The organism is Henriciella mobilis (assembly GCF_003576285.1).
In the GTDB taxonomy this organism is placed as follows: Bacteria; Pseudomonadota; Alphaproteobacteria; order Caulobacterales; family Hyphomonadaceae; genus Henriciella; species Henriciella mobilis.
This window is the reverse complement of the sequence record NZ_QWFX01000010.1, coordinates 1-52,034: the sequence shown is the minus strand read 5'-3', so window position 1 is coordinate 52,034 and position 52,034 is coordinate 1. Positions and strand designations below refer to the sequence as shown.

Genomic DNA, 52,034 nt, shown 5'->3' with positions numbered 1-52,034 from the left:
TGGTCTCAATGTGAAGTCATGTGGGTGCAGGAAGTCCGGGCAACAAGCAGTTTATCGCGCAGCATCAGTGGCCTGACCATTCCCGGCCGGCAAGGCCCGGCGTTTCGACCTGCAGCGCAAACAGGCTGCCCGCAAAGGGCTGGGCGTCCATCTGCCAGGCCGTCAGCCCGGTCCGGGCGGTGGTCACATAAAGGGTTTTCAGGTCCTTGCCGCCGAAGCAGCAGCCGGTCGGACGCGAGGTAGGCAGCTTGACGATCCGATCAACGGCCCCGTCCGGCCGGTAGCGCACCAGGCGGCTGCCATCCCACTCGGCATTCCAGAGGCAGCCCTCTTCATCAATGGCCGATCCATCGGGATAGCCCGCCCCGGCGCTCGTCGTCGCGAAAACACGCCGGTTTGACAAGGCTCGCGTATCTTCATGGTCGAAGGCCATGATCTCCTGCTCGGTGACGTCGCAGGTATAGAAAGTCTGCCCATCCGGCGAAAAGCACACAGAAGACGGGATAATTACGCGCGGCGCATTCAGCGGTTCGATCGCCCGGTCCGGGGCGAGCCGGTACCAGGCGCTCTTCGCATCAGCCTCGTCGCCATCCATGGTGGCAAACCAGAAGCTGTTGTCGGGCGCCACGCCGCCGCAGTTGATCTTGTTGCCCTCCGGCTCCCCCTCCAGTGTGATGAGGCGCGTATACTCTTCCGTCGACGGGTCGAAGAAGCCAAGCTCGAGATCCCCGGCCATCAGCAATTCGCCTTGCGAAAGGGTTATGACACTGGCCTTGAGCGGCAGGTCGTATCGCCGGGCATTGGTGGTCTTCGGGTTGTAGCGGTGAAGCTTGGCGCGCTTGGGGTCGACCCACCAGAGCAGACCCTCGCTCGGGCTCCAAACGGGGCTCTGGCCCAAGAGGCAACTTGTTGGCGCAACGCACTGTGGCTCGTAAAGGCTCATCCACACTCCATAAGGCGCGATGCCCGACAGTAAAAGCCGGTCCTCTGCGGACCGGCTTTTGCCCTAAGTCGATTTCGTCATCAATTGATGAAATTTCCTGCGCTCGCACATCTTGGGGCGAAGCGATCAGCCCGCACTAGGGCGCCGGGCGCGCCGCAAGCCAGACGGCATGCACCAGACCCGGCACATAACCGAGGATGGTCAGCAGGATGTTGATGAGGAATTGCGTCCCGATCCCGCGCGAAAACGCCACACCGAGCGGCGGCAGGAGGATCGAGAGAAGGATAACAAGTATGCTGCCCGAAGCGGGCGCTGTATCGGAAGTCGCCATGTCTATCTCCATTGAATTGAAATGGGGCGGCGCCCTTTCGACCGCCGCCCCAGTCTGAAACGATGTGCGTCGCTGGCCTACAATACGCTTCGGCCGCGCACAGCTCTCGCCACGAAGCTCAGCACGAGAAGTGCGAGGAAGACGAAGAACAGGATCTGCGCGATACTGGCAGAAGCGCCAGCGATACCGCCGAAGCCGAAGACGGCAGCGATGACTGCAAGAATGAAAAAGGTAAGTGCCCAACCAAGCATGATAAACTCCTTCTGAGGTATGTATGAGTCGGCCTTTCGCCGATGCTTGGTAAACGGCCACATGGTCTTTCGGGTTCCCGAAAATATTCTTGGAACATTTGCCGGGGCGGCTTCGTTCAAGCAGCACTATTCACCAAGAAAGGACTTCCCCATGAAGAAGAACCCGTTCCTCGTCGCTGGTCTCGGACTGCTCGCTCTGATGGCCGCTGCCTGCAACACGATTGAAGGTGCCGGCGAAGACGTCGAAGCCACCGGTGACGCAATCGACCAGGCTGCTGAAGACGCCTCCTGAGGCATTCAGCCAGGCTAGTAGACACGATGTGCGGTCTTCCTGTTGGAAGGCCGCACTTTTTTGTTTGAGCGTAAGCCAAGCTGGGCCGTGGGCGGCGTGGCTCCTGACGTACCGCCTGGGTTCAGGCGGTTTCCGTTGGCTTTTCGGACGGGATATAGGTCAGAAGGTAGACGGCGGGTTTTATTGATGCCCTGACGGCCTTGCGCTTGCCAATATGGAGGCAGGTCCAGATCGCCACGCAGGCCACGCTCACCATCGAAAAGACCACGTCCAGCCTGGACATGCCGCCAAGCCGGCGGAAGCTGCGTTCAAGGTCCCCGAGCGGCCCAACCGCCGGGACGTAGTGACGCTTAAGATGGGTTAACCTCTGAGCCATGCCGATCTTATACGCTCCAGTCGGCGGCAAGTTCCCGGCGTCGGAACGGTTTTTCTGTGGCGGCGTTAAAGTCTGCATCTAGGTTAATCTCGAAAGGCTGTTTCATGGGCAGCAAACATGGCCCCTCGATCAAGGATGACGATGTATATGACGCGCTCCGCGAGGAGGGGTACTCCAAAGGCACGGCAGCGCGTATCGCCAACGCCGAGGCAAATCCGTCCATGCATCCCGGACGCAAAGGCGGCAAGCATCCACCATATGAAGAATGGACCCGCGACGAGCTTTACGACCGGGCTGCGGAACTGGATATCAATGGACGTTCGAAGATGAACAAGAGCGAGCTGATTTCAGCACTCCGGGACAGCCGATGAGTCGCCTGGCGGTCCTGATCAATCCACGGTCCGGCAGTGTTCCAGCCGACGCGGAAAGCCAATTGCGCCACGCACTGGAAGAGCTTGGGGAGTCCGCCGAGTTCCAGCTTCTCGACCAGGAGGATATCTGCCAGCCGATCGACGAATGCTACGACACCCGCCCGGACGCTGTGATCGTCTGGAGTGGGGACGGCACCGTCGCCTGCGCTCTTGAACGCGCGGGCGCCGATGGTCCGCCGATCCTGCCGCTGCCGGGCGGTACGATGAACCTCTTCCACAAACAGATTCACGGCGATGCCCTGGACTGGCGAGAGTGTCTGGAGAAAAGCCTGAAACAAGGACAGCAAATCGATGTTCCAGCTGGCTGTGCAGGCGATCGGCGCTTCTACGTCGCAGCCATGGCAGGCAAGCTGACAGATCTCGCTGGCCCGCGCGAGGCGCTTCGCGGCGGGCGGGTGTTCGAAGCAGTGGAAAGGCTGGCCGGTGCAGATGTCCTGGACTTCACGCACGCGATGCAGTTCAAAATGAAGGATGCCCAAGGCGCGGAGGCGTCCGGGGTTGCGACCGCCGCCGCAATATTTGTAGGCACGCAGCGCGACAGCGAGTTCGAATTTGCTTTCATCAACCCCGACAACACGCTCGAGCTGGCATCGGCTGGCATTGGTGCGCTCATTTCCGACTGGAGAGAGGCGAATGGCGTTACCACGCTGAAAGCACCTCGCATCCGGCTTGAGGACTCCAAGGGCTACGACCTGCGTCTTACATTGGACGGGGAACCTGCGCGACTTAAGTCAGGCACGGAGTTTCACCGTATTGCGAAAGCAGGTCGCGCCATATCTGCCGGGTATGAATGACACGCATCGTCCAGATAGCTGATATCCACTTTGGAACGGAGAATCCCGTCGCGCTCGAGGCCTTCGAGGAATCGATTTCGGAGCTTGGCGCGAGTGCTCTCGCCATTTGCGGCGACCTCACCCAACGCGGCAAGCGCTCGGAATTTCGCGCGGCGCGTGACTGGCTGGACCGTTTCGACCTGCCGAAGCTCGTGGTTGCAGGCAATCACGATACTCCGCTCCTGAACCTGTATGAGCGTGTGGTCTCGCCATTTGACCGGCATGACGATTATTTCGCCGACCTGTCCGGCCCGGTCGAACTGGATAGCGCCATCCTTGTTGGCATGAACACAGCCCGCGGCTGGCAGACGCGCAGCAACTGGGCGGAAGGATCCGTCAATCTGGAAGATCTGGAATCGGCGATTGCCGACGCCCATGCTCCGGAGATGGCTGGCAAGACCTCGTTCCTTATCTGCCACCACCCTTTCCTCTCACCGCCGGATGCACCGCTACGAACAGCCACCAAGCGAGGCAGGCGCGCCAGCCGCCGGCTGACGCAAAGCAAGGTGGGCTTTCTGCTGACCGGACACGTCCATGCCCCTTCTGTGACCGTCGTGGACCACAAGGACGACGCTTACGTTGCCGTCTCGTCCGGAACGCTTTCAACGCGGCTGCGCGAACATCCGGCCAGTTTCAACGTTATCGACCTGGCCGCGGACGCTTGCCGCGTGACCGTTCACAACCTGCACGGTGATCGCTTCGTCCCGGCCAAACCACATACGCTGGCCCCGCATTTCGGTCAGCCTGAGTCCCATGTCAGGGTCACGGCGCAATCGGACTAGAAGTTCGTTTCTTTCTTCTCGGGAGGAAGCGCCGGCATTCTCAGCTCGACACGGAACCCCTCCCCTGGCTTGGAACTCGTCTTGATCGAGCCTCGAAGCTGCTTGGCGAAAGCGGTCATGAGCCGCGACCCGAGCCCCGTGGATCCATTGTCCGCTGACGCGTCCAGATCAACACCGTCACCATCGTCGATCACATCGAGTACGATCTCGTCTGCGTCTTCATAGAGGCGGATCGTGATGACACCGCCATGGCCGCTGAAAGCATACTTCGTCGCATTGGTGACGGCTTCGAGAATGAAAAGCGCTATCGGGATCGCGTCATCCGCTGGCCGGTCGATCTCGGCGATCTCGCTGTCAATTCGCACACCGGTTTCATCCATGCCGAGCGCTCCGGCCAAGTGGGACAGGAGTGCTTCCAGGAAGGGCTGCATGTGGACAGTTTCCAGCCGTTCATGCTGGTAAAGCGTCTGGTGGACGATCGAGAGCGCGTCGATCCTGTGCCGGGCTGCGGAGATGACTTCCCGCGCTGCGCTATCCTTGACCTGCCGACGCTGCAGATTCAGGAAGCTCGCAACAATCTGAAGATTGTTCTTCACCCGGTGGTGGATTTCCTTCACGGCCGCGTCGCGCGTCGTGATGGCGGCGCGAAGCGACGCATCGCGCTCCGAAATCCGGTTTGCCATGCGATCGAAGCTGTGCGCGAAATCGGCAATCTCGTCCGGCGCGTTCTCAAACTCATTGCCGATGCGGAAATTGTAGTGACCCTCGCCATAGATCAGCGCCAGGCGTCGCAGGCGGGCCAGCCATTTCAGCACCAAGCCGTCAACCGCCAGCCATGCGGCTAGCAGGGCGAGAGAAAAAGACAGCAACGGGATACCGACGGACTCGATAGGCTGTAGCGAAAACTCACTGAAAAGGCCCGGCGAAGGGCGGGAAATGATCGCATACATGCGGTCATCCACAATCGATCGCACAACGACATCGAGTGACCCGAACTGGCGCGTCGGTGTCACGAAAAGGACGCCATCCGGATCGCCTGTCGACTGCTCGATCCAGTCTTCGTTGACCGCAACGATGCGGGCGCTGCCGAAGACCTGCCCGTCGCCATCGGAAATGGCAAGCTCGACATCTTCCGGAAGGTTCGTCAAGCGGATGGTTCGCACCAGCTCGTCCGTCCTGAGCGGAAAAGCCACCGCGCCGGCGAACTCGCCATTCTCGTCATCAATCCGGCGTAGCACTGAAAAAAGCCATGCCTGGCTGCGCGGACCGAAAAACGCATCCGTTCTTACAGATGGCTTGCCAGCCTTGAGTTCGGCGAAAGCGGACGGCTGGGCAACTGTGCCGGAGGATTGGCCGACGGCCGAACAGGTGACTTTGCCACCGGCATCGAAGGCAACAATATTCGAAAGCTGTGGAATGCGCGGCGCCAGCGTTTCATAGACCGCGCTGCATTCACCGCGCGCAAGGTCAGGGAGGTAGATCTGTTCGAGCGTGTCGACCGTCGACAGGACTTGTTCGATCTCGTCGATGGCGCGGTCAGCGATTTCAATCAGCTGATTGCGCCGCTCAGCCATGCTGTCCTGAGCATTGAGATACGATCTGAAGCCAGCAAAGATCAGGATCGGCGTCAGCGCTGCTGCGATCGTAAACAGAAGACGCAGCCGGAGCGAACCCCGCTTCGACTTCTCGTCAGTTGTTGGCGTCTGCCGGGATGTCACGCGAGAGCTCGTCCGCCTGTCTCATGATGTCTTCAAAAGCCTCGGACGCACTGAGCTCCGAGTCACCAGAGAACCTTGCCTGATTGCTGTCGATGATTTCAACCAGTGCCTTGCGGGCCCGGCTGACGCGGCTCTTGATCGTGCCGACTGCACAGCCGCAGATTTCAGCAGTTTCCTCATAGGACAATCCGCCGGCGCCGACGAGGACAAGTGCCTCGCGCTGGTCTTCGGGTAGTACACCCAGAGCATTTCGCAATGCCAGAAGGTCCAGCGCCGAAGACGTATTGTCGCTGGCGACGAGTGTTGCTTCTGCAACTTCCGGGTCAAGCTGTTGGCGGCGCCAGCTGCGGCGCTTTTCCGAATAGAAGAGATTGCGCAGGATTGTGAACGTCCAGGCTTTCAGATTGGTGCCGGCTTGATAGCTCTCTCTCGCCTTCCAGGCCTTCAGCATCGCCTCCTGAGCGAGGTCGTCGGCCGCTGTTGCGTTACCGCATAAGCTGCGCGCAAAAGCGCGGAGATGGGGAATGAGATCAGAGAGTTCAGCCTTGAACGCCTGATCATCAAGTGTCGGCTTGGTCAAATCAGTCTCTATTTCTTTTCGCTGGATTTGTCGGCCTGCTCAAGCAAGTTGAGAAACTCGTCGGGAACGGGCTCGCTTGTCACGTCATCATAAAGCCGCCGGAGTTGATCACCGATGCGCTTTTGACGTACGCGGCGCGACCGATCTGCCTCGGCGTCCGGCTTGACTTCCTTACTACCCATATTCTGTGCTCGATAACTCATGGATCCCTGGATTTGTCGTCGTACAGCCCATTAAAGCGCCCACCGACACGAAAGTTCCATCCTGCCAAAAAAAAACTGCACACCCTTGCAACCAAATGTCAGGAGACAAGTTATTGGTGTGAAGACAATTACGAGGGTAGCGATGAGTCTCGTCGAAAAATTTGGTCCGCATCTTCCTTACCTGCGCCGTTACGCGCGCGCCCTGACGGGCAGTCAGGAAAGTGGTGACTCCTATATCAGGGCATCCCTGACAGCGCTGGCAGAAGATCCAGGCCAGGTCAGTGAAGATCTGCCTCCCCGTCAGGCCTTGTACCGCTTCTTCCATGCGATCTGGGGCACCACCGGCGCACGGCTTGAAAAGATGGACGATGGCACGGTTTCGCCGGATGCCCGACTGCAATCCCTTGCTCCGATCGAGCGTCAGGCGTTCCTGCTGACCGCGCTCGAAGGCTTTCAGCTGAGTGAGGCGGCGACGATCCTCGACACGACCGTCGAAGAGGTCGAGTCTCTTATCGCGCAAGCGCATCGCGACATTGAATCGACCCTCAAGACAAAAGTGCTGATCATTGAGGATGAGCCGATTATTGCCGCAGACCTTGAAAGCCTCGTTGAAGAACTTGGTCACGAAGTCACCGGAAACGCGACCACGCATTCGGAAGCTGTTGCCATGGCAAAGGCCAATCCCCCGGGACTGGTGCTCTGCGACATCCAGCTGGCTGACAATTCGTCAGGTATCGATGCCGCGCACGATATCCTCAAGGAAATCGACGTGCCCGTTATCTTTATCACCGCGTTCCCGGAACGCTTGCTGACAGGTGAGCGTCCGGAACCGACCTACCTGATCCCGAAGCCGTTCCAGGAGAATACCGTCAAGGCCGCGATCGGCCAGGCCCTGTTCTTCCATCCATCGGAAAAATCGGTCGCCGCCGCTTGATGCGGCGGCGTTGGCCCGGTCCGAATTCAGGGCCGTCCCTCGCCTTGAACGAAATCACCGTCCAGCTTTGGCAGGGCGTCGGTCAGCGCGTTCTCAAGAACAGAGATCGGGCGTCCCGAAAGGATGGCACTGGCTCGGAGCGACAGCTTCTCGACCACCAGCAATGAAACGGCGACGCGCTCGACGTAGGTCAAACGGCTAACGCGATCGCCGAGCGAGCCGTCGCCGCGGCCTGCGCGATGCAATACGATGACGGCGCCCTTCCTGTGAAGGGCATCCTCGAACGCATCGAAACCCAGCTTGAAGACATCCATTTCATCAATGTCGTCGGCATGCCGGATGGCGCCGCGTGCGCGGACGAACGCATCGCTGAGGATTCCGTCTGCGAGCTTCTGGTCCCCCGTAAGGATCAATCCGATCCGCCGGAGTCGTCTCAGGAGCGGCTCGCGCTCGGCTGATGAGGGGGTCATCGAGCGCACGTGTAATTCTCCAAACCTCACACAACCATAGCGAGGTGTTTCACCTTCAGCTCTAACCTGGATCAAGCTGAGAGAGCTTTTTTGCAGCCGAGCGCTTCGAACAGGCGGCTGAAACACACGCAAGCTCAGGACTCGCACCGGGACCATCGCCGAAGATTCATCGGGCGGTGATGGAACACGCCCGCCCGGCCGCCGTTACTTCTACACAGGATCACTAGGATTTCAGGAGACAACAATCATGGCTACGAAAGCAGCAACCCGAACAAATGGAACGAACAAGGACCTGACGGACGATGCCGCCAAGGCCGCGGCCAACGACGTCGAGGCCATCAAGGACGACATCGCCAAGCTTCGCGAGGACCTGCAGTCGCTTGCCGGAAACTCGACGACATATGTCAAAGGCCGTTCAACCGCCGAGATCGACAAAGGCCTTGAAAGCGGCCGCAAATATGCCGCCGAAGCCAGTGAAAAGGCCCGGACGGGCAAAGACTACGTTGAAAACAAGGTCCGGGAAAATCCCCTCGCTGCCGTTGGCATTGCCTTCGGTACGGGCGTCCTGCTTGCTGCCCTTCGCCGCAAATAGGCTGGCGGATGGACACCACAAAACTTCGTCTCGTGGCCGGTGCCGGCGCGGCCTTTTTCGGCTTCGCCGGCCTTTCGGCGTTCACGATTGCCGCTGTCATAGCGCTCGCCCCGCTGATCGGGCTTTTTTGGGCAACCTTTGCCGTTGCGAGCATGCTCACGGCGATATCGCTTGTCTGCGTCGTGGTCTTTCTCAGGCCTCGCGAGCGGACCGAGGAGGAAATTGAAGATTTTGAGAATGTGACAGCCGATTTCCTTGCAGACCTGCCATTCGACACCGTCGCCTCTCTCGTGGAACGCCGCCCTATCAGCGCGGCCACCCTGGCGATGGCGGCCGGTTACCTGATCGTCCGTCATCCGGATCAGACCGCTAAAGGCTTGCAAAAGCTCATTGATGAAATGATCTAACAGGCAGATGCCTGAACCTGAGAACCAGACCGGATACTTCCTGCCCTGCCGAATTGAGGATGTCGCCTCATGCTAAGGGCCGCCCTGCTTGTCGTGTCTGCGCTGACCACTGGCGTGACCGTGGGCCGCAAGGCGATCTCTGGCGCGATCAACAAGAAAAAGAAGTCGATCATCGAGCAGGCCGCGAAGGATGCGCGGCATCGCATTCGCGGGCATGCGGAAGAATATCTCCGCGAAAGCATCGCGACCTTCGTCACGACCGTGTTCGTGAAGGCCATGATGCTGATGGCGGCATGGCTTGGCTACCGGCTCGACCTATACAACCACACCATATTTTCGATCGCGGTGATCGTGCTGATCGTGATCTTCCTCATTCGCGATGTGATTGTCACGTTTCCGAGCGCGCGTTTCGTCGTGTCGAAACTGCACGACTATGGCTGGCGCCCGCGCAAGGCTGTCAGCGAGGTTGTCGCTGCGACCGTCTTCGAGCAGGTCCTCGCGGAGGCAAAGGGCATGGAGACCGGCCGCACGACGAAGATCATGATGGCGCTTGGCGGCCACAAGATGGATGACATGACTCAAGAAATCGCCAGGGAGGTCGCCGGGATCGCCCGGGAAACCAGTTGGCATGACCTGCGGCCCTTCATCCTGGCGGCCGCGTCGAAATTCATCGTGCTGTCCGCACTCTATTCAGTCTTTGCCTTCATCCTCGTCCGAACGGCCTGATCCCGGCGACCTGGATCCGCCAACGCCGCGTTAACCACTTTTAAGATTTTTGATTCGGCGCGGGAACGAATCCCGCAGGCCCCCGTTTTCTGTTGTGAATTCAGCAGCAAAGGGAGCGTCAGAATGGCCGTTTCCAGACTTTCCTTCTCCGCATTGATCCTCGCCGCCCTCACAACAGGCGTGGCGCAGGCGGACTCCATGAAACTGACGTCGGCAGAGCACGAAACAGTGGTGCAGGCTTGCGAGCTCGGACTGCCTTTCATCCCGGTGGAATCCGACTTTGGATACCAGACGGGGCAATTTGCGCTGCCGGTCTCTGACGACGGCGGCGACGTCCATTCCGCGATCATTCTCGAAGAAGCTTCGCTGCGTACCATCCCTGAATGCAAGGGCGAGGTAGAAGACGCCATCGCCCGCCGCGACGATGCAGAGGACACCCGTAGCTCCTGATGCGTCAGATATCGGCTTGTGTGCAGCATGGTGCGGGCGGCCGGGCTTGAACCGGCAAGGCCATACGGCCGAGGGATTTTAAGTCCCTTGCGTTTACCAATTTCGCCACGCCCGCCAACAGCTTCGCAGCCATTCGCCTCATAACAAGATCAGGGCAAGCCGCAAGGAAAAGCGCCAGCGCCCGCTAGGCGACGCGCTCGAAGATGGCGGCCAGCCCCTGCCCACCCCCGATACACATGGTTTCCAGCCCATAGCGGGCTTCACGCCGGTCCATCTCGTTGAGCATGGTGGTCAGGATACGAACGCCGGTACAGCCGACCGGGTGGCCGAGTGAAATACCGGAACCGTTCGGATTCAGCCGGTCATAGTCGCCATCCTCGAAACCGAGCGCTTTCGTGCAGGCCAGGACCTGAGCTGCAAACGCTTCGTTGAGTTCGATGACATCGATGTCGGAAATCTTGAGCCCGGCACGGTCCATCGCCTTCTGCGAAGACGGGACGGGACCGATCCCCATGACGGCCGGGCCGACACCGGCGACGGACCATGACACGAGACGCGCCAGGGGTTTCAGGCCATATTTGTCTGCCGCCTCTCGGGTACAGACGATGCAGGCTGCTGCGCCGTCATTCTGGCCGGAGGCATTGCCTGCCGTAACCGTTGCCTCCGGGTCGGTGCGACCCTGGATCGCCCGCAGGCTGGAGAGTTTCTCGAGCGTGGAATCGGCGCGGATATGCTCATCCTTCGTCACGACCGTATCGCCTTTCCGGCCCTTGATCGTGTAGGGGACGATTTCCTGGTCGAACTTGCCGGACGCCTGGGCAGCGGCCGCTTTCTGGTGAGAGTTGTAAGCAAACTCGTCCTGGGCTTCGCGCGTGATCTGGTATTCGCGGCGCAGATTTTCCGCCGTTTCGATCATGCCACCGGGGACGGGGTAGTTCTTGCCGCCGGCGGTGTAGCGGCCGCGGGTCAAGGCATCGTACATCATCAGCCCGTCGCCCTTGATCTGCCAGCGCATATGGTTGGAGAAGAATGGGGCATTCGACATGCTCTCTGCTCCGCCCGCAATCATCACATCGCTGGCACCAGTCCCGACTTGCATGATGGCGTAGATGACCGCCTGCAGGCCCGAACCGCAGCGCCGGTCAATCTGGAGACCGGCCGTCTCGATCGTCAGGCCGGCATCAAGCGCGACCATCCGTCCGAAGGCTGGCGCTTCCATTGTGGGATAGCATTGCGCAAACACGCAATCCTCAACCGCTTCAGCAGGGATCTGTGTCTTGTCCATCAACGCCCGCAGGACATGCGAGGCGAGGTCGTGCGCCTGGACGTCCTTGAAACTGCCTCCGAAACCACCAACGGCCGTGCGAAGCGGGGAACAGATAACGACGTCTCTCATGAATGGCACTCCCTTAGGTTTTGGGGTGCGTTACACTGGAGTTTCAGCGCCGTGGCAAGAGCGAAGACGTCGCAACTAGCTCGCGTCGGGCTCGCCTTCTTCTGAAGCGGCTGCAGGCTTATTGCGGGCGGAGGCTTCGGTATTCTCTGCCGAACCCGGCAGAAACGGCTCAATTTTCTCTGGTGGCGGCGGCGCAGTTACCTGAAGCTGCTGCTGGCGCACACGCTCGATCTGCTCGCGGTCGCGGTCGACATGAGCGCGCAGATCGTCGATTGCCGTGCGCGGCCCGAACCGGCCCTCCGATGTGAAAGAGGATTCAACGTCGGAGCTGTAAGCCCCCGTCGCGCCTTTTTCGTTACTGGTTGCGATCTGGCCGGCGGCAGAAAGCGCCAGTGCAGTGGGAAGGGCGACAGTCGCAAGAGGCTTGGCGAACGGCATGGGGGGGCTCCTTGGTTTTCTACGCAAGTAGCCCCGACCGTATCACGCCAGGTGTTCTGGACTTCCTGAATAACCGTTCATGAAGAAGTTCTAATTCTGGCCGCGCCCGCGTTCGGTCACAGCCTTGCGCGCCTCTTCCACGCTATCGGCTGTGACGCCGGCGGCGTGCGCCTTCGACCGCTCAACTTCCATCTTCATCGCCTCGCCGAAGCTGATGGCGAATCCGTCGTCGATGACCTTCTTGTACTTCCGCAGCATGTCTGGCTGACAGCTGGCCATGTCGTGTCCCATCTGGATGGCGGCAGGCAGCAATTCATCAGCCTTGTAGACGCGGTTCACCAGACCCCAGCGCTCGGCCGTCTGGGCATCCAGGAAATTGCCGGTCAGCGACAGCTCCTTCGCCCGGCTGATGCCGATCAGGCGCGACAGGCGCTGGCTCAGCCCCCAGCCCGGCATGATACCAACACGCGCATGCGTATCCGCGAACTTCGCATTCTCTGACGCCAGCAGCACGTCGCACATCAGCGCCAGTTCAAAACCGCCCGTGATGGCAAAGCCATTGATCGCCCCGATGATCGGCCACTGGAAGCCCGCCAGCGCCTTGCCGAGGTCGATTTCGCCGCCATCGGCACCGAGCGCGAAACCGGTCTGGCCAGCCTCCTTGAGGTCGATCCCGGCGGTGAAGGCCCGCCCTGACCCGGTGAGTACGACGGCCCGGACATCATCATCCTTCGACAGCGCCTCAAAGGTTTTCACGATCTCGCGGCGCAAGTCCCGGCTGAGCGCATTCAGTGCATCCGGGCGGTTCAGGGTGACGACGGCGACAGGACCGTCCTTTTCGACGAGGACAATTGGGTCGGACATGGTTTTTCTCCGGCAGCATGACTAATTTCTTCGGGCAAGACTTAGACTGCTCCCTATCCCATCTCCAATAGGCAATCGATGACCAAACCCCCAGCCGATGTGAATTACACTTTCGACGACGCACAACTCGACCAGTTGTCGGCCTATGGCGAGGTCCGCCACCACAAGGCGGGCGACCTGCTCATCGAAGAGGGAGAGTCTCGTTGCGATTGCCTGGTTACGCTCTCCGGGCACACCAACATCTTCATCTCGACGCCGGAAGGCGAACGACGGATGGGCTGGATGGAGCGCGGGCAGTTTGCGGGCGATATCACGGTGCTGACGGGTCAGGCCTCGCTTTCACGCGTCGAGATGGGCGAGGAAGGCGACGTCCTGCATATTGCGCATGCTGACTTCCAGCGGCTTCTTGTCGAGAATTCGGCGATCTCCGACGTCTTCGTACGCACACTCACGGCGCGCCGGGCCTTCGCCCACGAGGCCGCGCATGGGTCTGTCATCGTCATTGGTGATGCGCATGACCGCGACGTGTTCGCCGCCCGGGACCTTCTGTCGAAGCATATGGTGCCGCACCTATGGCTAGACCCAGCCACCGATGCGCTGGCCAAGCCGATCATGGAAGCCCGGGAAATCACCAACGACTCGCTCCCCGTCGTCATCAGGGGGCGCTCGCGGATCCTGTCCCGGCCGAGCATGTCGGAGCTGTCTGAGGCGTTTGGCCTCGACCTGCTGCCTGATGGAGAAACAGTCGATGTCATTGTGGTCGGCGCCGGACCAGCGGGCCTGGCTGCGTCGGTTTATGCGGCCTCCGAAGGTCTCAGCGTGATCACCCTCGATACCGACGCCCCGGGCGGTCAGGCGGGCACGTCTTCCAAAATCGAGAATTACCTAGGCTTCCCGATGGGCGTGTCCGGACGTGAGCTCGCCGCGCGCGCATCAATTCAGGCCCAGAAATTCGGCGCCCGCATTGCCGCGCCGGTAAAAGCGATATCGCTCGACAGGAATGGCGAGATCTATTGCATAGGTCTGGAGGACGGGCGGAACATCTGCGCACGCGCAGTCGTGATTGCGACCGGCGCGCAGTACCGCCAGCTACCGATTCCGAACCTGTCTCGCTTTGAGGGACGCGGGGTCTATTACGGCGCGACGCCGATGGAAGCACAGCTTTGTGGCGGCCAGGATGTTGCAATCGTCGGGGCTGGCAACTCCGCCGGCCAGGGCGCCGTCTTCCTGAGCCAAACGGCCAGGACCGTGCACCTGCTCTACCGGCGCGCAGACATCCGCGAAACCATGTCGGAGTATCTTGTCCGGCGCCTGGAAGAAACGCCGAATATCCATCTCCATCCGTCGTCCGAGATCGAAGCCCTGCATGGGCTCGACGGCGCGGCGCCCGAAGACGACAGGCTGATCGCAACCACCTTTCACAGCAAGGCCACTGGAGACAGCAGGCGCGTCGAGATTCCCTTCGTGTTCCTGTTCATCGGCGCGGCACCGTTCACCAGCTGGCTGCCAGAGCATATGAGCTGCGATGAGAAGGGCTTCGTGAAAACCGGGCCGGATCTTGCCAATATCGACCTTGTGCGCGCAGGCTGGTCGCTTGATCGCATGCCCACCCGCTATGAGACGAGCTGGCCCCGGGTCTACGCAGTGGGCGATGTCCGGATCGGTTCGGTCAAGCGGGTCGCCTCGAGCGTCGGCGAAGGCTCAGTGGTCGTGAGTGACATCCACCGCGCCATCGCGGAACTGGGAGCCGTTAGCGATCCTTTGCCGCGCGGCGCATGATCCAGCGTATCAGCGCCAACAGGGACAGGCTGAGCGCCAGCAGTGCGGCAAGCACCAAAAATCCGAACTTAAGTGGTGTCAGCACATTTTTCAGATCCAGCAGGTCTGCGCTGCCAGACAATGCAAGCGCCTGCACTGTATTTTCGAAGAGATCCACAACTGCCGCTGCGAGCGCTGGGAGCATAGCCCACCCGCGATAGCGCGCGGGCACGAACCGTCCCGCCAGGCCGGCAAAAAAAGCGCCATAGGCGATCGGATACGCGGTATCATTGAGTACGCTTGCCCAGAAGTGCGCGGTTTTCTGGACGGCAGACATCTCCTCCAGGCGAACCCGAGCCGCCTCACCGGTTGCGATCATGTCGAGCAGCGGTCCGTCGATCAGCGCCTGCACCGGCGCGAAACTGAGGCCGATCAGCACCATCAGTACAAAACTTGTTATGATGGCCGGGACAGAGGTCAGCCACCTGAGCAATGCACTCAACTTGCCTCTCCCTCGATGACTTCGCTTTCGCGGCCGACGCCGCTGACCAGGGCAACCAGTTTTTCTCCCGCTTCCCTGAGCTTCGCCTCATCCGTCGAGCGGGCGATCAGCGCAACGCCGTGGTCTGTCACAGAGCGGAACCATGGGTATGAGCCGAGACTGACCCCTTCCAGCTCCTCATTGAGACGTGACAGCTTCTCGGCCACATCGCCTTCGCGAAGGCCGGCCGACCGCACCGTCAGGCTCCGCACCGGCACGCCGCGCTCGAGGCGGTGGCCAATATCCTGCAGCATGCCCTGCACGATCGAAGGCACGCCGGCCAGCGTAAAGACATTGCCAGTCTGGAAACCCGGTGCGCCAGAGACAGGGTTCTCGATCAGGCTAGCGCCGTCCGGGATTCGCGCCATACGCTGGCGCGCTTCGGTAAATTCGGTACCGATCTCGTCATATCTGGCCTGCAGCATCGCCATGACGTCAGGATGCTTGCCGATCCCCACACCGAACGCCGCAGCGATGGCGTCAGCGGTGATATCGTCATGCGTCGGCCCGATCCCCCCCGTCGTGAAGACGTAGGTGTAGCGCTCTCGCAGGGCATTCACTGCCTCGACGATGCGCGCCTGCACATCAGGCACGATCCGGACTTCTTCCACCGGGATGCCATAAGGCCCGAGAAATCCGGCAATATGCTGGACGTTGATGTCGCGCGTGCGACCGGAAAGGAGTTCATCGCCTATCAGGCAGATTGCGGCTGTCGGTGTGCTCATGGCCTATCTCTAGCGCCGCCATGATCCGACAGCCAGTACAAGATATGCAACCGGCAGGTTTTGCTGCGGTCGGCGTTTCCCTGGAGCATCATGTGCCCTTCAATCTGCCGATGCCACTGCCGTCTGGATCACCCCTTCTCCCGCAGGAAGCAGCGCTTCGTAAACCAGCCTTTGAGACTCGCCGCGAAAGTCGGCTGGCTCGCCGGGCAGTGCGCCAAAGCGCTGCACCATTCCGATGAAGAAAAGGTCGTTGGCGGGGTCGATCCAGAACCAGGTGCCGGCAGCTCCACCCCAGTAATAGGTGCCGGGCCCGACAGTGGCATTCATCGCTTCCGGATCGGTAATGACACCGAAATCGAAGCCGAAATCATGCATCGCCTCTTCAAGCGCGGTTGTACCCGAGAAGGTCACGCCCGTGCCCTCCGGAAGGTGGTTGCGGGTCATGAGCGCGACCGTCTCCGGAGAGATGATCTGGACATCGCCTAACGAACCACCATCCAGCATCATCTGGCAGAAGCGCGCATAGTCCGAAATCGTCGATGCTAGGCCAGCACCGCCAGACGGGAAACCAACCGTCTCCTCGCGAAGCTCGAAACCGAGGAAATCCGGCGGGAACGCATTCGGCACGAACCGTTCTTCCTCTTCGGAATAAGCCATCAGGTCGCTCAAACGGGAGCGCTTCTCATCCGGCACGATGAAATCGGTGTCTTCCATACCGAGCGGGCCAAACACGTTTGCCTTGAGATAGTCGTCGAAACGCATGCCCGAGAAGTGCTCAACCAGGTAGCCCTGGATATCGACGGCAACGGAATAGTACCATTCGTTGCCCGGCTGTTTCAGGAGCGGAATGGCGGCGACCTTGTCGATCATCGTCTCCATGTCCGGCGAGGTAAGCACTTTCTGTTCCCGGAATTGCCGATTGGCGTAGTCAGCCCCGCCAAGTCCGTAGGCAAAGCCTGCAGTGTGGGTCAGCAGTTCCTTCATCGTCGGTGAATGATCGGGTTCGACCAAAACTGGAATGCCGTCCTCAGTCTCGTCTTGCAGCACCATGAGATCGGCGAATTCCGGAATGAACTCGGCTACCGGGTCGTCCAGCTCGAAGTAATCGAGCTCATAGAGCTGCATCAGCGCGACGCCCGTGATCGGTTTCGACATGGAGTAGATCCGGAAGATCGTGTCGTCCGTGACGGGTGCTTCCGGCTCAACCTGGCGCAGGCCATAAGCCTGATAGTGCGCAACCGCACCATCTTTCACGAGCAGGGTCTGCATGCCAATGACGTGGCCCTCATCGACATAGGCCCGCATCTTTTCTGCCAGGGCTTCCAGCCCCTCATCACTGAATGCTGCCGACTCGCCAGCCTCGAGAACCGGCCAGTCAGCCGATACCGCGCTTGCGCCTGAACCTGTAACACAGCCTGCGCAAGCGGCCAGCACCGCAATGGCGGCCGCCATCGCGCCCGATCGTCTGATCATTGAAGCCTCCCCGGACATTATGTCATTGCGGTAATCGTGAAGCACACCCTCCAAGGCCGCAAGCACTTTGCCGAAGATTTGAAATGAGAGCCCGTCAGGGCTCGAAGTAAGGCCGGTCGCCTGCAATCGTCACACGCTCCATCACGCGCACATCCGGCCAGTAGTCGCTGGCGGCATAGTGCTGGCAGGCGCGATTGTCCCAAAACGCCATGGAGCCCGGTGCCCAGCGGAAGCGGCACTGATACTCCGGAATGGCGGCCTGGGCGTAGAGATGCTCAAGCAGCCAGTCGCTCTCCTTTTGTGACAACTCCTTGATGTGACTGGTGAAAGCCGTGTTCACATAGATCAACCGCTCACCGGTTTCCGGATGGGTGCGGATGACCGGATGCTCCATTGGCGGATACTTCGCGTGCAGCTCTTTCGGGTCTTTGCCCAGCCGCCGGGCGAATACGCGGGCGATATCGTGCACCGCTGTCAGCCCGCAGCAGAAATCCTTCATCTTTTCCGACAGGCCCTCATAGGCTGCCACCATATCCGAGAAAAGCGTGTCGCCGCCGACGGCCGGTAAATCTATGGCGCGCAGGATGGAGCCGAGTGACGGCTGTTCGCGCCAGGTCACATCGGAATGCCAGGCGTTCTCCTGCCCCTTATTGTTCGCATTGTGAGTGATGCGCAGGATCTCCGGGTTTTCCTGGTCCTTCGGTGTTGCCGGATGGATTTCCAGCTCCCCGAAGCAGCGGGCAAACTCGATATGCTGCTCCGCCGTGATCTGCTGGTCGCGAAAGAAAACGACCTTGTATTTTAGCAGCGCTGCCCGGATGTCGGCGATCAGAGCGTCATCAAGCGCCTCGCTCAGATCCACCCCATGCAAGACGGCGCCGATCCGCGGTGTCAGCGGCCTTGCTTCAAAGCGCGCAAACGCTTCAGCGCCAACATGGACATTCATCTGATTTCCTCCCATTTGTTCTTGTCTTTTATGCGAGCTTATGCCCAATCGCGCCATTCGGGAAGGCTGGCGCCAGAGCGCTAGAGGCACGAGTCAGTTGCGGGTGTGGAATCCGAACCCGAACACTGCCATATTCATTGCGTAATCAAAGGCGATGCCTATCCCACCAAGCCCGGACCAGACCGACATGACTGAAGCTGAACTCATGATGCCTATGCGGACCGGAGAAATCCGGATCCACGATGAGGAAGGATTTGAGGGCATGCGCCGGGCTGGCAAGCTTGTCGCCGAATGCCTCGACATGCTCGTGCCTGAGGTAAAACCCGGCGTGACGACCGCCCATCTGGACGATCTGATCCGGGAATTTGTCCTCGACCATGGTGCCCAGTCTGCCACGATCGGCTATCGCGGCTACCGCCACGCCTCATGCATCTCGCTCAACCACGTCATCTGCCACGGCATACCGGGCGATCGCCCGCTGAAGGATGGCGACATCGCCAATATCGACGTCACGCTGATTCTGGATGGATGGCATGGCGACCATTCGCGCATGTATGCGGCCGGCCAGCCAAAGCGCAAAGCCGAGCGGCTGATGGACGTAACCTACGAAGCGCTGATGGCCGGGATCGCGGCCGTGAAACCCGGTAATCGTTTCGGCGACATTGGCGCAGCCATTTCGGCCATCGCAGCCAAGAACCGCCTGTCCGTGGTCGAGGACTTCTGCGGCCACGGCCTCGGGCAACTTTTTCATGACGAGCCGAATGTCGTGCACTCCGCGCGCGCCGGAACCGGGCCGGAACTGAAGCCCGGCATGTTCTTCACGATCGAGCCGATGCTGAACATCGGCCGCAAGGATGCGGCGATCCTGCCGGATGGCTGGACGGCCGTAACGCGCGATCGCCAGCTCTCTGCCCAGTATGAGCATTCGGTCGGCGTCACCAAGGACGGCGTTGAAGTGTTCACCACCTCACCCAAAGGCTGGCACACGCCGCATACGGTGAAGCTCTGACCGGCTACTCGGGCGGCGCGTAGTAGGGCGCAGCTTCCTCCGGCATCATTTCCATGGAAATCGTGATCCCGTGTTCGGCGGCAAGCTGGCCGATGACGGCTCCTACCGCTTCAGCAGACTCCGGCTTCGCCTCCGCAAGACGCGGGCTGACACTTTCCATGAAGGCTTCGAACGAACTGCCCGTCGTCATCATGACCAGTTCGGTTTCGCCATCTGAACCATTCCAGAACATGTGCGCATGGCCGCGGTTGAGGGCCGCAAAGTCACCGGGGTTGAGGCGCAGCACTTCTCCATTGGACAGAACGTCCAGAGTGCCGGATGTGACGTAGAAGTATTCGTCTTCATGGGTATGGGTGTGCGGCGGCGAGCCCGGGCTGCCCGGCGGAAGGATAAATTCGTAGATCGTCACCGCCCCGGCCGACTCCTCACTTGAGAGCAACAGGCGGATGGGGTGGAACGGATTCTCGACGCTCTCACCCGTTTCAGCGCGGACCAGCTTGTCCGGATGGTCGGCAACTTCAGCCACCCCTTCGTGTTCATGTGCATGCGCGCACGCCCCCGTCGCCGCCAATGCAGCCGCGGCAAGAAACCATTTTGTCGACATTGTTGTCCCTCCACTCCATTTTCCGTGCGCGCCAGTTTTCACAAAGCCCTGCTTCGCGCAAGCTTGACGCGACCACCCCATTCGGAACATAAAAGGAACACGCATTGGTTGGGAGGTATGGATGAGGCAGGTGGAAGAAGCGCCCTTGCTGGGCCTGGATGCGCCTCAGGCGATCTCGGCCCCTAAGCCCCATTGGCAAGGCCATCGCGACCGCCTTCGTACAAGGCTGGTGGAACGCGGCGCCAATGCGCTCGAAGATTACGAGCTTCTCGAGACCCTGCTCTTCGCCTTCATTCCGCGTCGGGACGTGAAGCCGGTTGCCAAGGCGCTGCTGGCACGGTTCGGTTCGCTCAGCGGAGTGCTCGCCGCCCGCCCGGCTGATCTGACCAAAGTGGCCGGCGTGGGCGAAACGGTCGCCGCCTATCTCAAAGCCACCGCAGAGATTGGTGCCCGGGCGAGCCGTGAAACACTGAAATCCCGGCCGGCTATCTCAAGCTGGACCGCCCTTCAGGACTATGTGAAACGCGAGCTGCAGCATGAGGGCCGCGAGCAGTTCCGCGTTCTATTCCTCGACCGTAAAAACCAGCTGATCGCGGATGAAACCATGGGCCATGGCACGGTCGACCATGCGCCAGTCTATCCGCGTGAGATTGCCCGGCGCGCACTGGAACTTCAGGCGTCCAGCCTGATCCTGGTCCACAACCATCCATCCGGTGACCCGACCCCCTCTCGCGCCGACATCGACATGACACGCGAGGTGATTGACGCGCTCGATGCGTTCGAGATCACGGTGCATGACCATCTGATAGCCGCGCGCTCCGGTGTGCTGAGCTTCCGTGCCCAAGGGCTGATCTGAGCCATCCTCAGTCGCAGGTGACGGCGAAGATGGCCAAGCGCAGGAAACATCATTAAGGCAACGGCATCGACAGGTTTGAGGCAGTCATCCTCGCCAACGCTGTCAGGCCGCCGTTTATGAGCGGCCAAAACGATCCGGAAGCCTTTTAATGACCGACCATCCCGCCATTGCCCCCGCCCTGGGCCAGGCTCTTGCCGCCCGTGGCTATGACAGCCTCACGCCTGTCCAGGCTGCCATGCTCGACCCGCAGATTGAGGGACAGGACCTTCTTGTTTCCGCTCAGACGGGCTCTGGCAAGACAGTTGCCTTCGGGATCGCAGCCGCATCCTCGCTGCTGGCTGGTGGAGACCGCCTTGGCCATGCCGGCCACCCGCTGGCGCTCGTCGTCGCGCCAACCCGTGAGCTTGCCGTTCAGGTGCACCGCGAACTTCAGTGGCTGTACGCTGAGGCCGGCGCCTCGGTCGCCTCCTGTGTCGGAGGCATGGATCCGCGCGACGAGCGCCGGGCCCTTGCGCGCGGGGCGCATATCGTTGTCGGGACACCGGGGCGGCTCGTCGATCATATCAATCGCGGCGGCCTGGTGCTCGACGCAATTCGTGTGGTCGTGCTCGACGAGGCCGACGAGATGTTGAACCTCGGCTTCCGCGAAGAACTCGAAACCATCCTGAAAGCAGCCCCCGAAGGACGGCGTACCCTGCTCTTCTCGGCCACTGTGTCGAAGCCGATCGCCAGGCTCGCGGCAAACTTCCAGCGTGACGCGGTCCGCGTCAACACGATCTCGGAAGCGAGCCACCATGCGGATATCGAGTATCGCGCGCATGTCGTGGCGCCGCCCGATACCGAGAATGCGATCATCAATGTGCTGCGCTTCCATGAAGCGAAGAATGCACTCGTCTTCTGCAAGACCCGCGCGAATGTGAACCATCTTCTGGCGCGCTTCCACAATCGTGGCCTCAGTGTCGTGGCGCTCTCGGGCGAACTCAGCCAGACCGAACGCACCCATGCCCTGCAGGCCCTGCGTGATGGCCGAGCGAATGTCTGCGTGGCGACCGATGTCGCCGCGCGCGGGCTCGACCTGCCGGACCTTGATCTCGTCATCCACGCCGACCTGCCGACAAACCAGGAAAGCCTGCTTCATCGCAGCGGCCGCACGGGCCGGGCCGGGCGCAAGGGGATCAGCGTGCTCATCGTGCCTTTCAAGGCGCGCCGCCGGATCGAACGTCTGCTCGGCGATGCAAAGGTCGAGGCAAGCTGGACAGAGGCGCCGGGCGCTGAGGATATCCAGCGCCGCGACGACGAGCGCCTGTTGAACCACCCTTCACTCAGCGAACCGGTCTCTGCCGCCGACAGCGAGATGGCTAAGGCCCTGATCGACATTCACGGCGCCGAACAGGTTGCCGCCGCCTTCGTCGCACTCCACCGCGCGAAGCGGTCAGCGCCGGAAGACCTGATGCCCGTGCCGGAGGATCGCGGTCCAGCCAGAGACGGAGATCGCGATGCCCGCCGCAAGCCGCGCGAACAGCGTGCGCCGAGGGAGTCCCGTGACGATTTCGAGGATGGCGTGTGGATCAACCTGTCTGTCGGGCGCAAATCAGGAGCCGAGCCGCGCTGGCTGTTGCCGATGCTCTGCAAGTCCGGAGGGCTAGACCGCACTCAGATCGGGGCCATCCGCATCGAGGAGTCCCATAGCCGCGTCGAGCTGAAACCCGACAGTGTCGAGCCATTCTTTGCCACGATCGGCGCCGATGGCCGGCTTGAGAAATCGATCACCGCATGGCGCGAGGGCGACGAACCGCCAGGCCGGGCCGCCTATTCCGGGCAAAACGCGGCGCCCGCAGCATCTGCCGACACGACGAAAAAGAAGAAGAAGAAGCCCAAACCGCACCGGGGCGACTGGTCGCCGGAAGAAAAGCCGCGAAAGCCCCGCCCCACGCCGCCTTCAGAACTTGAAAGCCAGCCCCGGGACAAAGCGAAGCGGTCAAAGCCAAAGAAGCACCAGCATCGCCCTGGTCCCTCTGGCATGAGCCCGCCCAAGCGGCCGAAAACCAAGCGCCCAAAATCCTGAGGGCCGACTGGACGCTGTGCCCTCCAGGTCACAGCGGAGCCTGATGGTCGATTTGTTTCCCGCTTCCGGTTGACCGGGATGCGGCAATCTGTCACTTGCCCCGCCTCATTCAACATCAGGAGCGAGCGATGAGAGATCGCACGGTCAATCTGAAGGCATATCCCGCCGCCCTGCCACAGGGTCGCGAACTTATGCCCATGGAGGATGTTGGATGACGGGCTGACTGTCAGCCCAGCCGGGAAGCCCCGGTTTATACGCACCCTCCACGCGCTTCAGCCTGGAGGGTTTTTCTTTCTCTGCCATTCAGGTTGCCGCGTGGAGGGGTGAGGTGCGGTCGCGCCAGCGATGAGACGCTCCAGTGGAGCGTTTCAAGCAACGAACGAGATCATGACTTGCATGATCTCTGGCGACACACTTCACACCCAAAGCAAAGGAGGGCTCGTCTGACGAGCAAGACAAATGAGTGATTTTGAAGTGATCGAGACCGCGCGCGGCGGGACGATCAAGGCCTGGGTCAAGGGCGTTCCGGTCGAGCCGGCCGCCCGCAATCAGCTGGAGAATGTGGCGGGGCTACCCTTCGTCCATTCCCAGCTGGCGGTGATGCCGGACGTGCACTTCGGGCGCGGCGCGACCGTGGGCTCGGTGATCCCGACGAAGGGGGCCATTATCCCGGCCGCCGTCGGCGTGGACATCGGGTGCGGCATGATGGCGATCCGGACCAGCCTGAAGGCAGATCACCTGCCCGACACGCTGAAGCCGGTCCGCCGGGCCATCGAACGGGCGATCCCGGTCGGCAATGGCAAGGGTGGAAGCCACAAGCACGTCCCGGCCATGGCCGAGACGAAGCTCAAGCACTCCGGCCTGATGGACCGTTTCGACCGCATTCGCGAGCGGCATGGCAAGATCAAGTCCGCCACCTACACCACGCAGCTCGGCACGCTGGGCGGCGGGAACCACTTCATCGAGCTGTGCCTCGACGAAGCCGGTGATGTGTGGGTGATGCTGCACTCGGGATCGCGCGGGACCGGTAACCGGATCGGGACCTACTTCATCGAAGAGGCCCGCCGCGCGCTGGAAACCCGCGTCCTCGGCTACCACGTGCCGGACCGTGACCTCGCCTTCTTCGTCGAAGGTGAGCCGCTGTTCGACGACTATGTCGAGGCCGTTGGCTGGGCGCAGGACTATGCCCGCCTCAATCGCGAGGTGATGATGGCCCGCGTCCTGATGGCGCTGCGGGAGACGTTCCCGAGCTTCACGACGGACAAGCACGCGGTGAACTGCCACCACAACTATGTGGAGAAGGAACACCATTTCGGCGCCGACGTCTGGGTGACCCGCAAGGGCGCCGTACGCGCCGGCGAGGGAGAGCTTGGCATCATTCCGGGCTCGATGGGGGCAAAATCCTTCATCGTGCGTGGCAAGGGCCATGCGGACTCCTTCTGCTCCTGTTCGCACGGGGCTGGCCGGGCCATGTCACGGACCGAAGCACGCAAGCGCTTCACCGTGGATGACCACATCGCCGCGACCGATGGTGTCGAATGCCGCAAGGATGGCGGTGTCGTCGACGAAACGCCGATGGCCTACAAGGACATCGACGCCGTAATGGCAGCGCAGTCCTCGCTGGTGGACGTCGTCCACACGCTGCGCCAGGTCGTCTGTGTCAAAGGCTGACCTGATGAGACAGAGGATCCGGAAACGAGAAGGGCGGCCCGGCGGGTCGCCCTTTTTTCTGAGCCATGCAGACCTCGAATAGGCCTTATCTCCAGCCATGGCTGGAACGAGGCGCGCGCGGCCTTAGTTGCTGTATCGACAGAGACACGATTGGAGCATCGGCATGGGCCTTCTGAATAATGGCATCTGGCAGGACAAATGGTACGACACCGGCAAGACCGGCGGAAAGTTCGTGCGGTCCGAAAGCCAGTTCCGCAACTGGATCACGCCCGATGGCGCCGCCGGCCCGACCGGTGACAGCGGCTTCAAGGCCGAGCCGGGCCGATACCACCTCTATATTTCCTATGCCTGCCCATGGGCCCACCGGGCCCTGATCTTCAGGACGCTGAAAGGGCTGGAAGACATGATCGATGTCTCCGTCGTCCACTGGTTCATGGGTGAGAATGGCTGGACGTTCGAAAAAGATCCCGACGGCCTTGTTGGGGACAAGCTGTTCGGCTCGAAGTTCATGTACGAGATCTACCTGAAGGCCGACCCGCACTATACCGGCCGGGTCACCGTACCGACACTCTGGGACAAGAAGACGGGCACCATCGTATCCAATGAGTCGGCGGACATTATCCGGATGCTCAATACGGCCTTTGACGGAATCGGTGCAGCGCCGGGCGACTACTACCCGGAAGACAAACGCAGCGAGATCGATGAGATCAATGAACGCGTCTATCACACTGTAAATAATGGGGTTTACAAGTCCGGTTTTGCGACATCGCAAGCCGCCTACGAGGAAGCCGTCTACCCCCTGTTCGAATCGCTGGACTGGCTCGATGCGCGCCTGTCGCGCTCGCGCTTCCTCAACGGGGACACGCCGACAGAGGCCGACTGGCGCCTCTGGACGACACTCTATCGCTTCGACATGGTCTATCACGGCCACTTCAAGTGCAATATCCGCCGCCTCGCCGACTACACCCACCTCTGGCCCTATGCCCGTGACCTGTACCAGTGGCCGGGCATCCGCGAGACCGTCAATGCCGATCATGCCAAGCGGCACTACTATGAGAGCCACGACATGGTGAACCCGACGCGCATCGTGCCAGCCGGGCCCGACCTCGACTGGGACGCACCGCACGGTCGCAGCTAGGCACCAGGGTCCCGCAAGGAAAACACTGGACTCAGAATCAGTGAGGCATCACCTTCCTCCCAAAACGAGGACGGGAGGAATCAATCATGAAGTGGATCGCTTCTGCAGGAGCGGCGGCCCTTATGGCGTGCTCAGTGGGCGCTCAGGAGGCCGACACCTGGTATCCTTCAAAGTATGGCCCGGATGACCGCCTCGGCGCGGTCGCCAATCTCAGCCCGGAAAAGACGGCTGAGGCAGCCCAGCTTATCACAGAGGGCAAGACCTATGCGCTCGGCGTAATCACCAGCCGGGAGACACCCGCCTATCCGCCGCGCCGCTACGATGTCTATGTCATGCAGCCCTCGGACGGGTCTGGCACGCCGCTGGGTGAGAACAAGGCTGTCGGCAATGATGACCTTGTGCAGACTTTCGTCGGGATAGGGAGCCAGATCGACGGCCTCGGCCACATGGGCATCGATCACTACTATTATAATGGCCTGCACGTTTCGGATTTCGTGACGCCGGCCGGCCTGACCCAACTCGGCACGCAGGACATTCCGCCCATCGCGACGCGCGGCGTCCTGCTCGACATGACCAAAGTCTTCAATGCCGATCCGGTGCCGGATGGAACCGCCTTCAACCAGGCCGAAATCGAGGACGCCGCGAAGCTCGCCGGCGTGGAGATCGGCAAGGGCGACGTTGTCCTCTTCCACACCGGCGCAATGGAAGCCCATGAAGGATCAACCGAACTCATGGCCACCCATCCGGGGCTCGGCGTGCAAGGTGCGGATTATCTTGCCGGTCTTGGCGTGGTCGCGGTGGGCGCTGACACGGTCGCCCTCGAGGCCATTCCGTTTGAAAACCCTGCCCGTCCCTTCGAGGTCCACCAGACGCTGCTGGCCAAGCATGGCGTCTACATCCTCGAGAGCATGGTCACGGAAGAGCTCGCAGGCGACGGCGTGAGCGAATTCTTCTTCTCGCTGGGTGTGCCGCGTCTCAATGGCACGGTGCAGGCGATCATCAATCCGGTGGCCATCCGCTAGCCGGTCCATGCAACATGAGCAGGATGCGCTGGCGCCATTCACCCTATGGGCGCAGAGACTTGCCAGCGCATCAGCGAGCGTCAAGAAGTAGAACAATACAAGCTGCCCCGCAGAGTGGCGGCACGGAGGGAACTGCGACATGACTGATACGACGGCCGAACAGCATCAGGGCCACATCACCGGCTTCGGGACCAAGGGCTACCGCACCTATGTTCTGCTTTCCCTGATGCTGGTCTACACGCTGAACTTCATCGACCGCACGCTCATCTCGGTCGTTGCGCAGCCGATCATCAACGAGTTTCAGCTGAACGATACCCAGTGGGGCCTGCTGTCCGGACCGCCCTTTGCCCTGTTCTACGCGCTGATGGGCATTCCCATTGCGATGTGGGCCGACAGGGCGAACCGCGTCATCATCATCACGCTCTGCATCATCATCTGGTCCGTCATGACGGCGCTGTGCGGAATCGCGAGCGGCTTTATCTGGCTCCTGATCTTCCGCGTCGGTGTCGCTGTCGGTGAGGCCGGCTGCACTCCGCCCGCCAACTCCCTCATAACCGACTATTACCCGCCGCGAAGCCGGGCCGGCGCACTGGGCATCTACTCCATGGGGGTCACGATTGGCGGCGTCCTGGCGCAGCTCTTCGGCGGCCTGATTGCCGGCATTCAGGGCGAAGACTTCGGTGCCTGGCTGGGAACGATCGGCCTCGGCGGCCTTTTCCCCGGTATTGACTGGTCGACGGTCGGCGGCTGGCGAATCGCTTTCGTCGTTGTGGGCCTGCCCGGCGTCGTGATTGCGCTGATCATCCTGCTGACAATCAAGGAGCCGCCGCGCGGCTATTCCGACCCGCCTTCGCTGGACAGCCAGACCAAGGCCGGCTTCTTCGATGCCTTCCGGGAGTTCGGGAAGAAGCCGACCTTCTGGTGGCTTTCCCTTGGTGCCGCTTTGGTTGCCTTCGTCGGGTATGGCCTGATCAACTTCCAGGCGCCCTTCCTGCAGCGGGTCCACGGTATCGGCGTTCGCGATGCGGCGGTGCTCTACGGTGCGCCGCTGGCGGCTGTCGCGGCTGGCGGGACCTTCCTCGGCGGGTTCCTGTCAGAAAGGCTCGAAGGCCGGTTTCCGCGCGTGGCTGCCTGGCTGCCCGGTGTGGGGCTTCTGGTTTCCGTCCCCTTTTATATCGCCGCTTTCTTTGCGCCGACCCTGTCACTGGCGTTCATGCTCTGGATCGTGGCAGCCATCGCCCACTATGCCTATCTCGGCGCGCAGTACACGGTCGGCACAGCCATTGTGAGCCCCAAATCGCGGGCAACCACTATCTCCGTCCTGCTGCTCATCGTCAGCCTGATCGGTAATGGCATCGGGCCGCTCTTCGTCGGCGCGATGAGTGATTTCTTCATGGGCATGGAGATCAACAATGCTGGCCTGTCGAGCATGGCTGCGGACTTCAATCCCCGCCTTTGCAGCACGGATCCCACCTCGCTCGGCGAGACGGGTCCCGAACTCTGCCGCGCCTATGCAAACGGGCTGCGCTACTCCATGGCGGCCACCGTGCTGTTCATGATTCTCGCAGCCGCCTCGTACTTCATGGCTGCCGTGTCCTTCGGGCGCGACCGCTATCGCGGCGACGTCCCGGCTGCCGGCATGAGCGTCTAGCCAAAACCTTGAAACGGGCCTGGCCACCTGCTCTGGTGGCCAGGCCTTTTCTTCACAGGTGAAGTTTTTTCACCTGTGCCCTACGGAAAGTCTGGCCTCGGCAATCCCGATCTGCTTTCCTTGTTGAAACTGCTGAAAAGTCGCGGCGGACAAGCGACCCACACAATGAGACGGGAGGCCGAGATGGCGACAGTCGACACGACTGCCGATACAGTGAGCGACATTAATACGGGCTTTGGAAGCAAGGGATACCGGGGCTTCGTGCTCGGCTCGCTCCTGCTGGTCTATATCTTCAATTTTATCGACCGCTCGATCATCAACATCCTTACAGAGCCAATCAAGCAGAGCTTCCAGGTTGAAGACTGGCAGATGGGCCTGCTCGGCGGACCGGCGTTCGCGATCCTTTATACCATGCTAGGCATTCCGATCGCACGGTTGGCCGAACGCTTTCACAGGGTCTGGATCATTGCGATCTCTGTTTTTGTCTGGAGCCTGATGACCGCGCTCTGCGGTGTCGCAGTGTCATTCATGGTCCTGTTCCTGTTCCGGGTCGGCGTGAGTGTCGGCGAGGCCGGCTGCACACCGCCTGCCCAGTCTCTGATCGCTGACTATTTCGCGCCATCCAGCCGGGCGACAGCCGTGTCGATATACGCCCTCGGCGTCCCGCTGGGCGGCATGTTCGCGGCTGTATTCGCCGGTTTCATCGTCGGCAATCTCGACGGTCCGTCGCTGGCCGCGATGTTCGAAGCCTGGGGCTGGAATTGGGCGCTTGGCCTGGCCGACTGGCAGAATGTCGAAGGCTGGCGTGTCGCCTTCATACTCGTCGGCATTCCAGGCATCCTGCTCGCTTTCATCGTCAAGATGACAATCAAGGAACCCCCGCGTGGCTACAGCGACCCGCCGGAGTTGCAGCAGCTTGAACGGGCCAGCATGGGCGAAGCCTTCAAGGTCCTTTCGAAGAAGACGACCTTCTGGCACATCGTGGCGGGCGCGACGGTCGCCTCTTTTGTTGGCTACGGCGTTGCCCAGTTCACAACCTCCTTCCTCGTGCGCACGCACGGACTGGATCTTCAGACAGCCGCTGTCCTGTTCGGCGTGATCATTGGCCTGATGGCAGCGCTCGGCGTCTTCATGTCGGGCTTCCTGGCGGACAAGATGGCGAAGCGGTATCCAACGGCGCTGTCATGGATGCCGGCGCTGGGGATGGGCCTGTCGGTACCGCTCTATGCGGTCGGTTTCCTGGCCCCGACCGTCTGGCTTGCGCTGCCGCCGCTGATGGCCGCCGCCGCGCTACACTATTTCTATCTCGGTCCGATGTACGCCATTGTTGGCGGGGTCGTGGACAGCCGCATGCGGGCGACCTCGGTGGCCATCACCCTGTTCATCGTGAACCTTCTGGGCTACGGGCTCGGGCCGCCGCTGATCGGCTTCCTGTCGACCGCGCTGAAGGGCATGTTCCTCGCCGGAAACGACCTCGGCCTGACACTTGAAGCCTGCAAGGTGACCACGGAACTGTCGGCCGAAGCGGCCGCCGCCTGCGCGAACGCAAACAGTGAAGGCCTGCGCTGGTCGATCATTGCCTTCTGTTCGCTCTATGCCTGGGCTGCCATCCATTATCTTCTCGCCGGCAAGACCTTGCTGCGTGACTTGACGATCAAGTCCAGCTAGCGGAGAGGCATGGCAGTCTATACCAGCGTCAGTGACGACAAACTCGCAGCCTTCCTGAGCGATTATTCGCTTGGGAAGGCTGTGTCCTTCAAGGGTATTGCAGAAGGCGTCGAAAACTCGAACTACTATCTCGAGACCGACAAGGGGCGGTTCATCCTGACCCTGTTCGAGCGCCGGGCAGACCCGAAGGACCTGCCCTATTTCATGGCGGTCAAACAGCACCTGGCAAAGAAAGACTTTCCCTGTCCTGAACCCATCGAGGGCAAGGACGGTGTGGTCCTGCGCGAACTTGAAGGGCGCCCGGCTGTCATCGTGTCCTTCCTGGATGGCCTTTCGCCCAACCGCCCCAATACCGCTCAGTGCCGGGCGCTGGGCGAGAACCTCGCCCGCATGCACCAGGCCCTTCAGGACTTCACCATGGAGCGGCGCAACACGCTCGGCCCGGCAAGCTGGCCTGTTCTCTGGAAAGGCAGAAGCGCAACAGCCGAAGACCTTCAGCCCGGGCTGTCCGCCCTGATCGAAAGCGATCTGGACGCCACCGCCAAGGCCCGCGCCCAGAGCCCGGACCTGCCGCGCGGGACAATCCACGCCGATCTCTTTCCGGACAATGCCTTCTTCATCGGCGACGAATTCTCCGGTGTTATCGACTTCTACTTCGCCTGCACGGACGCGCTGGCCTATGACATCGCTGTCTGCCTGAATGCCTGGGCCTTCGAGGATGGCAGTGAGTACAACTTCTCCAAGGGCGCGGCCCTGCTTGCCGGTTATGAGTCGGTCCGTCCGCTCGAACCATCCGAGCGCGACGTCCTGCCGACGCTCTGCCGCGGGGCGGCCCTGCGCTTCTTCATGACCCGCCTCGTCGACTGGACAGACACCCCGCCCGACGCGCTTGTCCGCCCCAAGAATCCGCTCGACTATTCGGCCCGGCTCGCCTTCCACCGCAAGGCTGTATCAGCGTCAGATTACGGATACGGCGCCTGAAACTTGCCACGCGCAAGCCTTCGGCATGCCCGATTGTGACGTTTCCATGCTTCAGGCCGCGTGGCATGCTGGCCGCCTTGGAGGGACGCAATGGCCGAGTTCGGACCGAATGGCGCCGCAATAGGGTCGGGCGATCCCGTTTCTGACCGGGATTATGCGCTGACCGATGAGAAGCCGAAGATCCGGCGGGTGCTGCTCGCCTGCTTTCTCTGTGGCATCTGCGCCAGTATCTCCGTCGCCCTCATTGCCGCCATCACAGCTTTCGTCTTCAGTTCGGCAACATCTGCCTTCGGCATGCCCGCCGCGGAATTCGGCGAACGCAGCAACTTCATGAGCGGCGCCTTCATGGCCGTGATGATGGCCGGTTTCAACTGGGTCGTGTTCTACATCGTCATCCCGGTAACCTGGGTAATGCTGTTCTTCTCGATCGGACTGTTTCCCCGCCGCGGCATTCTCCGACATGCGCCCTACTACCGCTGGGGCGCCATCTGGGGCGCGTTGCTGGTTGGAGCGCCGACAGGCATATTCGGCGTCGCGGCGGAAAATCAGGGCGCCTTCCTGGGCGCCTTGCTGACCGGGCTTGCCATCGGCTGTGCCGCGGGCCTGCTATGCGCCTCGCTTTTCCTCGCCATCGTCCGGCCGAAACAACAGCTGAGCCTGCCTGCTGCGGATGTGTTCTAGGCGAATGCGACGGCTTGACGCCCGGCGCAAACGGGGCAAGCGATGCGTCCCATGTCGAAACTGATTGAAATCTGGACTGATGGCGCGTGCAGCGGCAATCCCGGACCGGGCGGCTGGGGCGCCGTTCTGTTGTGGGGCGATCACCGCAAGGAACTCTATGGCGGAGAGTCCGAGACCACGAATAACCGCATGGAACTCATGGCGGCCATCGAAGCGCTGAACGCGCTGAAGAAGCCCTCAAAGGTGCGCCTGCATACGGATTCTGTCTATGTGAAGGACGGCCTCACCAAGTGGATCCACGGCTGGAAACGCAATGGCTGGAAGACCGCTTCGAAAAAGCCGGTCAAGAACAAGGACCTATGGCAGGAACTGGACGAGGCCTGCAAGCGCCACGACATCGAGTGGCGGTGGGTGAAGGGCCACGACGGCGACGAAGGCAATGAGCGCGCAGATGAGCTCGCCCGCCTTGGTACCGCCGAGGCCCGGATCACAGATTAGAGGCCGGTCAGCCAGCCTCTCCGGCGACAACCGAACACTGACCCTCATTATCGCGCAGATCACGCCGAACGCCGTCGACGAACTCGCCGGCAATCTCGAACTCGGCCATCGAGATATCAACCGTCTTCTCTTCCGTGCGGCCTTCAACCTCTTCCTCGATCATCCCGGCGGCCTCTTCAAGGCCGAGGCCTCGATCCTCGCGAAGTCCGACAATCGTCGAAACGACCTTGCGGACAGTCGCCTGGGTCGTCTCGCCTTTGTCAGCAAGCGTTGCGGCATAGCAGTCGCAATAGCCTTCGACGCTGGAACCGTATTCGGACAGGTCGGCCTCGATATCGGCATCGCCGGTCAGCATGGCCGTGCAGGCCGCGATGTCCTGAGCGGCCGGGTCTGGCTGTGTACAGGCGGCAGGTAAAAATATGGCGGCCGCCAGAAAGGCGGCGGTTCGATAAGACGTCATGGATTTCAGCTCCCTGTTGCTGACAAGGCTTTGCCTATTCAGCCGGTACAGACTCGCGCGTGCCAAGGAAACCGCGAAGACGGTTCTCGATGATGTCATGCGCTTCGGCCATGATGCGGTCGATGAGCTCCTTGCAGGTCGGGATATCATGGATGAGACCAGCGACCATGCCGCAGGACCAGGCGCCCGCATCCATATCGCCCTCGACCATGATCTTCGGATAGACGCCAGCGACTTCTTCGATGATGTCCTCGAACTTGATGTCGGAGCCGAGCCGCTTCTCCTTCTCGAGCAGGCGCTCAACGCCGGCATTGTTCAGAACACGCTCCGTGTTGCGCAGCGGGCGCATGACGAGGCGGGTGTCGAGTTCGCTCGCCGCAACGATGGCGTCCTTCACATTCTGGTGGACCGGGGCCTCCTTCGTCGCAATGAAGCGAGTGCCCATATTCATGCCTGAAGCGCCCATGGCGAGCGAGGCCACAAGCGAGCGGCCATCGGCCTGACCGCCGGAGGAAACGAACGGAATTTCCAGCTCGTCCGCTGCGCGCGGCAGGAGGATCATGTTCGGCACATCGTCCTCGCCCGGGTGGCCGCCGCATTCGAAGCCATCGACGGAAACCGCGTCGCAGCCAATGGACTGGGCCTTCAATGCATGCCGGACGGCCGTGCACTTGTGGATCACCTTGATGCCGGCGTCCTTGAGATGCGGCAGGACAGCTTGCGGATTGTTCCCGGCCGTCTCGACCACTTTCACACCGCCTTCGATGACCGCCTTCACGATGCCCGGATAATCGGGCGGCGTGGTGGATGGCAGGAAGGTGATGTTCACCCCGAACGGCTTGTCAGTCATGTCCTTGCAGCGCGCGATCTCATTGGCGAGGTCCTGCGGCGTTTTCTGTGTGAGGGCCGTGATGATCCCCAGCCCGCCGGCATTCGACACAGCTGCGGCCATCTCCGCAAAACCAACATAGTGCATGCCGCCCTGAACAATCGGATGCTCGATCCCGAACATCTCCGTGATTGCTGTTTTCATTGTCCGTACCTCCATTCTTTGGAGACACAATGCCAAGACAGCGGCAGAATGCGCAAGCATTCCTGTAGGGAAGCTCGACGCCATGTATTTGAGGCGGGACGGATCCAAGCGTAAGCTATTGTGACCGGGAGGAGAAAAACATGAAAATCTTCGTTCACGGCGTACCTGACACGCCTGCCATGTGGGCCCCTTTGATCGAGGCACTCGGGCTTGATCCTGCCATGACACACTGCCCCGCCCTGCCAGGCTTTTCCACGCCCGTTCCCGAGGGATTCGACTGCACCAAGGAAGCCTATGCTGACTGGCTGGTCAGCGAAATCGAAGCCCATCGCCCCGAAGGCGGACAGGTCGACCTGGTCGGACATGACTGGGGCGCCCTGCTCGTCATCCGCGCGGCGTGGCTGAGGCCGGACCTGGTGCGCAGCTGGGCGGTTGCGAATGCCCTGCCCGAGCCGGAGTACAAATGGCACCGGACGGCCCGCATCTGGCAGACGCCGGTCCTGGGCGAAATGTTCATGGCGATGACCGGCAAGAACCGCCTCGCCGCTGCCCTGACCGAAGCCGGGATGCCGGAAGCCCTGGCCAGGGAGGAAGTCTCTCATTGGACGCCGGAAATGCGCAAAGCCATCCTGAAGCTCTACCGCTCGGCCCGAAATGCTGCCGAAGAGTGGACACAGGACATGGACCGGCTGCCACAGCGCGGCATGGTGTTCTGGGGTGATGACGACCCGTTCGTCCCGGTTGAAACCGCCGAACGGTTCACTGAGGCGCTGGGCGTGCCTTTGCACCGTCATGCCGATACCGGGCACTGGTCTGTCGTCGAGAAGGCCGACCAGCTGGCAGAGAAGCTCAGGGGACACTGGGCCTGAGCGGGCATTCCCTTGGGAGAAGCGGACGCAGCGTCACGCCTTGCAGCCCCGCGCCTGCATGAGATGATCCGTCATCCAGCAACAGGACCCTCGCCATGAACCTGACTTTCAGCCCGGCCGAAGAATCCTTTCGCGACGAAGTGCGCACGTTTCTAAGTGAAGCCCTGACGCCGGACCTGAAGCGGTATGCGAGCCGCATGACCAGTGTCTATGCCCAGAAGGACGTCGCGCTTGAATGGCAGGCCATCCTTGTCGAAAAGGGCTGGGCCGCGCCGTCCTGGCCCGTCGAGTATGGCGGCTGCGACTGGTCGGTCGCCCAGCACTACATCTTCGATATCGAGATGGCGAAAGCCGGCGCGCCGCCGCTCAGCCCGATGGGCATCGGCATGTGCGGCCCGGCGCTGATCGGCCATGGTTCAGAGGCGCAGAAGGCCCACTACCTGCCGCGCATCCTGTCGGGCGAGGACTTCTGGTGCCAGGGCTATTCAGAGCCGCATGCCGGCTCGGATCTCGCCGCCCTGACCATGTCGGCCGAAGCCGATGGTGACGCCTTCATCTGCAACGGCTCGAAGATCTGGACCACGCATGCCCATGAGGCGAACATGATGTTCTGCCTCGTGCGCACGGATGCCTCGGGCAAGCCGCAGCAGGGCATCACCTTCCTGCTGATCGACATGACAGCGCCGGGCGTGCGCGTCGATCCGATCATCATGCTGTCTGGCGAGCATATCCAGAACGCCGTCTTCTTCGACGATGTGCGCGTGCCCAGGGCCAATGTTGTCGGCGAGGTCGACAAGGGGTGGACGGTCGCAAAATACCTGCTCGAATTCGAGCGCGGCGGCTCTTCTTACGGCCCGCGCCTCTTGCAGCGCCTCGGCGCCCTGCGCCGTGTCGCGAAAGACCTCGGCCGGCTGGATGCCGCCCTCAATGCCCGGATCAGCGCGGCGGAGATCGAGGCTGGTGCCCTGGAGGCGGCAGAGCTGATGATGATGTCGGAACTGGCCGGCGGCGGGACACCCGGCCTCAAGGCCTCGATGATGAAGATCAAGGGCACCGAACTCAGCCAGCATGTCACCGAAATCGCGCTCGATATTGCCGGCGCCCATGTCGAACCCTTCCAGCCGGAACATACCAGCCCGGGCGGCCCGGTCGTGACGCACCACGGCTCGAACCAGGGTCTTGTCGGCCCGGACAGCCTCGTCACCGTGGCGGCCAAATACCTCAATGACCGCGCCGGCTCCATCTATGCCGGCTCAAACGAAATCCAGCGCAACATCCTCAGCAAGGGTCAGCTGGGGCTGTAAAAAAAGCCCCGCCAGGTCACTGACGGGGCTTTCTGATCTTAATTTGCTTCGAGAAACCTACTCGTCCATCGCCTCGAGTTCGGCCTCGTGGCGAGCGCGGTCCTTTGCGCCCTTGGCGTCTTCGTCGCGGTCAACCAGCTCGATGACGGCAACCGGCGCATTGTCGCCATGACGGAAGCCGGCCTTCAGGACACGGCAGTAGCCGCCATTGCGGTCCTTGTAGCGCTCGCCGAAGACGTCGAAGAGCTTCTGGACGGCTTCCTTATTGCGGACTTGCGAAATGGCCTGACGGCGGGCCGAAAGGTCACCCTTCTTCGCGAGCGTGACGAGCTTGTCCATGATCGGCTTCAGCTCCTTCGCCTTCGGAAGGGTCGTCACGATCTGCTCGTGCTCGATGAGCGAAGCGGCCATGTTCGCAAACATCGCCTTGCGGTGCGATGAGGTGCGGTTCAGCTTGCGATGTGCAATTGCGTGGGCCATTTGCTTGGTCTCCTGCGCGCCCTCCCGGGCGGACTTTTAGAGGTGGTCGTCGTATTTCTTGGCAAGTGCCTCGATGTCTTCCGGTGGCCAGTCCGGCACTTCCATGCCGAGGTGCAGCCCCATGCCAGCGAGCACTTCCTTGATCTCGTTCAGCGACTTGCGGCCGAAGTTCGGGGTACGGAGCATTTCCGCCTCGGACTTCTGGATCAGGTCACCAATGTAAACAATGTTGTCGTTCTTCAGGCAGTTCGCCGAACGAACAGACAGTTCTAGCTCGTCGACCTTCTTGAGAAGAACCGGGTTGAAGCCGAGATCGGTTTCCTCGCTCGAGGACGTCGTTTCGGTTTCCGGCTCGTCGAAGGTGATGAAGAGCTGAAGCTGGTCCTGGAGGATGCGCGCGGCATAGGCCACGGCGTCTTCCGGCGTGATCGAACCGTCGGTCTCGACCGTCAGCGTGAGCTTGTCATAGTCGAGCACGGTGCCTTCACGCGTGTCTTCGACCGTGTAGCCTACGCGGCGAACCGGCGAGTAGATGGCATCGACCGGGATGAAGCCGATCGGGGCATCTTCCGGACGGCTCTGGTCGGCCGGGACGTAGCCCTTGCCGGTCGCAACCGTGAATTCCATGCGGACCGAAGCGCCGTCGTCGAGCGTGCAGATGACGAGATCCGGGTTGAGGATCTTCACGTCGCCCGAGGTCTCGATCTGGCCGGCCTTCACCTCACCCTTGCCGTCAGCCTTCAGGATCATGCGCTTCGGCGTATCCGAAACCATGTCGATGGCGACCTGCTTGAGGTTGAGGACGATGGTGGTCACGTCTTCGCGAACGCCCGGGATGGACGAGAATTCGTGCACAACGCCGTCAATGGACACGCCGGTAATGGCCGCGCCCTGAAGCGAGGACAGGAGAACGCGGCGAAGCGCGTTACCGAGAGTCGTACCAAAACCGCGCTCAAGCGGCTCGATCACGAGCTTCGCATGACGGCGCGGGTCCCGGCCCGCCTCAACCTTCGGACGGTTCGGGCGGATCAGTTCTTTCCAGTTACGGTCATTCACACTGGTCGCGGTATCGGCCATTCAAGGCCTCCTTGCTGAATTGATGGAAGTCGCGGGCTGCCTAGACGCGGCGGCGTTTGGGCGGGCGGCATCCATTGTGCGGAATCGGGGTGGTGTCACGGATGGACGTGATCGTCAGGCCAGCAGCCTGAAGCGCACGCAGGGCGCTCTCACGGCCGGAACCCGGGCCACGGACATTTACTTCGACAGTCTGGAGACCATGCTCCTGCGCCTTCTTGGCGGCATCTTCAGCAGCGACCTGGGCCGCATAAGGGGTCGACTTCCGCGAGCCCTTGAAACCCATCGTACCGGCGGACGACCAGGAAATTGCATTTCCCTGCGCGTCGGTAATGGTCACCATCGTATTGTTGAAGCTCGACGTCACATGCACAACACCTGAGGAGATGTTCTTGCGGGCACGGCGGCGAACGCGGGTCGTATCACGAGCCATTCGGTCTGATCCTACTTCTTCTTACCAGCAATCGGCTTTGCTGGGCCCTTGCGGGTGCGGGCATTGGTGTGGGTCCGTTGGCCACGAACCGGAAGGCGCTTGCGGTGGCGAAGGCCACGATAGCAGCCCAGGTCCATCAGGCGCTTGATGTTCATCGAAACTTCACGGCGTAGGTCGCCCTCGACCATGTAGTCAGCATCGATGGTTTCGCGAATCTGGATCACTTCCGCATCGGTCAGATCCGACACGCGGCGTGCCGGCTCAATGCCGATCTTCTCGGTGATTTCGCGGGCTTTGGCCGGGCCAATGCCGTGAATGTAACGAAGCGCGATTTCCACACGCTTGTTCGTCGGAATGTTTACGCCTGCTATACGGGCCACGGGCCTCTCTCCTGAACTGCCGAAAGCGGGCTCGGCGCGAAACGAAACCCAACGTCTCGCGCGCGCGAACCCGACCTCTTAACGAAGTGCGTCGTTATAGACGTGCAAATCGCCGCGTCAACTGGTGAATTGCGGCTTTATGCGGTCTGTTTCAGCGCCTGTTCGACGCCTTCTGTTACCTCTTCAATACTCGCCATTCCGTCGACTTCGCGGAGGATTCCGCGCTCTGCGTAGAACGGCAGCAGCGGGGCGGTGTCCATGTTGTATTTCTCAAGCCGCGCCGCGAAGGTTTCGGGATTGTCGTCCTTGCGGCCCTGCTCTGCGAAACGCTTGGTCACGCGCTCCATCAGCTGTGTTTCGTCGACGACCAGACGGATCACGCAATCCACTTTCGAGCCGCGCTTTTCAAGCAGATCGTCGAGGGCCTTCGCCTGGCCGACCGTGCGCGGGAAACCATCGAAGATGAATCCCGCCGCCGACTTGTTCGTCTCCAGCTGCTCGTCGATCAGGTCGATGACGATCTCGTCCGAAACGAGGCCGCCCTCATCCATGATCCTGGCCACGCGGTTTCCCAGCTCCGAACCCGAAGCGCGCGCTGCACGCAGCATGTCCCCGGTTGAAAGCTGAACATAGCCGCGCTGCTCGACAAGCCGCTTGGCCTGCGTGCCCTTACCGGCCGCCGGTGGACCGAACAAAATCAGGTTCATCGTCTACGCTTGCCTCCCAGCCGCGATTTCTTGATCAGCCCTTCATACTGATGAGCGATCAGCTGGGACTGGATCTGTGTCACTGTATCCATCGTAACGGATACAACGATTAGAAGCGATGTGCCACCGATGTAAAAGGGGATTTCCGGTACGTAACGTCTCAGAATTTCAGGCAAGAGACAGACAAAGACGAGATAGACAGCGCCGATCGTCGTCAGGCGGGACAGGACATAGTCGAGATAGGCCGCCGTATTCTTGCCCGGACGAATCCCCGGAACGAAGCCGCCATACTTGCGCAGATTGTCCGCCGTCTCCTCCGGATTGAACATGATGGAGGTGTAGAAGAAGCAGAAGAACGCGACCAGGACACCGTAGGTGATGATGTAGGTCCAGCTGCCCGGCGAGAAGTGGAGCGCCAGCCATTGCAGGATGCCCGGATCGGTCACGCCACCCTGCGGATCCACTGTGCTGCCACCGCCGAGGCCGACCGCTGTCAGCGGAAGCATCAGGATGGCGATCGCAAAGATCGGCGGGATGACGCCGGATGTGTTGATCTTCAGCGGCAGGAAGGAAGACTGCCCTTGCTGCATCTGGTTGCCGACCTGACGCTTGGGATACTGGATCAGGATCCGGCGCTGCGAACGTTCGATAAAGACGATGAACAGAAGGATCGCCACGACGAGCAGCACGATGGCGAGCACGAAGACAACATTGATCCCCTGCTCGCGGCCACCGGCAAACAGGTTGAAGATCGCCTTCGGCATCTCCGCAATAATGCCGGCGAAGATGATCAGCGAAATACCGTTACCGATGCCGCGGGCGGTGATCTGCTCACCCATCCACATCAGGAACATGGTGCCGCCGACAAAGGTCGTCACACAGGTCAGGACGAAGAACCAGGGCGCGAGCCCCTCATGGGCGAAGTTGGCAAGCCCCATCGAAATGCCAAAGCCCTGGAAGAAGGCGAAGCCGACGGTCAGGTAGCGGGTATACTGGTTGATCTGCTTGCGCCCAGCTTCCCCTTCCTTCTTGAGCTTCTCAAGCGAAGGCACCGCGCTGGTCATCATCTGAACGATGATGGATGCGGTGATGTAAGGCATCACGTTCAGCGCGAACACACTCATCCGCTCGACGGCGCCGCCGGCAAACATGTTCAGGCTGCCCAGCATGCCGCCGGACTGTTGCTGGAAATATTGCGAGAACGCTTCCGCGTCGAGGCCAGGCACAGGAATGAATGTGCCGAGGCGATAAAGAACGAGAATGAACAGCGTGAAGAGAATTCGGGCCTGAAGGTCCTTCGCCTTGGCGAAGGTGCCGAAATTCATGTTTCGCGCCATTTGTTCAGCGGCTGTGGCCAAGAGACCCTCCTCCCGGAAAAGAAATCGCCGCCAACATTGGCGGCGAAATGCTATTTGTGAAGGTGTGTAGACGAAAAAGCCGCGACTTACTCTGCTTTTTCAGCAGCTGCGGGTCCCGTCAGCGTCACCTTTCCACCGGCCTTCTCGATCGCTTCGACCGCAGCCTTGCTGGCACCGGTCACCGTGATGTTCGCCTTCTTCGGCGCTTCACCCTTGGCGAGGAGGCGGATACCGTCCTTGACGCGGCGGACAACGCCGGACGCAACCAGCGTCTCTTCGGTGATGTCGTCGGCCTTCAGCTTGCCGGCTTCGATCGCCTTGGTGAGACGGCCGAGATTGACCCAGGCGTGGTTCTTCGAGTTCAGCGCGTTAAAGCCGCGCTTCGGCAGACGCATGTAGACCGGCATCTGGCCGCCTTCGAACCCGTTCAGGGCGACGCCCGAACGTGCCTTCTGACCTTTGACACCGCGGCCGCCAGTCTTGCCCTTGCCGGAGCCGACGCCACGGCCAACGCGGTGACGGTTCTGCGTCGAGCCCGCATTGGGAGAGAGTTCGTTGAGTTTCATCGCTCTATTCCTGACTGGCGTTGAAAGGGTCGCCCCTATACGCCTACTCTTCTACGACTTCAATAAGGTGGGACACCTTGGCGATCATGCCACGCACGGCCGGGGTGTCGTTCAGCTCGCTTTCGCGGCCAATCTTGTTCAGGCCGAGACCGACCAGCGTTGCGCGCTGGGCCGGCTTGCGGCGGATCGGGCTACCGGTCTGGCGCAGCTTGATCGTGTCTGCTGTCTTCTTCGCCATCATCAGTTCCTTTCACTAAAATCAGGCGGTTTCGGAAATGCCGGTTTCGGAGGCGCCATCGGTGCGGCGGCCAACGATATCCTGAACCTTCAGGCCACGCTTGGAAGCGACGGAACGCGGGCTCGCCTGTTCCTTGAGCGCCTGGAAGGTTGCGCGAACCATGTTGTACGGGTTCGACGAACCGGTCGACTTGCCGACAACGTCCTGGATGCCGAGCACTTCCATAACGGCGCGCATCGGGCCACCAGCGATCACGCCGGTACCGGGAGGCGCTGCGCGCAGGATGACCTTGCCGGCCCCCCAGCGGCCCTTGCCGTCATGGTGCAGCGTACGGCCTTCGCGCAGCGGCACGCGGACCATGTTGCGCTTGGCATCTTCGGTCGCCTTGCGGATCGCTTCCGGCACTTCGCGGGCCTTGCCCTTGCCGAAGCCGGCGCGGCCCTTCTGGTCACCCACCACGACGAGCGCGGCGAAACCGAAATTCTTGCCGCCCTTCACGGTCTTGGCGACGCGGTTGATCCCAACCAGCTTGTCGACAATCTCGCTCTGCTCTTCCTGGCGGTCATCCCGGCGTCCGCGTCCGCGGCCGCGACCTCTGCCCTGTTCGTCTGCCATATCGGACTCCTAGAACTTCAGGCCGCCCTCACGGGCGGCATCTGCCAGGGCTTTCACCCGGCCGTGGAACATGTAACCGCCGCGATCGAAGACAACGTCCTCGACACCGGCTTTCTTGGCGCGCTCGGCGATCAGCTCGCCGATCTTCTGGGCGGCAGCCGTGTCGCTGGTCGACTTCAGCTTGCCGCGCAGGTCCTTTTCGAGCGTCGAAGCGGAAGCGACCGTAACGCCGTTCTCGTCATCGATGATCTGCGCCGAGATATTCTTGTGCGAGCGCGCAACCGAAAGGCGCGGCTTGCCATCGGCAATCTTGCGGAGCTTGGACCGGACGCGCTGGGCGCGGCGGAGTGTCTTTTCGCGTGTCGTCTTCATGGCGATTACTTCTTCTTGCCTTCCTTGCGACGGACATATTCGCCGGCATAACGGACACCCTTGCCCTTGAAAGGCTCGGGCTTGCGGAATTGACGGATCTCGGCGGCAGCCTGGCCGACCGCCTGACGGTCCGCGCCGGACACGATTATCTCGGTCGGCTTCGGCGTCTCGATCTTGATGCCGTCCGGAGCCTTGAAGATCACGTCATGCGAATAGCCGAGCGACAGCTTCAGGTCGTTGCCCTGCATCTGCGCACGATAACCGACGCCGACGAGCTCGAGCGACTTGGTGAAACCGTTGGTTGCACCTTCGACGACATTCGCTGCGTTGGCCCGCGCGGTGCCCCACTGGGTCCGCACTTTCGGGTCAAGCGCTTCGGCAAAGGTCATCTTCTTGCGACCTTTGGCTTCGTTCGCCTTGATACGCTCATTGGCTTCCTTGACGAAGTTCTCGCGCGGCATGATCGACACTTCGCCATCTTCGAGCTTGGCCGTAACCAGCTCGGAGACAACGATAGCGAGCTCACCCTTCGGGCCCTTCGCCTTAACCTGGTTGCCCTCGACGGTCACTGTCGTGCCGTTCGGGACCGGGATCGGGAGTTTTCCAATACGGGACATGTCAGTTCATCCTCGTCCTAGAATACCCGGCAGAGAATTTCACCGCCGACATTCTCAGTACGGGCAACGGCGTCGGAGATGACACCCTTGGACGTGGAGAGAATGGAAATACCCAGTCCGTTGCGGACCAGTGGCAGATCATTCACCGACGAGTAGACACGGCGGCCTGGTTTCGAGACCCGGCGGATCTCTGAAATGACCGGTGCACCGTCAAAATATTTCAGCTCAATCTCGACATTGCGATGGCCGTCCTTCTCGACTTCCGTGTAGCCACGGATGAAGCCCTCGCTCTGCAGCACATCGAGTACTCGAATGCGCAGTTTCGACGAAGGCGAGACGACTTTCGTCATGCCACGCATCTGCGCATTGCGGATACGGGTCAGGAGATCGCCAAGGGGATCTGAGATGTTCATCCTGGTCCTCCTTTCCTACCAGCTGGACTTCACGAGGCCCGGCACCATGCCGAGCGAGCCAAGTTCACGAAGCGCAATGCGCGACATCTTCATCTTGCGATAGTAGCCGCGCGGACGCCCGGTAACCTCGCAACGGTTGCGGATCCGGCTCGGAGCCGAATTGCGCGGCAGTTCAGCCAGCTTCAGGCGGGCCTGGAAGCGCTCTTCCAGCGGACGGTCCTCGTCCATGGCCGCAGCCTTCAGCTTCGCCCGGCGTGCCGCGTATTTCGCGACCATCCGGCGACGCTTTTCATTCTTTTCAATTGCGCTTTTCTTAGCCATTACAATTCGTCCTCAAGCGCTAGTTCCGGAACGGGAAGCCACAATGCGCAAGCAGCGCCTTGGCTTCTTCGTTCGTTTTGGCGGTGGTGCAGACAATGATGTCCATACCGCGAATGTCTTCGATGTCGTCATAATTGATTTCCGGGAAGACGATCTGCTCTTTCAGGCCCATGGCGTAGTTGCCACGGCCGTCAAAGCTCTTGCCGTTCAGTCCGCGGAAGTCTTTCACACGCGGCAGGGCCATCGTGGTCAGACGATCGAGGAACTCATACATGCGATCGCGGCGAAGCGTGACCTTGGCACCGATGATCATGCCTTCGCGCAGCTTGAAGCCGGCGATCGACTTGCGGGCCTTGGTCGGCACAGGCTTCTGGCCGGAGATCTTCTCCAGCTCGGCCAGGGCCGTCTTGATCTTCTTGGAGTCAGCGACAGCTTCGCCAACACCCATGTTGATCACGACCTTGTCGAGCTTCGGAACCTGCATCTCGTTGGAGTATTTGAACTCCTCCTGCAGCTTCTCGCGGATCTCTTTCTTGTACTTCGCCTTGAGGCGGGGTTCATAATTCTCAGACATCGATCGACTCGCCCGAACGTTTGGCATAGCGCGTCTTGCGGCCATGCTCGTCTACCTTGAAACCGACGCGGGTCGGCTTGCCGTCGCGCGGGTCCATGATCGCCACGTTGGAGACATGGATCGGCGCTTCGAACGTCTTGATACCACCCGGGTCCATCTGACCCGGCTTCTGGTGACGCTTCACGACATTCACACCCTGAACGACGACACGGTTCTCAGCCGGGATCACCTTCAGGACTTCGCCCTTGGCGCCCTTGTTCCGGCCGGCCGTGACGACGACACGGTCACCTTTTTTCACCTTGGCAGCCATGGTTACAGCACCTCCGGAGCCAGTGAGACGATCTTCATGTGGTTCTTCGCGCGAAGCTCGCGCGGAACCGGGCCGAAGATCCGGGTTCCGATCGGTTCGCCATTGTTGTTCACCAGCACAGCAGCATTGGTGTCGAACCGGATGACCGAACCGTCGGGGCGGGTAATGTCCTTGGCAACGCGAACCACGACAGCGCGGCGAACGTCGCCCTTCTTCACGCGGCCGGTCGGAATTGCTTCCTTGATCGAGACCACGATGATGTCGCCAACCGACGCATAGCGGCGGCCCGCGCCACCCAGCACCTTGATGCACTGGACGCGGCGAGCGCCGGAATTGTCGGCGACGCGCAGATTTGATTGCATCTGGATCATGCGTCAGCTCCATCGCCCGGAATGACTTCCCAGGTCTTCAGCTTGGAGCGCGGCGGGCACTCCTGAATGGTGACACGCTGCCCTTCGACGGCCGAGTTGGTCTCGTCATGGGCGTGATACTTCTTCGAGCGGCGCACGATCTTCTTCAGAACAGGATGCAGGAAGGTGCGGTCGATACGGACCACAGCCGTCTTGTCCTGCTTGGTGGAAACCACGACGCCTTCCATTACGCGTTTCGGCATATCTTATCTCCTACGCCTCGGCTTCCGTCTTGGCCTGCTCGGCAAGAAGGGTCTTCACGCGCGCGATCTCGCGGCGGACTTCCTTCACGCGGGCCGTTTTCTCCAGCTGGCCGGTGGCCTGCTGGAAACGGAGGTTGAACTGTTCCTTCTTCAGCTGCTTGAGCTGGTCGCGCAGCTGGTCGGTGCTCTTGGAACGCAAATCAGCGATGCTCATCTCTAGATCCCCTCAATGCGCTTGATGATCTTGGTCTTGATCGGCAGCTTGGCGGCGCCGAGGCGCAGAGCCTCCAGAGCCACAGCGTCCGGAACACCGTCGATCTCGAACAGGATACGGCCAGGCGACACGCGAGCGACCCAACGGTCGACGGAGCCCTTGCCCTTACCCATGCGGACTTCGATCGGCTTCGCGGAAACCGGCGTATCCGGGAACACGCGGATCCAGACCTTGCCCTGACGCTTCATTTCGCGGGTCACGGCACGGCGGGTCGCCTCGATCTGGCGCGCGGTGACGCGCTCCGGCTCGAGTGCCTTCAGGCCGTAGCTGCCGAAGGAAAGCGTATAGCCGCCCTTCGCCTTGTTGCTGATCCGGCCCTTGAAAGCCTTGCGGTATTTTGTGCGTTTCGGCTGCAGCATCGTTTACGCTCCTGCACCTTGCGGACCGGAAGCCGGGCCGCGCTGGTTTGTCGAACGGGCACGGGCCTGACCGGAATCTTCGGCCTTACGGTCCTGTGCCATCGGGTCGTGCTCCATGATCTCGCCTTTGTAGATCCAGACCTTCACACCGATGATGCCGTAGGTCGTCTCTGCTTCGGCGGTACCGTAGTCGATGTCGGCGCGCAGCGTGTGCAGCGGCACCGAACCTTCGGCATACTGCTCGGTCCGGGCGATTTCTGCGCCGCCAAGGCGGCCAGCAACCATCACGCGGACACCGAGCGCACCGAGGCGCATCGAGTTCTGGATCGCACGCTTCATGGCGCGGCGGAACGAGCCGCGGCGCTCAAGCTGGCGAGCAATGTCTTCGGCGACCAGGGTGGCGTCGATTTCCGGCTTGCGGATCTCGACCAGGTTCACGCGAACCTCATCTTCCGTCATCTTCGACAGCTTCTTGCGAAGCACTTCGATGTCGGCGCCCTTCTTGCCGATCACAAGGCCCGGACGGGCGGTGTGGATCGTGACAATGCACTTCTTGTGCGGACGCTCGATGACGATGCGCGAGATACCGGCCTGCTTCAGCTGGTCCTTGATCGTCTTGCGGATTTTCAGGTCTTCGTGGACGAGACGGCCATAGTCTGCCGTGTCGGCATACCAGCGGCTGTCCCAGGTCCGGTTGATACCGAGACGCAGACCGACGGGATTGATCTTCTGGCCCATTATGCGGCCTCCGCTTCAACTGATGTGTCGCGCAGCACGATGGTGAGCTGCGAGAAAGGTTTCATGATGCGCGCGGCGCGGCCACGGGCACGAGCGCGGATGCGCTTCATGACCAGGTTCTTGCCGACATGCGCTTCCGCAACGACCAGGCTGTCAATGTCGAGACCATGATTGTTCTCGGCATTCGACATGGCCGAATAGAGCACCTTGTACACGTCCTTGGCAGCGCGCTTGCGCGAGAATTTCATCTCGTCCATCGCACGCTGGACCGGAAGACCGCGGATCTGCTGAGCCAGGAGGTTCAGCTTCTGCGGGCTCGAACGGTACATGCGCAGCACTGCGCGCGACTCGTTGGACGCCTGCTTCGGAGGATTCTTCGCCTTACCCATGGCTTACTTCCTCTTCGCTTTCTTGTCGGCGCCGTGGCCATAATAGGTCCGCGTCGGCGCAAACTCGCCGAACTTGTGACCGACCATTTCCTCGGTGACGAGGACCGGCACGAACTTGTTGCCGTTGTGCACCTGAAAGTTCAGGCCCACGAATTGCGGCATGATGGTAGACCGGCGCGACCAGGTCTTGATTACTTCGCGGCGCTCGGCTGCGTGGGCTTTCTCTGCCTTCTTGAGCAGGTAGCCATCGACAAACGGGCCTTTCCAGACGGAACGTGGCATCTTCTCTTCGCTCCCTAGCGCTTCGAATTACGGCGACGGATGATGAGACGATCCGAGGCCTGCGTCTTGCGGGTCTTAGGACCGCGGGTTTTCTTGCCCCAGGGCGTAACCGGGTGGCGGCCACCCGAAGACTTGCCCTCACCACCACCGTGCGGGTGGTCGACCGGGTTCATCGCAACACCGCGGACTTTCGGGCGCTTGCCGAGGTAGCGCGCACGGCCAGCCTTCGACAGAACCCTGTTCATGTTGTCCGGGTTGGACACGGCGCCTACGGTTGCCAGACAGCTGTCCGGAACCATGCGAAGCTCGCCGGAGGACAGTTTGATCTGGGCATAGCCCGCATCGCGACCAACGATCTGCACATAGGTGCCGGCCGAACGGGCGAGCTGGGCGCCTTTTTGCGGCTTCAGCTCGACATTGTGGACGATTGTGCCGACCGGAATGTTCTTCAGCGGCAGGGTATTGCCCGGCTTGATGTCAGCGGTCTTGGACGTGACTACCGTATCACCGACAGCCAGGCGTTGCGGCGCGATGATGTAGGACAGGTCGCCGTCCTCATACTTGATCAGCGCAATGAAGGCCGTGCGGTTCGGATCGTATTCCAGGCGCTCCACGGTCGCCGGAACGTCCCAGCGGTTACGCTTGAAGTCGATCTTGCGATACAGGCGCTTCGCACCGCCGCCGATACCGCGAACCGTGACGCGGCCACGGTTGTTGCGGCCACCAGACTTGGTGAGGCCTTCGGTCAGCGCCTTGACGGGGCGACCCTTGTGCAGTTCCGAGCGGTCAACAATGACCAGCTGGCGCTGGCCGGGTGACGTCGGATTGAAAGTCTTGAGTGCCATCTCGCTCTCCTACAGTCCGGTCGTGATATCGACGGACTGACCGTCCTTCAGGGTGACAATCGCTTTCTTGAAGTCGGAGCGGAAGCCGACCTTGCCGCGGAAGCGCTTGGTCTTGCCCTTGACCTTGATCGTGTTGACCTTGGTCACGTCGACCTTGAACAGCGACTCAACAGCTTCCTTGATGTCCTTCTTGTTGGCGGACAGCGGAACCTCGAAAACGATCTTGTTCTCTTCCGACAGAAGTGTGGACTTCTCGGTGATCACCGGCGCCAGGAGCGCGTCGTAATGTTGTGCTTTCACTTCAGCCATGACTTACTTCCCTTCCCCGGCCTTCGCGTCGAAACGCGCGCCGATGCCTTCAAGGGCATCCTTGGTGATGACCAGCTGCTTGCGGCGCAGGATGTCATAGACATTCAGGCCAGCGACCGGCAGGACATCGATGTTCGGGATGTTGCGGGCAGCCTTGGCGAAGTTCGCATCGACCTCGGCGCCGCCGATGATCAGTGCGTTCTCGACGCCAAGCGCCTTGAACTTGGCCGAAAGCTCTTTCGTCTTGGCTTCGTCCAGCTTCGCCTCGTTCAGCACGATGAGCGAGCCTTCCTTGACCTTGGACGACAGGGCATGCGCCAAGGCCAGCTTGCGGATCTTCTTGGGAAGATCGTGAGCGTGGCTGCGAACGCGCGGGCCGTGTGCGACCGAACCGCCAACGAAGATCGGCGCATTGCGCGAACCGTGACGGGCGCCGCCGGACCCCTTCTGACGGATGAACTTCTTGGTCGTGACGGAAACTTCGTCGCGCGACTGGGTCTTGTGCGTACCGGCCTGGCGCTTGGCGAGCTGCCAGCGAACCGTGCGGTGCAGCAGGTCGGAGCGGATGTCTTCCAGGCCGAAAATGGCCGGGTCAACCGTTGCCTTGCCTGCGGCCTTGCCGTCGAGTGTCTTGACTGCGAGTTCCATTATTCACCAGCCTCCGCATTCTCGGCGTCTGCAGCTTTTGCATCGCCACCCTTGGCACGGAAGGAGCCAGCGGCCGGCGCGTCGTCCGGGCGGGCCTTCTTCACGGCATCGCGAACTTCAACATAGGCGCCGTCATGGCCGGGGATCGCACCCTTGACCAGGATCAGGCCGCGTTCGGCATCGGTACGGACGATTTCCAGGTTCTGGATCGTGACGCGCTCGGTGCCGTAATGGCCAGCCATCTTCTTGCCCTTGAAGACCTTGCCTGGATCCTGGCACTGGCCAGTGGAACCGTGGGCACGGTGGGAGATGGACACGCCGTGCGAGGCACGCAGGCCGCCGAAGTTCCAGCGCTTCATGGCGCCCGAGAAACCGCGGCCGAGCGAAACGCCGGCAATATCGACACGCTGGCCAACCGCGAAGTGATCAGCAAGCACTTCGGCACCGACGTCAGGCATGTCGCCATTGACGCGGAACTCGACCAGCTTGCGCTTCGGGGCAACGCCCGCCTTCGCAAACGCTTCGCGCTGCGACTTGGCGGTGCGTTTCGCCTTCGCGTCACCGGCACCCATCACGACAGCCTTGTAGCCGTCATTGCGGGTTACGGTGGTCTTTTCTTTCTTCTTGCCGCGGTTCACGGAGACTTCGCGATCCTCATCGGTGCGAAGGCCGACAACCTGGCAGCCATCAAGCGAAAGAACCGTCACGGGAACGTGGCGGCCGTCTTCGTTGAAGATACGGGTCATGCCAAGCTTCTTGGCAATGACGCCTGTGCGTTCTGCCGGAAGTGCCATCTTAGCGCGCTCCCTCGAGTTTGATTTCGATGCCGACGCCAGCCGAAAGGTCGAGCTTCATGAGCGCGTCAACGGTTTGCGGGGTCGGATCCACGATGTCGAGAATGCGCTTGTGCGTGCGAATCTCGAACTGGTCGCGGGACTTCTTGTCGATGTGAGGCGAGCGGTTGACCGTGAAACGCTCGATACGGGTCGGCAGCGGGATCGGGCCGCGAACGTCAGCGCCGGTGCGCTTCGCGGTGGAGACGATCTCTTTCGCCGACATGTCGAGGGCGCGGTGGTCGAACGCTTTCAACCTGATCCGGATATTTTGTTTGTCCATCGTACGGTATCCCGTCCACATGAAATGTCGCGCCAAGGCGCACGCGTTGAAGCGCCCGGACGCAATCGGCTGAATTGTCTAGTTCGGTGGGAAGCGTTTGCCGATCAGAGGCACAGCCGACCCTTCGAAGGGCGCGGTGTATGGGATTGTTCGGGGCTCGTCAACACTGCATGACGGATTCTTTGCAGCGGGTTGCACCCGGCGGGATCGCGCGCGATGGCCTGAACCTCAAACGGTGCTATGGTCACGACCGTTCCACGGACTGGCAGAGGCGGATTTTTACCGTGAAAGACGAGTTGCTGGAAGCCGCCAAAGCGGTTCGCGAAAAAGCCTATGCCCCCTATTCCGGCTTCAAGGTCGGCGCGGCCATCCGCTCGGCGGCCGGCATCCATGTCGGCTGCAATGTCGAGAACGCCGCCTATCCCGAAGGCATCTGCGCCGAGGGCGGCGCGATCACCTCCATGGTCGCTGCCGGGGATACGGAAATCTTCGAAGTCCTGGTGTATGCCGAGGCTGACACGCCGGTCGCCCCCTGCGGCGGCTGCCGCCAGAAACTGGCCGAATTTGCCGGACCGGACGTGGTGGTCAGGCTTGCGGGTGCCGATGGCGTGACGACCGAAACGACCATGGCCGACCTTCTGCCTGCCGCCTTTGGCGCCGCACAGCTGAAATAGTCACCAAAACTGTTCTGGCTCGGCTTTTTGGATCGGAGCCCATTTGCGCCTCCGATTCCCGGAAACGAGCCTCATGGTCCTTCAACAAAAAAGGGCCGCTCCCGGAGGAACGGCCCTTGATGTCTTGTGTCAGCCCCTTGCGGGGCGACAAGCACCTGTCCGATGCTTATTCCTTGACCGCCGAGACGACGCCGGCGCCGACGGTGCGGCCGCCTTCGCGGATAGCAAAGCGCAGGCCCTGGTCCATCGCGATCGGCGTGATCAGCTCGACGTCCATTTTGACGTTGTCGCCCGGCAGGACCATTTCCTTGTCCGCCGGAAGCGTGACAACACCCGTCACGTCCGTGGTCCGGAAGTAGAATTGCGGACGATAGTTCGTGAAGAACGGCGTGTGACGGCCACCCTCTTCCTTCGTCAGGATGTAGGCCTCGGCCTCGAACTTCGCGTGCGGCGTGATCGAGCCCGGCTTGCAGAGAACCTGGCCGCGCTCAACACCCTCACGGTCGATACCGCGGATCAGCGCGCCAATGTTGTCGCCAGCCTGGCCCTGGTCGAGCAGCTTGCGGAACATCTCCACACCGGTCACCGTCGTCTTCTGCGTCGGGCGGATGCCGACGATCTCGACTTCCTCGCCAACCTTGATGACGCCCGTCTCGACACGGCCGGTCACAACCGTACCGCGACCGGAGATCGAGAACACGTCCTCGACCGGCATCAGGAACGGCTTGTCCAGCGGACGCTCAGGGGTCGGGATGTACTCGTCGACCGCTTCCATCAGCTCGAGGATCTTCTTCTTGCCGATCTCTTCGTCACGGCCTTCGACAGCCGCCAGCGCCGAACCGGCAATGATCGGAATGTCGTCGCCCGGGAAGTCATACGAGGACAGAAGTTCGCGAACTTCCATCTCGACCAGCTCGAGCAGCTCCTCGTCATCGACCTGGTCGACCTTGTTCAGGAACACGACCAGCGCCGGAACGCCAACCTGGCGGGCCAGCAGGATGTGCTCGCGCGTCTGCGGCATCGGGCCGTCAGCTGCGTTCACAACCAGGATCGCGCCGTCCATCTGCGCCGCACCCGTGATCATGTTCTTCACATAGTCCGCGTGGCCGGGGCAGTCGACGTGCGCATAGTGGCGCTTGTCGGTCTCGTATTCCACGTGCGCGGTGTTGATCGTGATCCCGCGGGCCTTCTCTTCAGGCGCGTTGTCGATGTCCGCATAGGACTTCGCCGCACCACCATAAACTTCCGCCAGCGTCATCGTGATCGCCGCCGTCAGCGTCGTCTTGCCGTGGTCCACGTGCCCAATCGTACCAATGTTCACGTGAGGCTTGTTGCGCTCAAACTTTGCCTTGGCCATTT

Annotated in this window: 70 protein-coding genes and 1 tRNA gene; 24 read left to right on the top strand and 47 right to left on the bottom strand. The window is 61.2% G+C overall.

Annotated features, from left to right (window positions below):
• Positions 1-64: 64 nt before the first annotated feature.
• The 3 genes from D1223_RS09640 to D1223_RS09630 form a co-directional block, all read right to left on the bottom strand.
• Positions 65-943, bottom strand: coding sequence for an SMP-30/gluconolactonase/LRE family protein (locus D1223_RS09640; protein ID WP_119376232.1), 879 nt, complete (start codon positions 941-943; stop codon positions 65-67).
• 136 nt (positions 944-1,079) lie between these two features.
• Positions 1,080-1,274, bottom strand: coding sequence for a YqaE/Pmp3 family membrane protein (locus D1223_RS09635; protein WP_119376231.1), 195 nt, complete (start codon positions 1,272-1,274; stop codon positions 1,080-1,082).
• A 77-nt stretch (positions 1,275-1,351) separates the two neighbouring features.
• Positions 1,352-1,525 carry a DUF1328 domain-containing protein gene (locus tag D1223_RS09630; RefSeq protein ID WP_119376242.1) on the bottom strand — a complete coding sequence of 58 codons (174 nt, stop codon included), beginning with the start codon at positions 1,523-1,525 and terminating at the stop codon, positions 1,352-1,354.
• A gap of 151 nt (positions 1,526-1,676) precedes the next feature.
• Between D1223_RS09630 and D1223_RS09625 the strand changes: the two genes are divergently transcribed.
• The gene (locus tag D1223_RS09625) at positions 1,677-1,817 is read left to right on the top strand and encodes an entericidin A/B family lipoprotein (protein ID WP_119376241.1); all 141 of its coding nucleotides are present in this window, start codon (positions 1,677-1,679) and stop codon (positions 1,815-1,817) included.
• A 121-nt stretch (positions 1,818-1,938) separates the two neighbouring features.
• Here D1223_RS09625 and D1223_RS09620 read toward each other — a convergent pair whose 3' ends face one another.
• Positions 1,939-2,193 carry a hypothetical protein gene (locus tag D1223_RS09620; RefSeq protein WP_147372768.1) on the bottom strand — a complete coding sequence of 85 codons (255 nt, stop codon included), beginning with the start codon at positions 2,191-2,193 and terminating at the stop codon, positions 1,939-1,941.
• A 104-nt stretch (positions 2,194-2,297) separates the two neighbouring features.
• On the opposite strand from D1223_RS09620, the gene D1223_RS09615 reads away from it, so the two are divergent.
• From D1223_RS09615 to D1223_RS09605, 3 genes are read left to right on the top strand one after another with little or no spacing between them, the layout of a single operon-like run.
• Positions 2,298-2,564, top strand: coding sequence for a DUF7218 family protein (locus D1223_RS09615; RefSeq protein ID WP_119376229.1), 267 nt, complete (start codon positions 2,298-2,300; stop codon positions 2,562-2,564).
• Positions 2,561-3,418 (top strand): diacylglycerol/lipid kinase family protein, encoded by an 858-nt coding sequence (locus D1223_RS09610; protein WP_158586601.1) that lies wholly within the window; start codon positions 2,561-2,563, stop codon positions 3,416-3,418. The genes D1223_RS09615 and D1223_RS09610 overlap by 4 nt, the downstream gene beginning before the upstream one ends.
• Complete coding sequence (locus D1223_RS09605; protein ID WP_119376227.1) at positions 3,415-4,239, top strand: metallophosphoesterase family protein; 825 nt, start codon at positions 3,415-3,417, stop codon at positions 4,237-4,239. Before D1223_RS09610 ends, D1223_RS09605 begins: the two co-directional genes overlap by 4 nt.
• On the opposite strand, the gene D1223_RS09600 is transcribed toward D1223_RS09605, so the two are convergent.
• From D1223_RS09600 to D1223_RS18735, 3 genes are read right to left on the bottom strand one after another with little or no spacing between them, the layout of a single operon-like run.
• Positions 4,236-5,957, bottom strand: coding sequence for a sensor histidine kinase (locus D1223_RS09600; RefSeq protein WP_119376226.1), 1,722 nt, complete (start codon positions 5,955-5,957; stop codon positions 4,236-4,238). The two genes, D1223_RS09605 and D1223_RS09600, sit on opposite strands and share 4 nt — an antisense overlap.
• Positions 5,929-6,537, bottom strand: coding sequence for a sigma-70 family RNA polymerase sigma factor (locus D1223_RS09595; protein WP_119376225.1), 609 nt, complete (start codon positions 6,535-6,537; stop codon positions 5,929-5,931). Before D1223_RS09595 ends, D1223_RS09600 begins: the two co-directional genes overlap by 29 nt.
• A gap of 8 nt (positions 6,538-6,545) precedes the next feature.
• Complete coding sequence (locus D1223_RS18735) at positions 6,546-6,740, bottom strand: NepR family anti-sigma factor (protein WP_147372766.1); 195 nt, start codon at positions 6,738-6,740, stop codon at positions 6,546-6,548.
• 142 nt (positions 6,741-6,882) lie between these two features.
• Between D1223_RS18735 and D1223_RS09590 the strand changes: the two genes are divergently transcribed.
• Positions 6,883-7,674: a response regulator gene (locus D1223_RS09590; protein WP_119376224.1), complete on the top strand. Its 792-nt coding sequence runs from the start codon at positions 6,883-6,885 to the stop codon at positions 7,672-7,674.
• A gap of 26 nt (positions 7,675-7,700) precedes the next feature.
• Here D1223_RS09590 and D1223_RS09585 read toward each other — a convergent pair whose 3' ends face one another.
• Complete coding sequence (locus tag D1223_RS09585; protein WP_147372764.1) at positions 7,701-8,153, bottom strand: hypothetical protein; 453 nt, start codon at positions 8,151-8,153, stop codon at positions 7,701-7,703.
• A 238-nt stretch (positions 8,154-8,391) separates the two neighbouring features.
• Between D1223_RS09585 and D1223_RS09580 the strand changes: the two genes are divergently transcribed.
• The 4 genes from D1223_RS09580 (at position 8,392) to D1223_RS09565 (ending at position 10,319) form a co-directional block, all read left to right on the top strand.
• On the top strand, positions 8,392-8,736 hold the full coding sequence (locus tag D1223_RS09580) for a DUF883 C-terminal domain-containing protein (RefSeq protein WP_119376222.1): 345 nt from the start codon (positions 8,392-8,394) through the stop codon (positions 8,734-8,736).
• A gap of 8 nt (positions 8,737-8,744) precedes the next feature.
• Positions 8,745-9,143: a hypothetical protein gene (locus tag D1223_RS09575; protein ID WP_119376221.1), complete on the top strand. Its 399-nt coding sequence runs from the start codon at positions 8,745-8,747 to the stop codon at positions 9,141-9,143.
• Positions 9,144-9,212: 69 nt separating this feature from the next.
• Entirely contained in the window at positions 9,213-9,869 is a 657-nt protein-coding gene (locus D1223_RS09570; RefSeq protein ID WP_119376220.1) for a hypothetical protein, read from the top strand.
• 123 nt (positions 9,870-9,992) lie between these two features.
• On the top strand, positions 9,993-10,319 hold the full coding sequence (locus D1223_RS09565) for a hypothetical protein (RefSeq protein WP_119376219.1): 327 nt from the start codon (positions 9,993-9,995) through the stop codon (positions 10,317-10,319).
• Between the two features lie 28 nt (positions 10,320-10,347).
• On the opposite strand, the gene D1223_RS09560 is transcribed toward D1223_RS09565, so the two are convergent.
• From D1223_RS09560 to D1223_RS09545, 4 genes are all read right to left on the bottom strand, one after another.
• Positions 10,348-10,434 (bottom strand) — tRNA-Leu (locus D1223_RS09560).
• A gap of 69 nt (positions 10,435-10,503) precedes the next feature.
• Positions 10,504-11,715 carry an acetyl-CoA C-acetyltransferase gene (locus D1223_RS09555; RefSeq protein ID WP_119376218.1) on the bottom strand — a complete coding sequence of 404 codons (1,212 nt, stop codon included), beginning with the start codon at positions 11,713-11,715 and terminating at the stop codon, positions 10,504-10,506.
• A gap of 75 nt (positions 11,716-11,790) precedes the next feature.
• Positions 11,791-12,153: a hypothetical protein gene (locus tag D1223_RS09550; protein ID WP_119376217.1), complete on the bottom strand. Its 363-nt coding sequence runs from the start codon at positions 12,151-12,153 to the stop codon at positions 11,791-11,793.
• A 90-nt stretch (positions 12,154-12,243) separates the two neighbouring features.
• Positions 12,244-13,017 carry an enoyl-CoA hydratase gene (locus D1223_RS09545; RefSeq protein ID WP_119376216.1) on the bottom strand — a complete coding sequence of 258 codons (774 nt, stop codon included), beginning with the start codon at positions 13,015-13,017 and terminating at the stop codon, positions 12,244-12,246.
• 78 nt (positions 13,018-13,095) lie between these two features.
• Between D1223_RS09545 and D1223_RS09540 the strand changes: the two genes are divergently transcribed.
• A complete protein-coding gene (locus D1223_RS09540; RefSeq protein ID WP_119376215.1) occupies positions 13,096-14,796 on the top strand; it encodes an FAD-dependent oxidoreductase in 1,701 nt (566 codons plus the stop codon).
• Here D1223_RS09540 and D1223_RS09535 read toward each other — a convergent pair.
• From D1223_RS09535 to D1223_RS09520, 4 genes are all read right to left on the bottom strand, one after another.
• Complete coding sequence (locus D1223_RS09535) at positions 14,768-15,277, bottom strand: hypothetical protein (protein ID WP_147372762.1); 510 nt, start codon at positions 15,275-15,277, stop codon at positions 14,768-14,770. The two genes, D1223_RS09540 and D1223_RS09535, sit on opposite strands and share 29 nt — an antisense overlap.
• Entirely contained in the window at positions 15,274-16,041 is a 768-nt protein-coding gene (locus D1223_RS09530) for a competence/damage-inducible protein A (protein ID WP_119376213.1), read from the bottom strand. Before D1223_RS09530 ends, D1223_RS09535 begins: the two co-directional genes overlap by 4 nt.
• 99 nt (positions 16,042-16,140) lie before the next feature.
• Complete coding sequence (locus D1223_RS09525) at positions 16,141-17,514, bottom strand: serine hydrolase domain-containing protein (RefSeq protein ID WP_158588446.1); 1,374 nt, start codon at positions 17,512-17,514, stop codon at positions 16,141-16,143.
• A 94-nt stretch (positions 17,515-17,608) separates the two neighbouring features.
• Complete coding sequence (locus tag D1223_RS09520; RefSeq protein WP_119376211.1) at positions 17,609-18,460, bottom strand: TauD/TfdA dioxygenase family protein; 852 nt, start codon at positions 18,458-18,460, stop codon at positions 17,609-17,611.
• A gap of 187 nt (positions 18,461-18,647) precedes the next feature.
• Between D1223_RS09520 and map the strand changes: the two genes are divergently transcribed.
• The gene (gene map / locus D1223_RS09515; RefSeq protein WP_119376240.1) at positions 18,648-19,469 is read left to right on the top strand and encodes a type I methionyl aminopeptidase; all 822 of its coding nucleotides are present in this window, start codon (positions 18,648-18,650) and stop codon (positions 19,467-19,469) included.
• 4 nt (positions 19,470-19,473) lie between these two features.
• Here the strand turns inward: map and D1223_RS09510 are convergent, their stop codons facing one another.
• Positions 19,474-20,073 carry a cupin domain-containing protein gene (locus D1223_RS09510; RefSeq protein WP_158588445.1) on the bottom strand — a complete coding sequence of 200 codons (600 nt, stop codon included), beginning with the start codon at positions 20,071-20,073 and terminating at the stop codon, positions 19,474-19,476.
• A gap of 121 nt (positions 20,074-20,194) precedes the next feature.
• Between D1223_RS09510 and radC the strand changes: the two genes are divergently transcribed.
• From radC to rnhA, 10 genes are all read left to right on the top strand, one after another.
• Positions 20,195-20,929, top strand: coding sequence for a RadC family protein (gene radC, locus D1223_RS09505; RefSeq protein ID WP_119376209.1), 735 nt, complete (start codon positions 20,195-20,197; stop codon positions 20,927-20,929).
• 148 nt (positions 20,930-21,077) lie between these two features.
• Positions 21,078-22,994, top strand: a complete 1,917-nt coding sequence (locus D1223_RS09500) for a DEAD/DEAH box helicase (RefSeq protein WP_119376208.1) — start codon at positions 21,078-21,080, stop codon at positions 22,992-22,994.
• Between the two features lie 459 nt (positions 22,995-23,453).
• Positions 23,454-24,665 (top strand): RtcB family protein, encoded by a 1,212-nt coding sequence (locus D1223_RS09495; protein WP_119376207.1) that lies wholly within the window; start codon positions 23,454-23,456, stop codon positions 24,663-24,665.
• 163 nt (positions 24,666-24,828) lie between these two features.
• Positions 24,829-25,803, top strand: coding sequence for a glutathione S-transferase family protein (locus tag D1223_RS09490; RefSeq protein ID WP_119376206.1), 975 nt, complete (start codon positions 24,829-24,831; stop codon positions 25,801-25,803).
• An 86-nt stretch (positions 25,804-25,889) separates the two neighbouring features.
• Positions 25,890-26,825 (top strand): cyclase family protein, encoded by a 936-nt coding sequence (locus tag D1223_RS09485; protein ID WP_119376205.1) that lies wholly within the window; start codon positions 25,890-25,892, stop codon positions 26,823-26,825.
• A 139-nt stretch (positions 26,826-26,964) separates the two neighbouring features.
• Positions 26,965-28,476 carry a spinster family MFS transporter gene (locus D1223_RS09480; protein WP_119376204.1) on the top strand — a complete coding sequence of 504 codons (1,512 nt, stop codon included), beginning with the start codon at positions 26,965-26,967 and terminating at the stop codon, positions 28,474-28,476.
• 183 nt (positions 28,477-28,659) lie between these two features.
• Complete coding sequence (locus D1223_RS09475; RefSeq protein ID WP_119376239.1) at positions 28,660-30,144, top strand: spinster family MFS transporter; 1,485 nt, start codon at positions 28,660-28,662, stop codon at positions 30,142-30,144.
• 9 nt (positions 30,145-30,153) lie between these two features.
• Positions 30,154-31,125: a homoserine kinase gene (locus tag D1223_RS09470; RefSeq protein WP_119376203.1), complete on the top strand. Its 972-nt coding sequence runs from the start codon at positions 30,154-30,156 to the stop codon at positions 31,123-31,125.
• Positions 31,126-31,215: 90 nt separating this feature from the next.
• The gene (locus D1223_RS09465) at positions 31,216-31,806 is read left to right on the top strand and encodes a hypothetical protein (RefSeq protein WP_119376202.1); all 591 of its coding nucleotides are present in this window, start codon (positions 31,216-31,218) and stop codon (positions 31,804-31,806) included.
• Between the two features lie 51 nt (positions 31,807-31,857).
• Entirely contained in the window at positions 31,858-32,304 is a 447-nt protein-coding gene (rnhA, locus tag D1223_RS09460; RefSeq protein ID WP_119376201.1) for a ribonuclease HI, read from the top strand.
• Between the two features lie 7 nt (positions 32,305-32,311).
• On the opposite strand, the gene D1223_RS09455 is transcribed toward rnhA, so the two are convergent.
• Both D1223_RS09455 and D1223_RS09450 read right to left on the bottom strand, forming a co-directional pair.
• Positions 32,312-32,764 (bottom strand): hypothetical protein, encoded by a 453-nt coding sequence (locus tag D1223_RS09455; protein WP_147372758.1) that lies wholly within the window; start codon positions 32,762-32,764, stop codon positions 32,312-32,314.
• 34 nt (positions 32,765-32,798) lie between these two features.
• On the bottom strand, positions 32,799-33,797 hold the full coding sequence (locus tag D1223_RS09450; protein ID WP_119376199.1) for an NAD(P)H-dependent flavin oxidoreductase: 999 nt from the start codon (positions 33,795-33,797) through the stop codon (positions 32,799-32,801).
• A 140-nt stretch (positions 33,798-33,937) separates the two neighbouring features.
• Between D1223_RS09450 and D1223_RS09445 the strand changes: the two genes are divergently transcribed.
• Positions 33,938-34,666 carry an alpha/beta fold hydrolase gene (locus tag D1223_RS09445; protein ID WP_119376198.1) on the top strand — a complete coding sequence of 243 codons (729 nt, stop codon included), beginning with the start codon at positions 33,938-33,940 and terminating at the stop codon, positions 34,664-34,666.
• A gap of 95 nt (positions 34,667-34,761) precedes the next feature.
• Positions 34,762-35,970, top strand: coding sequence for an acyl-CoA dehydrogenase family protein (locus tag D1223_RS09440; protein WP_119376197.1), 1,209 nt, complete (start codon positions 34,762-34,764; stop codon positions 35,968-35,970).
• A 57-nt stretch (positions 35,971-36,027) separates the two neighbouring features.
• On the opposite strand, the gene rplQ is transcribed toward D1223_RS09440, so the two are convergent.
• The 27 genes from rplQ to rpsJ form a co-directional block, all read right to left on the bottom strand.
• Positions 36,028-36,450 carry a 50S ribosomal protein L17 gene (gene rplQ, locus D1223_RS09435; protein WP_119376196.1) on the bottom strand — a complete coding sequence of 141 codons (423 nt, stop codon included), beginning with the start codon at positions 36,448-36,450 and terminating at the stop codon, positions 36,028-36,030.
• A 36-nt stretch (positions 36,451-36,486) separates the two neighbouring features.
• A complete protein-coding gene (locus D1223_RS09430; protein WP_119376238.1) occupies positions 36,487-37,506 on the bottom strand; it encodes a DNA-directed RNA polymerase subunit alpha in 1,020 nt (339 codons plus the stop codon).
• A gap of 61 nt (positions 37,507-37,567) precedes the next feature.
• A complete protein-coding gene (gene rpsK, locus D1223_RS09425; protein ID WP_119376195.1) occupies positions 37,568-37,957 on the bottom strand; it encodes a 30S ribosomal protein S11 in 390 nt (129 codons plus the stop codon).
• 11 nt (positions 37,958-37,968) lie between these two features.
• Positions 37,969-38,337, bottom strand: coding sequence for a 30S ribosomal protein S13 (gene rpsM / locus D1223_RS09420; protein ID WP_119376194.1), 369 nt, complete (start codon positions 38,335-38,337; stop codon positions 37,969-37,971).
• 137 nt (positions 38,338-38,474) lie between these two features.
• Positions 38,475-39,044, bottom strand: a complete 570-nt coding sequence (locus D1223_RS09415) for an adenylate kinase (RefSeq protein ID WP_119376193.1) — start codon at positions 39,042-39,044, stop codon at positions 38,475-38,477.
• On the bottom strand, positions 39,041-40,402 hold the full coding sequence (secY, locus tag D1223_RS09410; RefSeq protein WP_199288206.1) for a preprotein translocase subunit SecY: 1,362 nt from the start codon (positions 40,400-40,402) through the stop codon (positions 39,041-39,043). The genes D1223_RS09415 and secY overlap by 4 nt, the downstream gene beginning before the upstream one ends.
• Before the next feature lie 86 nt (positions 40,403-40,488).
• Positions 40,489-40,968: a 50S ribosomal protein L15 gene (gene rplO, locus D1223_RS09405; RefSeq protein ID WP_119376191.1), complete on the bottom strand. Its 480-nt coding sequence runs from the start codon at positions 40,966-40,968 to the stop codon at positions 40,489-40,491.
• Positions 40,969-41,011: 43 nt separating this feature from the next.
• Positions 41,012-41,206 carry a 50S ribosomal protein L30 gene (gene rpmD, locus D1223_RS09400; RefSeq protein ID WP_119376237.1) on the bottom strand — a complete coding sequence of 65 codons (195 nt, stop codon included), beginning with the start codon at positions 41,204-41,206 and terminating at the stop codon, positions 41,012-41,014.
• A gap of 21 nt (positions 41,207-41,227) precedes the next feature.
• Positions 41,228-41,821 (bottom strand): 30S ribosomal protein S5, encoded by a 594-nt coding sequence (rpsE, locus tag D1223_RS09395; RefSeq protein ID WP_119376190.1) that lies wholly within the window; start codon positions 41,819-41,821, stop codon positions 41,228-41,230.
• Positions 41,822-41,830: 9 nt separating this feature from the next.
• Positions 41,831-42,193, bottom strand: coding sequence for a 50S ribosomal protein L18 (gene rplR / locus D1223_RS09390; protein ID WP_119376189.1), 363 nt, complete (start codon positions 42,191-42,193; stop codon positions 41,831-41,833).
• A 5-nt stretch (positions 42,194-42,198) separates the two neighbouring features.
• Positions 42,199-42,810: a 50S ribosomal protein L6 gene (rplF, locus tag D1223_RS09385; protein WP_119376188.1), complete on the bottom strand. Its 612-nt coding sequence runs from the start codon at positions 42,808-42,810 to the stop codon at positions 42,199-42,201.
• A 17-nt stretch (positions 42,811-42,827) separates the two neighbouring features.
• The gene (gene rpsH, locus D1223_RS09380) at positions 42,828-43,223 is read right to left on the bottom strand and encodes a 30S ribosomal protein S8 (protein WP_119376187.1); all 396 of its coding nucleotides are present in this window, start codon (positions 43,221-43,223) and stop codon (positions 42,828-42,830) included.
• A 15-nt stretch (positions 43,224-43,238) separates the two neighbouring features.
• Positions 43,239-43,544: a 30S ribosomal protein S14 gene (gene rpsN, locus D1223_RS09375; RefSeq protein ID WP_119376186.1), complete on the bottom strand. Its 306-nt coding sequence runs from the start codon at positions 43,542-43,544 to the stop codon at positions 43,239-43,241.
• A 19-nt stretch (positions 43,545-43,563) separates the two neighbouring features.
• Positions 43,564-44,118 (bottom strand): 50S ribosomal protein L5, encoded by a 555-nt coding sequence (rplE, locus tag D1223_RS09370; protein ID WP_119376185.1) that lies wholly within the window; start codon positions 44,116-44,118, stop codon positions 43,564-43,566.
• Positions 44,111-44,428 carry a 50S ribosomal protein L24 gene (rplX, locus tag D1223_RS09365; protein WP_119376184.1) on the bottom strand — a complete coding sequence of 106 codons (318 nt, stop codon included), beginning with the start codon at positions 44,426-44,428 and terminating at the stop codon, positions 44,111-44,113. The genes rplE and rplX overlap by 8 nt, the downstream gene beginning before the upstream one ends.
• A gap of 2 nt (positions 44,429-44,430) precedes the next feature.
• Complete coding sequence (gene rplN, locus D1223_RS09360; protein WP_119376183.1) at positions 44,431-44,799, bottom strand: 50S ribosomal protein L14; 369 nt, start codon at positions 44,797-44,799, stop codon at positions 44,431-44,433.
• Positions 44,796-45,041, bottom strand: coding sequence for a 30S ribosomal protein S17 (gene rpsQ / locus D1223_RS09355; RefSeq protein WP_119376182.1), 246 nt, complete (start codon positions 45,039-45,041; stop codon positions 44,796-44,798). The genes rplN and rpsQ overlap by 4 nt, the downstream gene beginning before the upstream one ends.
• Positions 45,042-45,051: 10 nt before the next feature.
• Positions 45,052-45,255, bottom strand: a complete 204-nt coding sequence (gene rpmC / locus D1223_RS09350) for a 50S ribosomal protein L29 (protein ID WP_119376181.1) — start codon at positions 45,253-45,255, stop codon at positions 45,052-45,054.
• Positions 45,256-45,257: 2 nt separating this feature from the next.
• Positions 45,258-45,674, bottom strand: a complete 417-nt coding sequence (gene rplP / locus D1223_RS09345; RefSeq protein WP_119376180.1) for a 50S ribosomal protein L16 — start codon at positions 45,672-45,674, stop codon at positions 45,258-45,260.
• Positions 45,675-45,677: 3 nt separating this feature from the next.
• Positions 45,678-46,412: a 30S ribosomal protein S3 gene (gene rpsC / locus D1223_RS09340; protein WP_119376179.1), complete on the bottom strand. Its 735-nt coding sequence runs from the start codon at positions 46,410-46,412 to the stop codon at positions 45,678-45,680.
• The gene (gene rplV, locus D1223_RS09335) at positions 46,412-46,801 is read right to left on the bottom strand and encodes a 50S ribosomal protein L22 (protein ID WP_119376178.1); all 390 of its coding nucleotides are present in this window, start codon (positions 46,799-46,801) and stop codon (positions 46,412-46,414) included. Before rplV ends, rpsC begins: the two co-directional genes overlap by 1 nt.
• A gap of 3 nt (positions 46,802-46,804) precedes the next feature.
• A complete protein-coding gene (gene rpsS, locus D1223_RS09330; protein WP_119376177.1) occupies positions 46,805-47,083 on the bottom strand; it encodes a 30S ribosomal protein S19 in 279 nt (92 codons plus the stop codon).
• 14 nt (positions 47,084-47,097) lie between these two features.
• Positions 47,098-47,928, bottom strand: coding sequence for a 50S ribosomal protein L2 (gene rplB, locus D1223_RS09325; protein ID WP_119376176.1), 831 nt, complete (start codon positions 47,926-47,928; stop codon positions 47,098-47,100).
• 9 nt (positions 47,929-47,937) lie between these two features.
• Positions 47,938-48,237: a 50S ribosomal protein L23 gene (locus D1223_RS09320; protein ID WP_119376175.1), complete on the bottom strand. Its 300-nt coding sequence runs from the start codon at positions 48,235-48,237 to the stop codon at positions 47,938-47,940.
• Between the two features lie 3 nt (positions 48,238-48,240).
• A complete protein-coding gene (rplD, locus tag D1223_RS09315; RefSeq protein ID WP_119376174.1) occupies positions 48,241-48,885 on the bottom strand; it encodes a 50S ribosomal protein L4 in 645 nt (214 codons plus the stop codon).
• Entirely contained in the window at positions 48,885-49,679 is a 795-nt protein-coding gene (gene rplC / locus D1223_RS09310) for a 50S ribosomal protein L3 (protein ID WP_119376173.1), read from the bottom strand. The genes rplD and rplC overlap by 1 nt, the downstream gene beginning before the upstream one ends.
• A 1-nt stretch (position 49,680) precedes the next feature.
• Positions 49,681-50,001, bottom strand: coding sequence for a 30S ribosomal protein S10 (gene rpsJ / locus D1223_RS09305; RefSeq protein WP_119376172.1), 321 nt, complete (start codon positions 49,999-50,001; stop codon positions 49,681-49,683).
• 284 nt (positions 50,002-50,285) lie between these two features.
• On the opposite strand from rpsJ, the gene D1223_RS09300 reads away from it, so the two are divergent.
• Entirely contained in the window at positions 50,286-50,675 is a 390-nt protein-coding gene (locus tag D1223_RS09300) for a cytidine deaminase (protein WP_407646973.1), read from the top strand.
• Positions 50,676-50,841: 166 nt separating this feature from the next.
• Here the strand turns inward: D1223_RS09300 and tuf are convergent, their stop codons facing one another.
• On the bottom strand, positions 50,842-52,032 hold the full coding sequence (gene tuf / locus D1223_RS09295; RefSeq protein WP_119376170.1) for an elongation factor Tu: 1,191 nt from the start codon (positions 52,030-52,032) through the stop codon (positions 50,842-50,844).
• Between the last annotated feature and the right edge of the window lie 2 nt (positions 52,033-52,034).

What these genes read in the sequence shown, in the direction of transcription:
- D1223_RS09640 (WP_119376232.1), bottom strand. Translation starts at nt 943, where the DNA reads ATGAGCCTTTACGAGCCACAGTGCGTTGCGCCAACAAGTTGCCTCTTG.
- D1223_RS09635 (WP_119376231.1), bottom strand. Translation starts at nt 1,274, where the DNA reads ATGGCGACTTCCGATACAGCGCCCGCTTCGGGCAGCATACTTGTTATC.
- D1223_RS09630 (WP_119376242.1), bottom strand. Translation starts at nt 1,525, where the DNA reads ATGCTTGGTTGGGCACTTACCTTTTTCATTCTTGCAGTCATCGCTGCC.
- D1223_RS09625 (WP_119376241.1), top strand. Translation starts at nt 1,677, where the DNA reads ATGAAGAAGAACCCGTTCCTCGTCGCTGGTCTCGGACTGCTCGCTCTG.
- D1223_RS09620 (WP_147372768.1), bottom strand. Translation starts at nt 2,193, where the DNA reads ATGGCTCAGAGGTTAACCCATCTTAAGCGTCACTACGTCCCGGCGGTT.
- D1223_RS09615 (WP_119376229.1), top strand. Translation starts at nt 2,298, where the DNA reads ATGGGCAGCAAACATGGCCCCTCGATCAAGGATGACGATGTATATGAC.
- D1223_RS09610 (WP_158586601.1), top strand. Translation starts at nt 2,561, where the DNA reads ATGAGTCGCCTGGCGGTCCTGATCAATCCACGGTCCGGCAGTGTTCCA.
- D1223_RS09605 (WP_119376227.1), top strand. Translation starts at nt 3,415, where the DNA reads ATGACACGCATCGTCCAGATAGCTGATATCCACTTTGGAACGGAGAAT.
- D1223_RS18735 (WP_147372766.1), bottom strand. Translation starts at nt 6,740, where the DNA reads ATGAGTTATCGAGCACAGAATATGGGTAGTAAGGAAGTCAAGCCGGAC.
- D1223_RS09590 (WP_119376224.1), top strand. Translation starts at nt 6,883, where the DNA reads ATGAGTCTCGTCGAAAAATTTGGTCCGCATCTTCCTTACCTGCGCCGT.
- D1223_RS09580 (WP_119376222.1), top strand. Translation starts at nt 8,392, where the DNA reads ATGGCTACGAAAGCAGCAACCCGAACAAATGGAACGAACAAGGACCTG.
- D1223_RS09575 (WP_119376221.1), top strand. Translation starts at nt 8,745, where the DNA reads ATGGACACCACAAAACTTCGTCTCGTGGCCGGTGCCGGCGCGGCCTTT.
- D1223_RS09570 (WP_119376220.1), top strand. Translation starts at nt 9,213, where the DNA reads ATGCTAAGGGCCGCCCTGCTTGTCGTGTCTGCGCTGACCACTGGCGTG.
- D1223_RS09565 (WP_119376219.1), top strand. Translation starts at nt 9,993, where the DNA reads ATGGCCGTTTCCAGACTTTCCTTCTCCGCATTGATCCTCGCCGCCCTC.
- D1223_RS09555 (WP_119376218.1), bottom strand. Translation starts at nt 11,715, where the DNA reads ATGAGAGACGTCGTTATCTGTTCCCCGCTTCGCACGGCCGTTGGTGGT.
- D1223_RS09550 (WP_119376217.1), bottom strand. Translation starts at nt 12,153, where the DNA reads ATGCCGTTCGCCAAGCCTCTTGCGACTGTCGCCCTTCCCACTGCACTG.
- D1223_RS09545 (WP_119376216.1), bottom strand. Translation starts at nt 13,017, where the DNA reads ATGTCCGACCCAATTGTCCTCGTCGAAAAGGACGGTCCTGTCGCCGTC.
- D1223_RS09540 (WP_119376215.1), top strand. Translation starts at nt 13,096, where the DNA reads ATGACCAAACCCCCAGCCGATGTGAATTACACTTTCGACGACGCACAA.
- D1223_RS09530 (WP_119376213.1), bottom strand. Translation starts at nt 16,041, where the DNA reads ATGAGCACACCGACAGCCGCAATCTGCCTGATAGGCGATGAACTCCTT.
- D1223_RS09525 (WP_158588446.1), bottom strand. Translation starts at nt 17,514, where the DNA reads ATGATCAGACGATCGGGCGCGATGGCGGCCGCCATTGCGGTGCTGGCC.
- D1223_RS09520 (WP_119376211.1), bottom strand. Translation starts at nt 18,460, where the DNA reads ATGAATGTCCATGTTGGCGCTGAAGCGTTTGCGCGCTTTGAAGCAAGG.
- map (WP_119376240.1), top strand. Translation starts at nt 18,648, where the DNA reads ATGACTGAAGCTGAACTCATGATGCCTATGCGGACCGGAGAAATCCGG.
- D1223_RS09510 (WP_158588445.1), bottom strand. Translation starts at nt 20,073, where the DNA reads ATGTCGACAAAATGGTTTCTTGCCGCGGCTGCATTGGCGGCGACGGGG.
- radC (WP_119376209.1), top strand. Translation starts at nt 20,195, where the DNA reads ATGAGGCAGGTGGAAGAAGCGCCCTTGCTGGGCCTGGATGCGCCTCAG.
- D1223_RS09500 (WP_119376208.1), top strand. Translation starts at nt 21,078, where the DNA reads ATGACCGACCATCCCGCCATTGCCCCCGCCCTGGGCCAGGCTCTTGCC.
- D1223_RS09495 (WP_119376207.1), top strand. Translation starts at nt 23,454, where the DNA reads ATGAGTGATTTTGAAGTGATCGAGACCGCGCGCGGCGGGACGATCAAG.
- D1223_RS09490 (WP_119376206.1), top strand. Translation starts at nt 24,829, where the DNA reads ATGGGCCTTCTGAATAATGGCATCTGGCAGGACAAATGGTACGACACC.
- D1223_RS09485 (WP_119376205.1), top strand. Translation starts at nt 25,890, where the DNA reads ATGAAGTGGATCGCTTCTGCAGGAGCGGCGGCCCTTATGGCGTGCTCA.
- D1223_RS09480 (WP_119376204.1), top strand. Translation starts at nt 26,965, where the DNA reads ATGACTGATACGACGGCCGAACAGCATCAGGGCCACATCACCGGCTTC.
- D1223_RS09475 (WP_119376239.1), top strand. Translation starts at nt 28,660, where the DNA reads ATGGCGACAGTCGACACGACTGCCGATACAGTGAGCGACATTAATACG.
- D1223_RS09470 (WP_119376203.1), top strand. Translation starts at nt 30,154, where the DNA reads ATGGCAGTCTATACCAGCGTCAGTGACGACAAACTCGCAGCCTTCCTG.
- D1223_RS09465 (WP_119376202.1), top strand. Translation starts at nt 31,216, where the DNA reads ATGGCCGAGTTCGGACCGAATGGCGCCGCAATAGGGTCGGGCGATCCC.
- rnhA (WP_119376201.1), top strand. Translation starts at nt 31,858, where the DNA reads ATGTCGAAACTGATTGAAATCTGGACTGATGGCGCGTGCAGCGGCAAT.
- D1223_RS09455 (WP_147372758.1), bottom strand. Translation starts at nt 32,764, where the DNA reads ATGACGTCTTATCGAACCGCCGCCTTTCTGGCGGCCGCCATATTTTTA.
- D1223_RS09450 (WP_119376199.1), bottom strand. Translation starts at nt 33,797, where the DNA reads ATGAAAACAGCAATCACGGAGATGTTCGGGATCGAGCATCCGATTGTT.
- D1223_RS09445 (WP_119376198.1), top strand. Translation starts at nt 33,938, where the DNA reads ATGAAAATCTTCGTTCACGGCGTACCTGACACGCCTGCCATGTGGGCC.
- D1223_RS09440 (WP_119376197.1), top strand. Translation starts at nt 34,762, where the DNA reads ATGAACCTGACTTTCAGCCCGGCCGAAGAATCCTTTCGCGACGAAGTG.
- rplQ (WP_119376196.1), bottom strand. Translation starts at nt 36,450, where the DNA reads ATGGCCCACGCAATTGCACATCGCAAGCTGAACCGCACCTCATCGCAC.
- rpsK (WP_119376195.1), bottom strand. Translation starts at nt 37,957, where the DNA reads ATGGCTCGTGATACGACCCGCGTTCGCCGCCGTGCCCGCAAGAACATC.
- D1223_RS09415 (WP_119376193.1), bottom strand. Translation starts at nt 39,044, where the DNA reads ATGAACCTGATTTTGTTCGGTCCACCGGCGGCCGGTAAGGGCACGCAG.
- rplO (WP_119376191.1), bottom strand. Translation starts at nt 40,968, where the DNA reads ATGAAACTCAACGAACTCTCTCCCAATGCGGGCTCGACGCAGAACCGT.
- rpmD (WP_119376237.1), bottom strand. Translation starts at nt 41,206, where the DNA reads ATGGCGAAGAAGACAGCAGACACGATCAAGCTGCGCCAGACCGGTAGC.
- rpsE (WP_119376190.1), bottom strand. Translation starts at nt 41,821, where the DNA reads ATGGCAGACGAACAGGGCAGAGGTCGCGGCCGCGGACGCGGACGCCGG.
- rplR (WP_119376189.1), bottom strand. Translation starts at nt 42,193, where the DNA reads ATGAAGACGACACGCGAAAAGACACTCCGCCGCGCCCAGCGCGTCCGG.
- rplF (WP_119376188.1), bottom strand. Translation starts at nt 42,810, where the DNA reads ATGTCCCGTATTGGAAAACTCCCGATCCCGGTCCCGAACGGCACGACA.
- rpsH (WP_119376187.1), bottom strand. Translation starts at nt 43,223, where the DNA reads ATGAACATCTCAGATCCCCTTGGCGATCTCCTGACCCGTATCCGCAAT.
- rpsN (WP_119376186.1), bottom strand. Translation starts at nt 43,544, where the DNA reads ATGGCTAAGAAAAGCGCAATTGAAAAGAATGAAAAGCGTCGCCGGATG.
- rplE (WP_119376185.1), bottom strand. Translation starts at nt 44,118, where the DNA reads ATGTCTGAGAATTATGAACCCCGCCTCAAGGCGAAGTACAAGAAAGAG.
- rplX (WP_119376184.1), bottom strand. Translation starts at nt 44,428, where the DNA reads ATGGCTGCCAAGGTGAAAAAAGGTGACCGTGTCGTCGTCACGGCCGGC.
- rplN (WP_119376183.1), bottom strand. Translation starts at nt 44,799, where the DNA reads ATGATCCAGATGCAATCAAATCTGCGCGTCGCCGACAATTCCGGCGCT.
- rpsQ (WP_119376182.1), bottom strand. Translation starts at nt 45,041, where the DNA reads ATGCCGAAACGCGTAATGGAAGGCGTCGTGGTTTCCACCAAGCAGGAC.
- rpmC (WP_119376181.1), bottom strand. Translation starts at nt 45,255, where the DNA reads ATGAGCATCGCTGATTTGCGTTCCAAGAGCACCGACCAGCTGCGCGAC.
- rplP (WP_119376180.1), bottom strand. Translation starts at nt 45,674, where the DNA reads ATGCTGCAGCCGAAACGCACAAAATACCGCAAGGCTTTCAAGGGCCGG.
- rpsC (WP_119376179.1), bottom strand. Translation starts at nt 46,412, where the DNA reads ATGGGCCAGAAGATCAATCCCGTCGGTCTGCGTCTCGGTATCAACCGG.
- rplV (WP_119376178.1), bottom strand. Translation starts at nt 46,801, where the DNA reads ATGGGTAAGGCGAAGAATCCTCCGAAGCAGGCGTCCAACGAGTCGCGC.
- rpsS (WP_119376177.1), bottom strand. Translation starts at nt 47,083, where the DNA reads ATGCCACGTTCCGTCTGGAAAGGCCCGTTTGTCGATGGCTACCTGCTC.
- rplB (WP_119376176.1), bottom strand. Translation starts at nt 47,928, where the DNA reads ATGGCACTCAAGACTTTCAATCCGACGTCACCCGGCCAGCGCCAGCTG.
- D1223_RS09320 (WP_119376175.1), bottom strand. Translation starts at nt 48,237, where the DNA reads ATGGCTGAAGTGAAAGCACAACATTACGACGCGCTCCTGGCGCCGGTG.
- rplD (WP_119376174.1), bottom strand. Translation starts at nt 48,885, where the DNA reads ATGGAACTCGCAGTCAAGACACTCGACGGCAAGGCCGCAGGCAAGGCA.
- rplC (WP_119376173.1), bottom strand. Translation starts at nt 49,679, where the DNA reads ATGGCACTTCCGGCAGAACGCACAGGCGTCATTGCCAAGAAGCTTGGC.
- rpsJ (WP_119376172.1), bottom strand. Translation starts at nt 50,001, where the DNA reads ATGGACAAACAAAATATCCGGATCAGGTTGAAAGCGTTCGACCACCGC.
- tuf (WP_119376170.1), bottom strand. Translation starts at nt 52,032, where the DNA reads ATGGCCAAGGCAAAGTTTGAGCGCAACAAGCCTCACGTGAACATTGGT.